Source organism: Streptomyces sp. V3I8 (assembly GCF_030817535.1).
GTDB lineage: Bacteria > Actinomycetota > Actinomycetes > Streptomycetales > Streptomycetaceae > Streptomyces.
This window is the reverse complement of record NZ_JAUSZL010000002.1, coordinates 3,888,605-3,945,297: the sequence shown is the minus strand read 5'-3', so window position 1 is coordinate 3,945,297 and position 56,693 is coordinate 3,888,605. Positions and strand designations below refer to the sequence as shown.

The window sequence follows — 56,693 nt, the reverse complement described above, 5'->3', positions numbered from 1 at the left end:
CCAGAAGGCGGCGACCGGCTCCGGTACGTCCAGGGCCACGGCCGTGCGCTTCAGGTCCCGTACGCTCAGGCCGCCGGCGCGCAGCACGGCCGGACCGCCCTCGTCCCAGTCCTTCAGCAGCTCCTCGACGGTGGCGAGCGCGGTGTACGCCTGGCCGGCCGCCGTGGCGTCCACCACCTGCGGACGGTGCACGGCGCCGGGCTCGACCGGCGGAGGCAGCGGTTCCGTCCGCCGGTGCGCGCGCCCCGCGCGCAGGTGGAGGGCGACCTCCCGGGGGAGTACGACCGTGCCGGGCGCCGTGGGCAGGAGCAGTCCGCGGTCCAGGAGCCAGCGCAGCCGGGCCGCCGGCTCGGCGGTCACCTGGCCGTAGGGCGGCCCCCAGACCAGCCGTGAGAGGACCTCCAGGGACTCCGGCGGGGCCGTGTCGAGCAGGGCGGACATCCGGGCGCGGTCGTCGAAGAGGCCCGTGAGCGACTCCACCGCGGACACCGCGTCGTGGGTCGTGGGCAGTCCGGCCGCCGTGAGCAGTTCCTGGATCCGGCCCGGCGACATGCCCGCCGTGGCCTCCGCGACCGTCGGACCGAGCCCCGTCGGGGACGGGTGCTGCGGCGAGGGCGTGAGCAGTTCACGGGCCGTGCGCACCAGGCGGAGCCGGTCGTCCGGGCCCCACACCAGCGCCTGTTCGCGCAGGGTGGCCACCGCGTGCGGGAGCACCTCGGTGACCACGGGGTCGCCCGCGTCGCCCGCCAGCAGGTGCAGGAGCGTGCCGTACGGGGCCGGGTCCGGGGCCACGGCCAGCGCCTCCGCCGTCTGGAGCGTGAAGCGGTCCAGGCGCTCCAGGGCGCGGATCACGGAGGCACGGGTACCGGCCCGGGCGGCCAGCTGCGTGAGGTCCGTCGGTACGGGGGTGATGAGGTCGGGGCGGGCCCGCAGCAGCGCGGACAGGGAGTCGTCGTCGCGGGCCCGCAGGTCCTCCGCGAGCGAACGAGGGTGTGCCGCGGCGGTGGCGGGCCCCTCGGCGGGGGCCCGGTCAAAAGCCCCGGCGGGCTCCCCTGATGACTGCTCCTGGACGCTCATCCGATCCACGGTAGCGGGTGGGCCCCTGCCAGGACCCCCGCCGGGACCCGCGCCGGTGCCGTGCCGGGGCCCGGCACCGGCTGCGGGCGCGGTACCGTCGTCCGCGCGGGGAATTGCAACGCGGGAGCCCCGGAGGGGACTTCGTGGGGATCGAGAGCGACCAGCTCGTGTTCGACTATCTGAGCCGGGTGGGCGACCTGGCCCAGCAGAGACAGCTGCCGTCCGGGACGCGTATGCGGCTCGTGTCGGAGCTGCGGGGCGAGATCGACCGGCGGCGGGCCGGAGCGGCCTTCGACAGCCCGGCCGCCGTCCGCCGCATCCTCGACCGCATCGGTACGCCCGAGTCGGTGGTCACTGCCGCCGGCACCGGCACCGATACCGGCACCGATACCGGGGGTGCGCAGGAGACGGCGTCCACGCGGGCCGCCTTTCCCGTGCAGCGGAAGAAGGGGTCCAAGGGCTCTGAAGGGTCCAGGGGGTCCAAGGAGTCCGGGGAGCGGTCCGGGCGGATGCGTCGCATGGTGCCCCGGCAGCGTCCCGCGGAGCCGGAGACCGCCGGGAAGGCCGACGCCGCGCCCACGCCGCCGCACCTCGCGAGCACGGAGGAGCTCGGCTCCGGGGTGCAGCCCGACTGGTGGCGGGTGGAGAGCGGGCCGTTCGGTGCCATGGACAGCGTGCCGGGGTTCACCGGGGGCGTGGAGATCCCGGAGCTCTTCGAGCCACCGCCGGGGGAGGACGGCCCCGACGCGGACCGCAAGGACGGCAAGGACGGCAAGGTCGGCAAGGACGGCAAGGTCGGTGGGGCCGCCGAGGCCGAGGGCAAGCCGGTCGCGGCGGTCGCCGCGGTCGCGGAACCGGCCGTGCCGCCCGTCGAGGCGGGCGGGCGTCGCCGGCGTTTCGTGCCCCGGCTGCGGGGCTTCGGGGGACGGTGGGCCAACCCCCTGCTGCTGTTCGCCGCGGCGCTGCTCGTGGCGGGCGCCTTCATCGGCAACCTCGTCATGCTGGGCCTCGGCTGGCTGATCGCCTACCTCTCGCGGCGCCTCAGCCCCAACGAGTCGAAGTGGGCCGTCTTCTTCGTGCCCGGCCTGGTCGCCTCGGCCGGTGTGGTGTGGCTCTGGGGGCGTACGGAGGGGCGGTGGGGGGAGCCGATCGCCGAGAAGGCGATGGGGGACGCCGTCGCCGAGACCTGGCCGGTCGTGCTGCGGGGAGCGGCCGTGGCGTCCGCGGTGTTCTTGGTGTGGCGGTCGCAGCGGCGGGGGTGAGGTGCGGGTACGCGTGCGCGTGGGGGTGTGTGGGGGCCGGTCGCGCCGTTCCCCGCGCCCCTGAAGGATTGCGCCGTTCCCCGCGCCCCTTCGGAAGCGCCCCTTCGGGAGCGCCCCTTCTGGGGGCGTCCCCGGTGGGGGTGGTCACAATGGGGGATATGAGCTCTCCCTCCTTGACCGTCGGCTTCGACCTCGACATGACCCTCATCGATTCCCGGCCCGGGATCCGCGCCTGCTACCAGGCGCTCTCGGAGCGGACCGGGGTCTTCATCGACGCCGACCTGGCCGTCACCCGGCTCGGACCGCCGCTGGCCGACGAGTTGGTGAACTGGTTCCCGGCCGAGCAGGTCGAGACCGTCGCGGACGTGTACCGGGCGATGTACCCCACCCACGCCATCACCGCGACGCCCGCGATGGCCGGCGCCCGTGAGGCCATCGCGGCGGTGCGGGCGGCCGGGGGCCGGGCCGTCGTCGTCACCGCCAAGTACGAGCCGAACGCCAAGCTGCATCTCAGCCATCTCGGCATCGACGCCGACGCCGTCATAGGCGGCCTGTGGGCCGAGGGCAAGGCGCAGGCCCTGCGCGAGTACGACGCGGGCGTCTACGTCGGCGACCACACCGGCGACGTACGCGGCGCGCGCACGGCGGGAGCGCTGTCCGTCGCCGTGGCCACCGGCCCGTGCGACGAGGAGGAGCTGCGCGCGGCCGGCGCCGACGTGGTGCTCAAGGACCTGCTGGAGTTCCCGGACTGGCTGGTCACCCACCGGGGAGCACGCCTTCAGGGCGAGGTCACGACCCCTCGCGCGCCCGCCGGCGGCCCTGGGCGATCGACTGGAACACCCCCGCCCCCGCGATGAGGAATCCGACGCCCATCAGCATGCTCAGGCCGAACATGTACGGAGGGAAGGGCGTCGTGTCGAGGAGCAGCGGGGCCACAGTGACCAAGGTGGCCACCGCTCCGACGAAGAACACGATGGCACCGGCACGGATCAGTCCGTCTCCGGCCGCGGCGGAATTCGGTTGGGTTTTGTCACGCACCCGACCAGGGTAGTTCCCTGCGCGGGGGAACAATCCGGCGACGTCTTGTCAGCAGCCGCCGGACCACTAGCCTTGGTACCGGCGGGTCCGACGACCCGCTGCAGTGCTGTACGGACCTGTTTACCGAGCAATTTCCAGCGCAGTTTCCGATGCAGTTTCCGACGAGTACGAGGACGAGGGCGACGTGCCAACCGGCAAAGTCAAATGGTTCAACAGCGAGAAGGGCTTCGGCTTTCTCTCCCGCGACGACGGCGGTGACGTCTTCGTCCATTCCTCGGTCCTGCCCGCCGGAGTAGACGTGCTCAAGCCGGGGCAGCGCGTGGAGTTCGGCGTGGTCGCCGGGCAGCGCGGTGACCAGGCGCTTTCGGTGACGATCCTGGACCCCACCCCCTCCGTCGCGGCCGCCCAGCGCCGCAAGCCGGACGAACTGGCGTCCATCGTTCAGGATTTGACGACCCTCCTCGAAAACATCACGCCGATGCTCGAGCGGGGCCGCTATCCCGAGAAGGCCTCCGGAAAGAAGATCGCCGGTCTTCTGCGCGCGGTGGCGGACCAGTTGGACGTCTAGCCGGACGCTCCCCGCGTCCCTGAGGGCGTGGCCCTCCGGGGGCGCGGGGAACTGCGCGACCGGTCCTCACCCGGCCGCACCCGGAAACAGGCCGAACCGTCCCGTGAATTCCGGCCAGGGGCCCGTCAGGGAAACGCGAGCGCCTCCGGTGCGAGAGCCGGTACGAGTCCCTCGGCCGCCGCCCGTGTGAGGAGGCCGCGGATCGCCGCGTACCCGTCCTCCCCGAGGTCGGCCGTGAACTCGTTCACGTACAGCCCGATGTGCTGGTCGGCCACCGACGCGTCCATCTCCTGCGCGTGCTCCAGCACGTAGGGCCGCGAGGCCTCGGGGTCGTCCCAGGCCGCCCGCACGGACGCCCGCGCGGACTCGGCGAGCAGCCGCAGCGTGGCCTCGCCCAGCGAACGGCGGGCGATGATCGCGCCCAGCGGGATCGGCAGCCCCGTCGTCAGCTCCCAGTGCTCGCCCATGTCCGCCAGCTTGTGCAGGCCGTAGTTCCGGTACGTGAAACGGGCCTCGTGGATGACGAGTCCGGCGTCCACCTTCCCGTCCCGTACGGCGGGCATGATCTCGTGGAACGGCATCACCACGATCTCGCCGACCCCGCCCGCGAGCGTGTCCGCGGCCCAGAGGCGGAACAGCAGGTACGCGGTCGACCTCTCGCTCGGCACGGCGACCGTGCGGCCGGTGAGGTCCACGCCCGGCTCCCGGGTGAGGACCAGTGGCCCGCAGCCCCGTCCGAGCGCGCCCCCGCAGGGCAGCAGGGCCCACTCGTCCAGGACGTACGGCAGGACGGCGTACGACACCTTCAGGACGTCGAACTCACCGCGCTCGGCCATGCCGTTGGTGATGTCGATGTCCGCGAAGGTCACGTCCAGCTCGGGCGCTCCGGGGACGCGGCCGTGCGCCCAGGCGTCGAAGACGAAGGTGTCGTTCGGGCAGGGGGAGTACGCGGTCCTCAGGGGCGCGGCCTTCCGGGGTGCGGTCTTCGAGGGTTCAGCGGATGCGGTCATGTGGGTTCCAACTCTCCAGTACGGGCGCGAGCTTCCCGAACGCGCCGGTGAGCGCCGCCAGCGCGTCGCCGATCCGCCACGCGGCGCGGTCCCGCGGGCCCACGGGGTTCGACACGGCACGGATCTCCAGGACGGGCACCCCGTGCGCGGCGGCGGCCTCCGCGACCCCGAACCCCTCCATGGCCTCGGCGAGCGCCCGGGGGTGGCGCCGGCGCAGCTCCGCGGCGCGCCCGGCGGTGCCGGTCACGGTGCTGACGGTCAGGACGGTCCCGGTGCGTGCGCCGGTGACGGCCGCGATCTCCCGTACGAGTGATTCCGGCGGCCGGTGCGTGACGGTCCCGAAGCCCAGCTCGGTGACCGGGGCGAAGCCTTCGGGGGTCTCGGCGCCGAGGTCCGCGACGATGATCCCGTCGGCCAGGACGAGCGTTCCGAGGGGTGCGTCGGGCGTGAACCCGCCGCCGATGCCGGCGCAGACGACGACGTCGTACGGGGCACCGGCCGATCCGGCCGCGGTGAGCGTGGCGGCGGTGAGCGCGGTGGCGGTCGACGCGGCGGCGGCCGCCGGGCCCACGCCGCCGGCGAGGAGGTCGAGGCCGAGCGGCCGGCGGACCGGCGTGCCGCGGTCGGGACCGGGGCCGGGGGCCGGCGGGCGGTCCGCCGGGAGCGCCGTCAGCCTGTGCAGGACCGCTCCCGGAATCGTGTGCTCCGCCGCCGTGAAGGCCGCGGCCGTGAACGCCGCGGCCACCGCGTCCCGTTCGGCCGGGACCGCGGTGACTACGAGGACACGCATACGGAGCACACGGCTCAGGCGTCCGCGTTCTCGAGCTTGAAGTTCCAGACGCCGAAGATCTCCGTGCCGGCCTTGTTCTGCTGGACGACGCTGATGTTGATCGTCTTCGGGGCTTCCTGGCCCTGCTGCGCGGTGAAGAGGTCGACGCCCTCGAAGGCGTAGTACGTCTTCTTGAACGGGTCGGTGACCTGCTCTCCGTTGAGCCACAGGGACCAGCCCTCGTCGGCGATCTCCGGGTCGACACCGATCCGCAGGGTCTCACCCTGCGGGACGTCGATCGTGTCGGAGGACTTCTCGCGGGCGCACTTGGCCGCCGCCTCCTTGCCGATGTTCTTGCCGTCCTCGTAGCACTCGGCCTCGGCACTGACCGAGTCCTTGCCGACCGTGACGGTGGCCATCGGCGTCGGCTTGTCACAGGCGGACAGGACGAGAAGTCCGGCGGAAACGGCGCCTGCGGCGGCGACGGCGCGGCGACGGCGCGCAAGGGGACGCTGGGAGCTCATGCCCGAAGGCTATCGGGCGGGCCCCGCGGCCCGGCCATGCGGGTGGCCTACCCGGCGTGCCGCACGGCCGTTCAGGCCACGCGGGCGTGCTGGCGGCCGCCGCGGCGGGCCGCGCTCAGCAGGCCGTGGGCCGTGGTGAGCCAACCCACGGCGATGATCGTGGAGGCCACCGCCATCCCGAGCGTGCCGTTGAGCGGCAGCGCGATGCCGATCGCCCCGCCGACCACCCAGGACATCTGCAGCAGGGTCTCCGAGCGGGCGAACGCCGACGTGCGCACCAGTTCCGGCACGTCCCGCTGGATCAGCGCGTCCAGGGACAGCTTGGACAGTGCCTGGGCGAACCCGGCGAACGCGGCGAGCACCGCCACCAGGATCACTCCGAAGAACACCGCCGCCGTGACCGCCACGCCCAGCACCACCGCGACCACCGTGACGATGATCAGCTCCGGCGCCCGGGATCTCAGGGCCGCGCCGACCGTCGTGCCCAGCGCGTTGCCCACGCCGGCCGACACGCCCACGACGGTCAGCGAGACCGCCGCGCTCGCGCCCGCGAGCGGATGCTCGCGCAGCAGGAACGCCAGGAAGAAGATCAGGAACCCGGACAGGCCGCGCAGCGCGGCGTTCGCGGCGAGCGCGTGCGTCACCCCCGTACCGACGGTACGCAGGCCCGGGCGCTTGCCCTGCTTCAGGCGCGGCCGGTGCAGGTGCTGCTCGTCCGCGGCGAGCAGGGCCCTGTCCTCGCCCTTCGCGGAGTCGACCTTGTGGGGCAGCGAGAACGACAGGAACGTACCGGCCACGAAGAGCAGGAAGGCGCCGTAGAGCGGGTAGCGGGGGCCGAGGGCCTGCAGGCCCGCCCCGACCGGGGCCGCCACGCCCGTGGCCAGCAGGCCGCCGAGGGTGACCCGGGAGTTCGCCTTCACCAGGGAGAACGCGGGTGGCAGCAGCCGGGGCACCACGGCGCTTCTGACCACGCCGTACGCCTTCGACGCCACCAGGACGCCGAGGGCGGCCGGATACAGCTCGATGCCGCCCGTGACGACCGCGCCCGACAGCAGCAGGGCCATGAAGGCGCGTGCCATGAACGCGCTCGCCATCGCGGCGCGCCGGCCGTGCGGGAGCCGGTCCAGGAGGGGGCCGATGACCGGGGCGAGGAGGGTGAAGGGGGCCATGGTGATCGCCAGGTAGAGCGCCACCCGGCCGCGGGCCTCGTCCGTCGGGACCGAGAAGAACACCGTGGAGGCGAGCGCCACGGTGATCATCATGTCGCCGGCGCCGTTCACCCCGTGCAGTTCGATCAGCTTGCCGAGGCCCGACTCGCCCGCGCCGTGCGCGTGCGTCACCTTTCTGATGCCTCGCGCGGCGCCGGTGAACGGCAGGTGCAGGGCATGGCCGACGGAGCGGACGGCCCCGCGCACCGGGCCCGCTCCGCTCTTGCTTCCTGCCCCGGAGTCACCGATCTCGGTGGCTCCTTGGGGTGACCTCGCGGCTGCCACTCCGCAATAGTGCCCCGGAAACGGCGGATGTAGTGCGCCCGCCGCCCGTATAGCGGCGGAGTGGACTCTGCGGATGCGGCGGGGCGTGCTCTGTGAAGGGGGCGGAGTGGGCCCTGGAGCCGGTGCCTGCCGTGTTCACGGGCGCCCCGTCCGTATCCGGCGGGGCCCGATTCCGCGGCCGGCGGAAGCCCTTCCGCGGCCGGTCGGCGAAACGCGCGCGGGGCTAACGGCAACGCCGGTGTAGGCCCAGCGCCGACGAGGCGGTAGCGTGCGTAACGCGCCCGCGGCAGTTGTTCTCGGCCGCGCGCCTCTCGGTCATCCCGCAGAATGGATGACGTAGGTGCGCCCGAGTGCGATCGGGCGCGGACGTCGACGCGGCCCTCCGGTCCGCTCCGTCCGCACCCCCGTCGAGGGATGGCGCACTCGTGAGACGGCGTAGGAGAGAAGCGATACCTGTGAGCGCGACAACGCGAAGCCGAACCCCCGACCGTCTGTGTGCCGAGGCCGTGGACCTCGCCCGGGCAGCCGCCGAGGAGGCCGCCGCTCCCGGCGTCGTCGGCGAGCACGCGGGCATGGTCAGCGAAGGGGACCGTGTCGTCACGCACTTCTTCGAGTGCAAGGAGATGGGCTACCGCGGGTGGCGCTGGGCCGTGACCGTGGCCCGGGCGTCGCGCGCGAAGGTCGTCACCCTCAACGAGACCGTGCTGCTGCCGGGCTCCGACGCCCTGCTGGCACCCGACTGGATGCCGTGGAGCGAGCGGCTGCGGCCCGGGGACATGGGTCCCGGGGACCTGCTGCCCACGGACGCGGAGGACCTGCGTCTGGAGCCCGGCTACTCCGGGGAGGACGAGCCCGCCCCGAACGCGGCGATCTCCGAGGAGATGGCCGAGCTGGCCGAGGCGGAGGATGCCGAGATCACGCCGCAGGCGCCGGCCGCGCTGCCGTTCGTGCCCTCCCGCGGGTCGATCGCGTCGGTGGCCGAGGAGCTGGGGATGCGGCGGGCCCGGGTGCTCTCGCGGTACGGGCTGCATGTCGCGGCCGACCGGTGGGAGGAGTCGTACGGGGCGAAGACGGCGATGGCGCAGGCCGCGCCCGCCACGTGTGTCAGCTGCGGGTTCCTGAATCCCGTGGGCGGGTCGCTCGGGCAGGCGTTCGGGGTGTGCGCCAACGAGTTCTCGCCCGCGGACGGACGGGTCGTGTCCCTCTCGTACGGATGTGGTGGACATTCGGAGGCGGCGGTCATGCCCGCGCCCGCCCGTCCCGCGCCGCCGGTGATCGACGAGACGCGGGTCGATCCGTTCCCGCTCCGGCCTTCGCCGGACTCGGGCTCGGTTCCGGTGGGCCCGGACGGCTCCGCCGAGGAACTCGGCCACAGCTAGGCCGCCGGCTCCACCGGCACGGCCTGCCCCGGTTGTGACGTGCGGGTCGTGTGTGGCTGGTCGCGCGGTTCCCCGCGCCCCTGAAGGACGGCTGCCGCAGCTCCGGTGCTTCTCAGGGGCGCGGGCGACCGCGCGGGCGACCACGACGTGCCGGCACCCGGCGTCCGCTTTCCAGGGGCGCGGGAAACTGCGCGACCAAGCCCCGCCGGGCCGCACACGCCCAGCCGCCCTGGCACCCCTGCCCAGGGACCCGCGGTACCTTCTTGCGGCGGCCGGCCGATGCGCGCGGGCGTACGACGAGAGGGAGTGTCAAGCGTGAGCAACTTCGTGCGGCCGGCTGCCGAGGGCGCGGATCCGTTCGGGACGGCACGGCTGCGGCGCGGGGTGCTGGACGCGTGGGCGACGAGCCCGGCGCGGTTCCGCGAGGACGCCAACTCCGAGGAGGACCTCGTCCTCGGCGGCTACCGCGACCGCCTGGTCGTCGAACTCGCCCAGAACGCCGCCGACGCCGCCTCCCGCGCCGGCGTCCCGGGACGGCTCAGGCTCACCCTCCGTGACGGCGTCCTCGTCGCCGCCAACACCGGCGCCCCCCTGGACGCCACCGGCGTCGAGTCCCTCTCCACCCTGCGCGCCTCCGCCAAGCGGGACGACCACGACAGCGCGGTCGGCCGCTTCGGCGTCGGCTTCGCGGCCGTCCTCGCCGTCACCGACGAACCCGCCCTGCTGGGCCGGCACGGCGGTGTCCGCTGGTCCCTCGCCGAGGCCCGCGACCTCGCCACCGACATCGCCCGCCACAGCCCCGGCCTCGGTGACGAACTGCGCCGCCGCGACGGACACGTGCCCCTGCTCCGGCTGCCGTTCCCGGCCGAGGGCACCGCCCCGGACACGTACGACAGCGTCGTGATCCTGCCGCTGCGGGACCCCGCCGCCGAGGCCCTCGCGGAACGGCTGCTCGACGGGGTCGACGACGCCCTGCTCCTCGCCCTCCCCGGGCTGGAGGAGGTCGTGGTGGAGACCGGGGACGGCGACGGCGGCGTACGGACCGTCCGGCGGCGGAGCGACGACGGTGACGTGGTCGTCGAGGACTCCCGCGACGGCACGACCCGCTGGCGCACCGTCTCCGCGCACGGGCCCCTGGAGCCCGCGCTGCTCGCCGACCGGCCCGTCGAGGAGCGGCTGCGCCCCCACTGGTCGGTGACCTGGGCCGTCCCGGTCGACGCCGACGGCACCCCGGGCCGCCCCCGCACCGGGCCCGTCGTGCACGCGCCCACCCCCAGCGACGAACCCCTCGGCGTGCCCGCGCTGCTCATCGCCTCCCTGCCGCTCGACACCGCCCGCCGGCACGCCACCCCCGGCCCGCTGACCGACTTCCTGGTGCAGCGCGCGGCGGACGCGTACACCGCGCTGCTCGCCGCCTGGCGGCCCGTGACCAGCGGGATCATCGGCCTGGTGCCGGGCCCGCTCGGCCAGGGCGAACTGGACGGGGCCCTGCGCCGGGCGATCCTCGAACGGCTGCCGCGCACCGCGTTCCTGCCGCCCGCGGTCGAGCCGGGCGACGGCGTCGGCGGCGCCGGCCTCGACGCGACCGGCCTCGACGCCGCCGACACCGGCTCCGGTCTGCCCGAGGCCCTGCGCCCCCGCGACGCCGAGGTGGTGGAGGGCGCGGGCGCCGACACCGTACGGGTCCTCGCGGAGGTGTTCCCCAGCCTGCTGCCCGCCGGACTGGAGCGGCGCGCGGAGCTGCGCACCCTGGGGGTCGCGCGGGTGCCGCTGGCCGAGGCGGTCGACCGGCTCGCGGGCCTGGAGAAGGACCCCGAGTGGTGGCGCCGCCTGTACGACAGCCTCGCCGGGGTCGACCCGGACCGGCTCTCCGGGCTGCCCGTGCCGCTGGCCGACGGGCGTACGACGATCGGGCCCCGGCAGGTCCTGCTGCCCACCGCCGACGGTGCGAAGGCCGCCCCGGACGTCCTCGCCCGGCTCGGCCTCAAGGTGGCCCATCCGGACGCCGCCCATCCGCTCCTGGAGAAGCTGGGCGCGCTGCCCGCCACCGCGCGGGCCGTCCTGACCACCCCGCAGGTCCGGGCCGCCGTCGCCGGTTCCCTCGACGACGACCGCGGCGCCTGGGACGACGACACGGCCCCGGACGCCGAGGAACTGGCCGACACCGTCCTCGCCCTCGTCCGGGACGCCGGCCTCGAACCCGGCGACGAACCCTGGCTCGGCGCCCTCGCCCTCCCCGACGACGAGGGCGAACTCGTCCCGGCCGGCGAACTCGTCCTGCCCGGCAGCCCCTTCGCCCAGGTGATGAGGGAGGACGAACTCGCCTCCGTCGACGCCGAACTGGCCGCACGCTGGGGCGAACAGCCCCTCGCCGCCTGCGGCGTACTGGCGGACTTCCAGCTCGTACGCGCCACGGACGTCGTCCTCGACCCCGACGAACTGGAGCCGCGCGACGGCGACTTCGCCGAGCCCGACGACGCGGGACTGCTCGACGCCGTGGACGTGTGGTGCGAGGACGCCCTGGACGGGCTGCCGCAGTCACCGGTGCCGCCCGTCGCCACGGAGATCGTCGCCGTGCGCGACCTCGACCTCGTCGACGACGACCGCTGGCCCGAGGCCCTCGCCCTGCTCTCCCGCCCGCCGCTGCGGGACGCCCTCACCCAGCCGGTCCGCGTCCTGCTGCCGGACGGCACGCACGAGATCGTCCGGTCCTACACCGCCTGGTGGCTGCGCGGGCACCCGGTCCTCGACGGCCGCCGCCCGGCCGGCCTGCGCGCCGAGGGCGGCGACCCGCTCCTGCACGGCCTGTACGACGCCGCCGACGCGGCCGGTTTCGACGACGAGCAGGTGCTGCGGGCGCTCGGCGTCCGTACTTCCGTGGCCGCGCTGCTCGCCGAACCGGGCGGCGGCGCCGAGCTGTTGGACCGCCTTGCCGACCCCGACCGCGAGGTGTCGCCCTCCCAGCTGCACGCCCTGTACGGCGCGCTGGCGGACCTCGATCCCGACCAGGTCACCCTGCCGGACGAGGTGCGGGCCGTGGTGGACGGGCAGGTGCGGGTCGTGGACGCGGCCGACGCCGTGGTCGTCGACTCGCCCGACCTGCTGCCCTTCACCGCCGGCACGCCCCTGCTCCCGGTACGGCCCGCGCGCGCCGCCGACCTCGCCGAACTGTTCCAGGTCCGGCGGCTGAGCGAGTCCGTCACGGGCGAGGTGACCAGCGAGGGCGCCGAACACGACGTGCCGGAGCCGGTACGGGTGCTGCTGGGGCCCTCGACCCCCGCGACCTACGTCGAGCACGAGGAACTGGTCGTCGACGGCACCGAACTCGACTGGCGCCGCACCCGCGACGGTGTGGTGCACGCCGCCACGCTGGAGGGCGTGGCCGCCGGGCTCGCGTGGGCGGCCGGCCAGTGGCCGCGCCGCTTCGAGGTCGCGGCCCTCCTGGAGGACCCCTCCAGGACCGGGGAACTGGCCCGGGACCGCTGGTTCGACTGAGCCCCCGCCCGCCGGGGCACGGCCGCACGCGGTGCGCCCCGGCGGGTCATGGAAGTGATCTGCGTCACATGATCACAAAAACTTCACCTGCCGTACAACCATCGGCCCGCGCCGCGCATCTGATCATGCGAGTCAACAGGCTCCAAGATCACTCGGGCCCACGTGAAGACGACCGTCGGGCCCCTTTCTCCACCAGGGGAAACACATGCGCATACGTGCCACCGTGGCTGCCGTCACCGGCGCCCTGGCCCTTTCCGCGTTCGCCGTCCCGGCCGCGCAGGCCGACGACCCCTCGTACCGCGAAACCGCCGCCGCAGCCTTCGAGGCCGCCCACAGCGGCGCGGCCAAGTCGCAGCGCAGCGCGGCCGTCGACGGCGACCTGGACGCTTCCTTCTCCAACTTCAAGATCGCCTCGGTGCTCAAGGTCGGCAGCACCAACCAGGTCTCCACCAAGGTGACCTACAAGCTGACCCACGGCGCCGACGTGGACCTCGGCTCCCTGGACATCGCCACCGGCCCGTACATCTACAAGGGCTCGTTCGCGACCCCGGACAACGTCATCTTCGGCTTCGAGGCGGCGACCTGCACCGAAGCCTCGGCGACCGTCGCCAACTGCACCGGCTACGTCGACATCCTCCCGGGCGAGGGCGAGCTGCTCAACAGCGACGCCGGCAGCTGGAAGGGCGGCGCGCTGCTGCTCGACTACGTCACCGGCTCCTACGCCGACCAGGGCGACCTCGCCACCACCAAGGTCCTGCGCAACTCCCGGCTCACCGTCAACGCCTCCCCCGAGCCCGTGAAGAAGAACAAGACCATCACGGTCACCGGATCCCTGACGCGCGCCAACTGGGAGACGAACAAGTACGCCGGCTACACCGCGCAGTCGGTGAAGCTGCAGTTCAAGAAGAAGGGCACGTCCACCTACACGGACGTCAAGACCGTGAAGTCGGGCACCGGCAGCTCCGCGGGCAAGCTGAAGACCACCGTCACGGCCTCGGTCGACGGTACCTACCGCTACGCCTTCGCGGGCACCTCGACGACTCCGGCCGTCAACTCCGCGGGCGACGCCATCGACGTGCAGTAACCACTCCGCCGGAACCGGCCCTCCGCCCTGCCGGGCGGGGGGCCGGTTCTGTGCCCGGGGGCCGACGGCTGAGTGCCGTGTGCGGGCACGTCGTGGCCGTTCGCGCGGTGGCCGTCCCCCTACACGGGGAACCTCCGGCCCACCCACCGCCAGGTGAGTTCCAGGAGCAGCGCCGCGGCCGCCGCGATGCCGACGGCGGTCCACGGCATCGTCGTGCCCACCAGCTTCAGCGCGAAGAACTCCTGGAGCCACGGCACCGCCAGCACCAGCAGGAAGCCCAGACCCATCGCGGCCACCAGGCCGACACGCCACCACGTGTACGGCCGGGCCACGATCGCCAGGACCCACATCGACACCAGGAACAGCGTCAGCGTCGCCGCGCTCGTCTCCGCGTCCAGCGCCCCCTCCCCGGTGTAGTGGTGCCGGGCGAGCAGGTACGTCGTGAACGTGGCCAGCCCCGCCACCACCCCGCCGGGAATCGAGTACCGCATCACCCGGCGGACGAAGTGCGGCCTCGCCCGTTCCGTGTTGGGCGCCAGCGCCAGGAAGAACGCCGGTACCCCGATCGTCAGCGTCGACAGCAGTGTCAGATGCCGCGGCAGGAACGGGTACTCCACCTGGCAGCACACCACCAGCACCGCGAGCAGCACCGAGTACACCGTCTTGACCAGGAACAGGGTCGCCACCCGCGTGATGTTCCCGATGACCCGGCGCCCCTCCGCGACCACCGAGGGCAGCGTCGCGAAGCTGTTGTTCAGCAGCACGATCTGGGCGACCGCCTTGGCGGCCTCCGACCCCGACCCCATCGCCACACCGATGTCGGCGTCCTTCAGGGCGAGCACGTCGTTCACCCCGTCGCCGGTCATCGCCACGGTGTGGCCGTTCGACTGGAGCGCGCCCACCATGTCGCGCTTCTGCTGCGGGGTGACGCGCCCGAACACCGAGCCCTCGTCCAGCGCCCTGGCCATCTCCGCCCGCTCGGTGGGCAGCCGGCGCGCGTCGACCGTGGCGGAGGCGCCGGGCAGACCGAGCTTGGCGGCGACCGCGCCGACCGAGACGGCGTTGTCGCCGGAGACCACCTTGGCCCGTACGCCCTGCTCGTCGAAGTACCGCAGGGTCTTCGCCGCGTCGGGCCGCAGCCGCTGCTCCAGGACGACGAGCGCGACCGGCCGCGCGTCCTCCCGCACCCGGGGGTCGTCGAGCCCCCTGACGGCCCGGGCGAGCAGCAGGACCCGTAGCCCCCGCTCGTTGAGCTGTTCCGTCTGCGCGAGCGCGGGGTCCTCGTCGGGCAGCAGCACGTCCGGGGCGCCCAGCAGCCACGTACACGACCCGGCGTCGGCCGTGTCCTCGCGGAAGGACGCCCCGCTGTACTTGCGCGCGGAGGAAAAGGGCAGCGTGGCCTCGCACCGCCACTCCCCGCGGTCCGGGTAGGCGTCGATGACGGCCTGGAGGGAGGCGTTCGGCCGGGGGTCGGACGCACCGAGGGCGCCCAGCACCTGCCGTACGTACGACTCGTCGGCGTCGCCCAGCGGACGCAGCTCGGTGACGTCCATGCCGCCCTCGGTGAGCGTGCCCGTCTTGTCGAGGCAGACCGTGTCGACGCGGGCGAGGCCCTCGATGGCCGGGAGTTCCTGGACGAGGCACTGTTTGCGGCCGAGCCGGACGACGCCGATCGCGAAGGCGACGGAGGTGAGCAGGACCAGGCCCTCCGGGACCATGGGCACGATGCCGCCGACGGCCCGGGCGACGGAGTCCTTGAAGTCGTCGTCCTTGCTGACGAGTTGTGTGACGGCCAGGCCCACGGCGGCCGGGACCAGCATCCACGTCACGTACTTGAGGATCGTGGAGATGCCGGAGCGCAGTTCGGAGTGGACGAGGGTGAAACGGCTCGCCTCCTCGGCCAGCTGGGCCGCGTACGCCTCGCGGCCCACCTTCGTCGCGGTGAACGCGCCGCCGCCCGCCACCACGAAGCTGCCCGACATGACCTGGTCACCCGGCCGCTTGACGACCGGGTCCGCCTCGCCGGTGAGCAGCGACTCGTCGATCTCCAGTCCGTCGGCCTCGGCGCACTCGCCGTCCACGACGATCTTGTCGCCGGGGCCGATCTCGATGAGGTCGCCGAGCACGATCTCGGAGGTGCCGACGGCGGTGGCGGTCCCGTCCCTGCGGACGGTGGGCCTCGCCTCGCCGATCACCGCGAGGGAGTCGAGGGTCTTCTTCGCGCGCAGTTCCTGGACGATGCCGATGCCGGTGTTCGCGAGGATCACGTACCCGAACAGGCTGTCCTGGAACGGGGCGACGAACAGCATGACCAGCCAGAGCACCCCGATGATCGCGTTGAAGCGGGTGAAGATGTTCGCCCTGACGATGTCGGCGACGGAGCGGCTGTTGCGTACGGGGACGTCGTTGACCTCGCCGCGGGCGACCCGTTCCGCGACCTCGTCGGCGGTGAGGCCCCTCGTCAGCGCCGCACTGGCGGGGAGCGGGACGGGGTGCACGGGATCGAGTTCGGCGCCCGCGTCGATGTGCGTCATGTCTTCGACGGTACGGGGGGAGGTGCGACCGCACCCGATGAGCGCGGCAAAGATCCGACCTGGGGAGGAGGGGGATGGTGCCGTGGTCGTAGCCGGCCCCGCTCCGCATGAGGGTTCCCCCGGACCCGCGCCCCTGCTTTTCAGGGGCGCGGGGAACTGCGCGACCGGCCCCCACCGGGCCGCAGCCGAAGCCCTGGTCGTACCGGGCCGTACCGGGCCGGGCCGTACCCGGGGCCGGGGCCTACGAGCGGGCCGCCCCGGCCCGCTCGATGGCCGCGTCCCGCCCCCGCACGTACCAGATGCCGATCAGTCCCAGGCCGGTGCCCGCCAGGCACGTCCACAGCCACCACAGGTGGCCGTCGTCGTCGAGACGGCCGTAGAACGGGAGCTGGACCAGGAAGAGGACGAACCACAGGATCGTGCCGCCCGTGACGGTGGCGGTCACGGGCCCCTCCAGCGGTTCCGGTGCCTCGTGTGTCGGTGTCCACTTCGCCATGGACACAGCTTACGAGGCCACCCACCCGGTCCGCGCCCCACCCGCGCCCCACCCGCGCCACACCCGCGCCCCGCCCATGCCCCAGCCACTCCAGCGGTCTACGCGCGGAGATAGCGCCATCGCCCTCATATGTTCATACTGAAACTTCCTGACTATGGCCATTTTCGCTCGTACGAAACTCCAAAAGGTCCCCCACATGCCCACCTCGGCCCCCGCCAAGGCTCCCGCGCCCAAGGAGCCGGACCCCGCGTCCGCCCACGGCGCCCTCGACCGCTACTTCAGGATCTCCGAGCGCGGCAGCACCCTGCCGCGCGAGATCCGCGGCGGCTTCGCCACCTTCTTCGCGATGGCCTACATCATCGTGCTGAACCCGATCATCCTGGGCAGCGCGAAGGACATGTACGGGCACCAGCTCGACAACGGCCAGCTGGTCACCGCGACCGCGCTGACGGCCGCCTTCACCACGCTCCTGATGGGCGTCATCGGCAACGTGCCGATCGCGCTCGCGGCCGGCCTCGGCGTGAACACGGTCGTCGCGCTCCAGCTGGCGCCCCGGATGTCCTGGCCGGACGCGATGGGCATGGTCGTGCTGGCCGGGCTCGTGGTCATGCTGCTGGTCGCGACGGGACTGCGCGAGCGCGTCATGAACGCCGTGCCGCTGGGCCTGCGCAAGGGCATCGCGATCGGCATCGGCCTGTTCATCATGCTGATCGGCCTGGTCGACGCGGGCTTCGTCTCGCGCATCCCGGACGTCGCCCGGACGACCGTGCCGCTGCAGCTCGGCGGCACCGGGCACCTGAACGGCTGGCCCGTCCTCGTCTTCGTCCTCGGCACGCTCCTCACGCTCGCGCTCATCGTGCGCAAGGTGCCGGGCGCCATCCTCATCTCGATCGTCGTGATGACGGTCGTCGCCGTGGTGATCAACGCGGTCGCGAAGGTGCCCTCCTGGGGCCTGACCACCCCGAAGTGGCCCGGCAATCCGGTCGCGAACCCCGACTTCGGGCTCGTCGGCGAGGTCAGCCTGTTCGGCGGTTTCGGCAAGGTCGGTGTACTGACCGGCGTGCTGTTCGTCTTCACGGTCCTGCTGTCGTGCTTCTTCGACGCGATGGGCACGATCATGGGCATCGGCGACGAGGCGAAGCTGACCGACAAGGACGGCAACATGCCGGGCATCAGCAAGGTGCTCTTCGTCGACGGCATCGCGGTCGCCGCGGGCGGCGCGACCTCCTCGTCCGCGACCACCTGTTTCGTGGAGTCCACGGCGGGCGTCGGCGAGGGCGCGCGCACCGGCTTCGCGAACGTGGTCACCGGAGCGCTCTTCGCCGTCGCGCTCTTCCTGACCCCGGTCGCCACGATGGTCCCGTCGCAGGCCGCCACCCCGGCGCTGCTCGCGGTCGGCTTCCTGATCCTGTCCGGCTCGATCCGGCAGATCGACTGGGCCGACCACACCATCGCGATCCCCGCGTTCGTGACGATGATGATGATGCCGTTCACGTACTCGATCACGAACGGCATCGGCATGGGCTTCATCACGTTCGTCGTGCTGCGGCTGGCGGCCGGGCGCGGCCGGGACGTACCGGTCGCGATGTACGTGGTCTCGGCGGTCTTCGCCTTCTACTACCTGATGCCGGCGCTGGGTCTGACCTGATGTCGGCTCTGGGTCTGACCTGATGCCGGCGCTGGGGCCGACCTGACCGTCCCGGCGGGTCAGACCCCGTAGAACCTTTCCGTCTCCTCCACCGCGGACCGGAAGCGTTCGTCGAAGTCATCGCGCATGAGCGTCCGGACGACGTAGTCCTGGACGCTCATTCCCCTTTTCGCCGCGTGGTGCCGGAGCCGGTCTAGCAGCTCCCCGTCTATGCGCAGGCTGAGCACACTGGTCCCCATGGGTACGAGGGTCGCGGCCCAGGAGTGTCCTGTGTCACTTTCCGCATTTGTCTCACTCGTACGGGTGACGCCGGGGTTGACGCGAACCGCGGTGTGCCCCAAGTGGCCGGAGTCACGGCTGTTCGTGCGGCGTCGCGGTGTTCTTTAGCTAGAGTAATGAGTTATTCTAAAGAACATGCCTGACCTCACCCATGGCGACGACGTAGCCGCCGTGAACTCCCTGCGTTCCGCCGTGATGCGTCTGTCGCGCCGACTCAAGCACCAGCGGGTCGACGAGTCGCTGAGCCCGACCGAGATGTCGGTCCTGGGCACCCTCGCCCGCTGCGGTACGGCCACGCCGGGCGAGCTCGCCCGCAAGGAGCACGTACAGCCGCCCTCGATGACCCGCATCGTGGCGCTGCTGGAGGCCAAGGGCCTGGTCCGGCTGGAAGCGCACCCCGACGACCGCCGCCAGAAGGTCGTCACGCAGACCGAGCGCGCCGAAGCCATGCTCGCCGAGAGCCGCACGAAGCGGAATGCCTGGCTGGCCTCCCTCGTGGACGGCCTCGACGAGGACGAGTGGGCGAAGCTGCGCGAAGCCGCCCCCGTCCTGGAGAAGCTCGCGCACCTGTAGGCACCTGTAGGTCCCCGCGCGATCGGGGTACTTGTAACAGACACACGCCAACCCCACACGTACCGCACGCACCACCGCTCGGCACGCTACCACCGCACCACGCAAGGAGGCGAACGCCGTTGAGTACGGGATCCGGAGCAGACTCCGCCCCCGCACCTGCCGCCCACAACTCCCCGTCCGACCCCAAGACACGATCCTCGATGTTCAGCTCGCTGAGGATCAGGAACTACCGCCTCTTCTTCATGGGCCAGGTCGTCTCGAACACCGGCACCTGGATGCAGCGGATCGCCCAGGACTGGCTGGTGCTGAGCCTCACCGGCTCCTCGGCCGCCGTCGGTTTCACCACGGCCCTGCAGTTCCTGCCGATGCTGCTCTTCGGCCTCTACGGCGGCGTCCTCGTCGACCGCCTGCCGAAGCGCCCGACGCTGCTCGCCACCCAGACCGCAATGGGCCTCACCGGCCTCGCGCTCGCCTTCCTGACCCTCAGCGGCCACGTCCAGGTCTGGCACGTCTACGTCGCCGCCTTCGCCGTCGGCCTCGCCACGGTCGTCGACAACCCGGCGCGGCAGTCGTTCGTCGCCGAGATGGTCGGCCCCGGCCAGCTGCAGAACGCGGTCAGCCTCAACTCCGCCAACTTCCAGTCCGCCCGCCTGGTGGGACCCGCCGTCGCCGGCGTGCTCATCACCGGTGTGGGCACGGGCTGGGCCTTCCTGCTCAACGGGCTGTCGTTCGTCGCGCCCATCGTGGGCCTGCTCCTGATGCGCTCCGGCGAGATCAACCAGGTCGAGCGGACCCCGCGCGGCAAGGGACAGCTCCGTGAGGGCCTGCGCTATGTCGCCGGCCGCCCCGAACTGATCTGGCCGATCGTCCTGGTCGGCTTCATCGGCACCTTCGGTTTCAATTTCCCCGTCTGGCTCTCGGCGTACGCGGACGACGTCTTCCACGCCGGCGCGGGCGCGTACAGCCTGTTCAACACGCTGATGGCGGTGGGCTCGGTCGCGGGCGCGCTGCTCGCCGCCCGGCGCGGTACGGCCCGGCTGCGCGTGCTGATCGCCGCCGCGGTCGCCTTCGGCGTCCTGGAGATCGTGGCCTCGCTGGCCCCGTCCTACTGGCTCTTCGCGCTCCTCATGGTCCCCATCGGCATGGCGGGCCTGACCGTCAACGTGACCGCCAACACCGCGGTCCAGATGGGCACCGACCCCGCCATGCGCGGCCGGGTCATGGCGCTGTTCATGATGGTCTTCATGGGCGGTACGCCGCTGGGGGCGCCCGTGGTCGGCTGGATCACCGACGCGTACGGGCCCCGGGTGGGCTTCGCCATGGGCGGTGTCGTCTCGGCCCTGGCGGCGGCCACGGTCGGCTTCGCGCTGGCCCGCGTCGGCGGACTGCGCCTGTCGGTGGGCTGGAACCACGGGCACCCGCACGTGCGGTTCGTCCCGCGCAGGCGGGAGCTGGCGACGGCCGCGTAGGCCGTCCCGGCGGGGTCCGGCAGAGCTGGTGAGGCCGGCGGGGCGGCTGGAAGAGTGACCGTATGAGACTCTTCGCCGCCGTGCTGCCTCCGCCGGACGCCGCCGCCGAGCTCGGCCCGGTCGTCCGTGAGCTGCGGAGACTGCCGGGCGCGGAGTCCGGGCTGCGCTGGACGGACCCCTCCGGCCGGCACTTCACGCTCGCGTTCTACGGAGAGGTCGCCGAGGACGTCGTACCGGATCTGTCCGCCCGCCTGGAGCGCTCGGCACGGCGGACCGACCCCTTCCCGCTCTCGCTGCGCGGCGGGGGACGGTTCGGGGACCGGGCGCTGTGGGTGGGCGCCGCCGGGGACGTACGGACACTGCGGCTGCTCGCCGAGCAGGCGCTGGCCGCGGGGCGCAAGGCGGGCGTCGCGCGGGAGGAGCACCGCGGTTACCGGCCGCACCTCACCCTGGCGCGCGCCTCGGGCGACACGGACCTCGCCCCGTACGTGGCCTCGCTGGACGGGTTCGCGGGGCGCGGCTGGACGGTCGCCGACCTGTGCCTGGTACGGAGCCGGCTGCCCGTCTCGGGGGTGCCGGGGGAGCGGACCCGGTACGAGGTGGTCGAGCGGTGGCCCCTGGGCGAAGGCGTCTGAGGAGGGCGGTTACGCTCGGTGCGTGGACCCGAAGACGCGGAACCGGATCATGGCCGGTGTGCTGGTGCTGATGTTCGTCGTGGTGGCGGTGGCGGCGGTCGTCGGCAGGTGACGGCCGCCGCCCCGCCGTCGTGCGCCCCGTGGGCGGGCGTCGACGGGTGCGCCGTGGCCGGTAGCGCGGTTCCCCGCGCCCCTGATGCCCCTCACGGGACTACCAGGCGAAGGCCTCCGGGGACGGGCCCGGGCCCGGGAAGATCTCGTCCAGGCCGGTCAGGACCTCTTCGCTCAGCTCCAGCTCCACGGCCCGCAGCGCCGAGTCCAGCTGCTCCGCGGTGCGCGGGCCGACGATCGGGCCGGTGACGCCGGGGCGGGTGAGGAGCCAGGCCAGGGCGGCCTCACCGGGCTCGATCCCGTGCTTGTCGAGCAGGTCCTCGTACGACTGGATCTGAGTCCGGATGCCGGTGTCGGCGAGGGCGTCGGCGGCCCGGCCGCCCGCCCGGCGCCCGCCCTGGGCCTGCTTCCTGATGACGCCGCCCAGCAGACCGCCGTGCAGCGGCGACCAGGGGATGACGCCGAGCCCGTACTCCCGCGCGGCCGGGACGACCTCCATCTCGGCGCGGCGTTCGGCGAGGTTGTAGAGGCACTGCTCGCTGACGAGGCCGATGGTGCCGCCGCGGCGGGCGGCGATCTCGTTGGCCTGGGCGATCTTGTAGCCGGGGAAGTTGGAGGAGCCGGCGTAGAGGATCTTGCCCTGCTGCACCAGGACGTCGACGGCCTGCCAGATCTCCTCGAAAGGAGTGCTGCGGTCGACGTGGTGGAACTGGTAGATGTCGATGTAGTCGGTTCCCAGCCGTTTCAGGCTGGCCTCGACCGCGCGCCGGATGTTGAGCGCGGAGAGCTTGTCGTGGTTGGGCCAGGCGTCGCCCTCGGCGGCCATGTTCCCGTACACCTTGGTGGCGAGGACGACCTTGTCGCGCCGCTCACCGCCCTTGGCGAACCAGCTCCCGACGATCTCCTCGGTACGGCCCTTGTTCTCGCCCCAGCCGTACACGTTGGCGGTGTCGAAGTAGTTGATGCCCGCGCCCAGCGCCGCGTCCATGATCGCGTGGCTGTCGGCCTCGTCCGTCTGCGGACCGAAGTTCATGGTCCCGAGGACGAGCCGGCTGACCTTGAGTCCTGTGCGTCCCAGCTGCGTGTACTTCATGGCTCACAGCCAACGGTGTGGAGTGCGCTCTAAGCAACACCTCCCGCTGCCCGCCACTAGGGTGATCGCCCATGACGACCCCCTCGGCGGGTGCGCCACCGCGGCGTGACCGGCGCTTCGTGCTGCTCGTTTCGGCCCGTACGGTCTCCGTGCTGGGCAACGCCTTCGCGCGGGTGGCGCTGGCGTTCGCGGTGCTGGAACTGCCGGGGGCGAGCCCGGGGCGACTGTCGCTGGTGCTGGCCTGCCAGGCGCTGCCGCAGCTGCTGTTCATCCTGGTGGGCGGCGTGGTCGCGGACCGGATGTCGCGCTCGCGCCTGATGGCCCTGTCCGACCTCCTGGGCGCGGCGGCCTACGCGGGCCTGGCCGTCATGGTGCTGAGCGGACACGCGCCCCTGCCGGCGATGTGTCTGCTGGCGGTCCTGGCGGGGACGGCGACGGCGCTGTTCGCGCCGGCGATGACGGGGGTGGTGCCGTCGATCGTGCCGGCCGCCCGCCTCCAGCGCGCCAACGGGCTGCTGCAGATGGCGACCAACACCTCGATGCTGCTGGGGCTCGCGCTGGCGGGTGTCACCGTGGCGTTCGTCGGCGCGGGCTGGGCGCTGGCCCTGAACGCGGCGTCGTTCGCCGCGAGCGCCCTCTTCATCAAGGGCCTGCGGGTGACGGCACCGCCACGGAAGGCGTCCTCCGGCTGGGCCGATCTGCGGGACGGGTGGCGGGAGTTCGCGTCGCGGCAGTGGCTGTGGGTCGTGGTCGTCCAGTACGCGTTCGTCGTGGCGGCCCTCAACGCCAACGTCGGGGTGCTCGGCCCCCTCGTGGCCGAGGAACACCTCGGCGGGGCGCGCGCCTGGTCCCTGATCGTGGCCGCGCAGGCGCTGGGCACGATCGCGGGGGCGGGCCTGGCGGCACGCGTCCGGGTGTCCCGGCCGGTGCTCGTGGCGGTCCTGGCGACGTTCCCGGCGGCGGCGCCGATCGCACTGCTGGCCTTGCGCGCGCCCGTCTGGTCCGTGGCCGCGGCGATGTTCTGCGCGGGCGTCTCCTCGGACGTCTTCGCCGTCCTGTGGACCACGACCCTGCACCGGGAGATCCCCGAGGAGGTCATCTCCCGCGTCAGCTCGTACGAGTGGTTCGGCTCCCTGGCCTTCGCCCCCCTGGGCCTGCTGGCCGCGGGCCCGCTCGCCTCGACGGCGGGCACGGGCCGGACACTGGCGGGCTGCGCGACGCTGGTGGTGACGGCCACGGCGTTGGCGCTGCTGTCGCCTCAGGTGCGGGGGCTGCGGGCGCCGGGGCCGCCGCGTGCGCCGGCCGGCCCGGACGACGCGGGGACACCGGTTTCGGCGGCCCCGCACAAATCCTGAACCCGTTGCTCATGTTTCCGACAGGATGCCCTGTGTGCATCACCTCCTGTGCGGACTCGCCGCCAATCCAGCGCTGCCGCCCGAGCTGGTCGACCGGCTGATATCCGTCGCGGACGACGACATCGCCCTGCACCTCGCCTACCGCCCGGACCTCGGCCGCGCACAGGCGGTCGCGCTGGCCGAGCGCGTGGAGGACAGCGCGGTGCTGCTCGCGTACGAGGGCCGGCTGAGCGCGGCCGACGTCGACCCCCGCATCCGGCCGGATGCCGCGCTCGCCCTGCTCGACGCAGGTGCAGGCCGCCCGGAGTGGGCGCGTCTCCTCGCGGCGGATCCGGTCCGTGAGCGCCGGGAGAAGCTGGCGGCCTGCCCCGGTCTGCGGCCCGACGTGGTGGAGACACTTGCGACGGACACGGACGTACGTGTCGTCGCCGAACTGGCGTTGTGGGCCACTCCGGACCTGGCCGCACGGCTCGCGGCACATCCGCACGTCGCGGTCCGCCGGGCGGCGGCGTGCAACGAGGCGACGCCCCCGGCCGTACTGGCCGCGCTGGTGACCGGAGCGGGGCTGCCCGCCGCGCGGCACTGCCTGGTCTGCGACCGGAAGGAACCGCCCTTCGTCCACGGGCCCGAGTGCCCCGAGCCCGACTGCGATCTGTTGCCGGGCGCCTCCTGCGACGGCTCGCACGAGTCCGCCGTCCGCGACGTGCGGGAGGCGGCGCTCCGCAACCCCGCCACGCCCGTCGAGGCCGTCGCCGGCTTCGTGGACCACCCGGCGGCACTGGTGCGCTGGGCACTCGCCACTCGCCAGGACCTGCCCGGGTGGGCGTACGCACGGCTCGCTTCGGACCCGACACCCGGTGTCCGCGCGGATGTCGCCGGGAATCCCGGGATCGACGAGGCCCTGATCCGGGCGATGGCCGACGACCACGACCCCGCCGTGCGCCGCGGGCTCGCCCACCATCCCCGCGTGCCGCTCGACGTGCTCATCCGCCTGGCCCGCACCACGAAGCTCGGAGTCACCCTGCTGCCCCGCGTCGCGGCCTGCTCCTCCGCCGAGGTCGAGGAGCTCGCCGTGTCACCGGACCCGGCTGCCCGCATGCTCGTGGCCCACCGACGCGACCTGCCGGCCGGGACACGCGACCGGCTGGCCGACGACCCCGACGCGAAGGTGGTCAAGGCCCTCGCCCCGCACCCGGGTCTCAGCGAGGCGCAGTTGCGCGTGATGCTCGACCGGCACGGTGTTCGTGTCCTGGCCAAGGTGGCGACCAATCCGGACGCGACCCCGGCGCTGCTGGTGGACCTGGTCCGGCACGAACCGCCGGTGCACAAGGCGTTCCGTGAGGTCGCCCGGCACCATGCGGCACCGGCCGCGGCGCTGCTCGCCTGCCTGACGGACAGCCGGGCGGACGACGGGGTGAGACCCGTGGCCGCCGGTCACCCGGCCCTCCCGCCACGGGTCGTCGTGGAACTGCTCGCCGACCCGGACCCGCAGGTGGTGGAAGCGGCAGCGGCCAACCCGTCCCTGCCACCCGCCGTGATGTCGGACGCGCTGAGCGGGAGGTGACCACGCCGCCGAAGTTCCTCTCCACACATGCCGATGGTCAGGACTTCCAGGGCGGGGCAGGCAGCCGTTTGAAGGGGTTTCACGGTTTCCGCGGTCACCACGGCATCCACGCCGTCGCTGCCGACCTCGGCGACGTTCCTGGTCTCGTGACGGTCAGATGATCCGTTGGGGGGCGTCCGGATGGCAGATGCCGATCCGGTGTTCGCCGAGTGCTTCCCTGTAGGCGAGCAGGTCGTCGAGGTCGCTGGTGACGACCAGAGCTCTGCCGTGATGAGCGGCGATGACGAGCACCAACGCGTCCACGACGTCGAAGCTCTTCTTCGCAGGAAGCTTGGCCCGGGCGCCGAGCGCGCCCACGCGTTTGCCGTCGGCCTCCGTGTGTCCCGCTGCGCAAGGCCGGCAGGTATGGAGCGGATCGTCCCACCGTTTGGCGGTGAACAGCGGGGTTCGTGAGTCTCGGGCGGCGTAGACCGTGCAGGCCGCCAGTACCGGCTTGAGGCAGGTGTAGTGCCCGGCCCCCGGCCGCCAGACCTGCCCCAGCACGGGCAACGGGACGATGGGCCGGTGCCCTCCGCGTCCGAGAATTTCCCGATGCAGGTGCACGGCCTTCTTCCTGCCCTGTTCCAGGTGGATCAGCATCCCGGCGTCGTAGACCACCGCTGTCATGCCACGCCCCTGCGTCGGATGCCCGAACCGAAGAACGAGTCCAGAGCGGAGGAGATCTCCTCGCGCTCGACGTCCGGTCCCGGGTGCTGCCCGTGCTCCTCCGGCGGCGCGGCCGTGGCGTTCTCTGCCTCCGCCTCGGCGATCAGGTCGTCGAGCGGGGCGAAGGTCCGGGCGACCTGATCGTCGTGCGCCATCGCGGCGCCCACCGCGGCCATGACGTACGTACTGATGTCGACCCCCGCCGCCTCCGCGTAGGAGCGGATGCGTTCCTTGGTATCCGGGTCGGTGGCAAAGGTGATCATGCTGCGTCTCGCGGCCATACGGTCAACGTACAACAGCTTTGTACGCGCTGATGTGCGGAAGGAAGACGGACCAGGTTTTCGGGGTGACCGCCAGGGTGGGGGCGGCGGGGGTTTTGGAGTCGCGGATGTGGATGGTGGAGGGGGTGAGCGCTATCTCCAGGCATTCGCCCTGGTTGCCGCTGTAGCTGCTCTTGAACCAGTGCAGGTCGGTGCTCATAGCTCTTGTGCCACCTGTTCGATCAGCTTGGCGGACTCCTCGGGGCTGAGGGCCTGAGCTCGCAGAATGCCATACCGGCCGAACAAGTCCCCCAGAGACGGTTGTTCGCTGACAAAGTAGCCGCCGTCCTGACCCTCGACATAGGCAAGTTGCCGCCGGTTCTCGGTCTCCACCAGGATCATCGGTCCGTTCAGCCCGGAGTGCGTCTCGCGATCCGATGGCATGACCTGGATCTCGACGTTACGTCTGCGCCCGACCTCAAGAACGTGGCGGAGTTGTTCCGCCAGGATGCGGCGGCCCCCGATCGGGCGCGTGAACGCGATCTGCTCCAGAACGAAGCTGAGTGCGGGAGTGGGTCTGCGCTGGAAGAGTCGTTGGCGCGCCAGTCGTGCGGCAACCTGCTCCTCGATCTCCTCATCCTCCAAGGGCGGGTAGTTGCAGCCGATCGCCACCCGGGCGTAGGCCTCGGTTTGCAGCAGGCCGGGTACCACGTGATTCGCGTACGTGTGCAGGGCTGTGGCCTCGGCTTCGATGTCCGCGTAAGTCGCGGTCCAAGCCGGGAGCGGGCTGGTCCGCAGCTTCCGTCCCGCCGCGAGAAGTGCACCCTGTGCACCCAGCGCCTCGTCCGCGATCTCGACGAGCTTCCCCTTCGGCGGGCGCTCGCCCCGTTCCACCATGGCGACCTGCGACTTGGAGTACCCGGCGCACCCGCCCAGCCCTTCCTGTGTCATCCCGGCCCGTTCGCGAAAGAACCGCAGCAACGAGCCGAACATCTCCAGATTGCTTGAGCTTTGTTCACCGGAGTGCACAGCGACCTCCCCGAGTGCACAGAGGTGCACGGACCTTGCGTAACCCTGGTCACAGTATGTGAGCGACCGTAAGCATGTGCCGCATGAACTCGGAAACCGCACCGGTCAGGGTGCATGCCTGGATTCCCGCCTCCGGTCACGGCCTCCGTCATGCCGGCATCCACTTCGACGCCGTACGGGTCGCGGGTGTACTCGCGGAGCAGGTCGCGTACGAGCTGATGCAGTTCACGGACTTCGAAGCGGGCCCGATCGTGCGGGAGTCGACCGGCTGCCGGTACCTGTACTTCCTGTTGCCCCCGCAAAGCGCCGCGGGCTTCCGCTGGCCCGCCGGGGTGCGGGCGCTGGGCCGGGACTCGCGGGGATGGGCGTACGTGGGGGTGCCCGCGCTGGACGGGCCGACCTGGCCGTTGGAGTGGCGGTCGGTGCCGACCGCCGAAGTGCCGTTCGTGGAGGCGGGGTTGCTGCATGAAGTGGTGAGCCGCCTGATCGGTGCTGTACGGTGACCGCGACATCACACTCCGTGCGCGTTCGCATACGGAGCGGTCCCCGGAGGTGCTACCAACACCGTCCGAGGACCTTCACCACCAGTGGACGGGAACTCCACCAGAAATGCTTCGGCATGCTATCGCGCCGGTCCGGCGTTACACGAAAGCCTCGCACGACGTCGTACGGCATTCGCGGCTCAACAGCGACGCGAAGGTCCTGTTGCTGTACGTGCAGGGACTGCCGGAGGCCGCCGCTCCCAAGCCGCTCGGCGAACACGCGGCCAAGCTGGGGATGAAGCCCCGGGCCTACCAGAAGGCCAAGCAACTCCTCGTCGACTGCGGTTACTTCCACGAATGGCGTGAGCAGGGCGCGCGGGGCCGGTGGATCACGGAACAGCTCCTCGCCAACGTCACCCTCACGCGTGAAGAGGCGGGCCGGGCCAGGGAGGGCGTGGCGGGTGCCGTCACTGTCGCCGTCGCCGTCGCCGCACCGATCGTGTGCCCGCCGGGTGAGCGTTCTCCGACGGTCGGTGGGCCGGGGGAGCGGTCGGTCGGTGACTCACCCCCAAGAGAAGAACTGGAAGAAGTAGGAGAGAAGAACCTTCCCCACCCCCCACCCGAAGACCAGGCCCCGGACACCGACGAAACCGCTGCCGCCGAGCCGGAACTGGTCCAGGCGGAAGGCGTGTTGCTGTCGCTCCGGCACGTGAACCGGGAGCTGCTCCTGGGTGTGCGCGAGGCCCGGCTGCTGGCCGACGCGGCAGCGGAGTGGCTGCGCAGGGGCGTCTCGGCGGCCGACCTCCGGCGCGCCCTGACGACCGGCCTGCCACCGGACGGCATCCGCTCGGCGGCCGGGTTCCTGCGCCACCGCCTGGTGCAGAAGCTCCCGGCGGAGAGGGGTCAGGGTGCTCCTCCGGCAGCGGCACTGGGACCGTCACCAGCACTGTCGTCGACGGAGTGGGTCGCGGTCCCGGCCCGGCGGCCCCTGGTGACCTGCCCGGGGCCCGGGGCCGAGCACGTCTTCCGTCCGCGCAACGACGAGACCCACTGCCTCCGCTGCCGTACGACCGCCGCGTTCGAGGCGACGTTCCAGCCGCTGTCGGTGTCGTGGCGGACCCGCGTCCAGGAGTGCGCCGCCGGTGCGTAGCGCGTCATACGCTGCTGCCGCGGCCGGGAAGACGGCCCCGGCCTGGGAGAGGAGCAGGGAAATGGCGGAATGGAGCGCGATTCTTCAGGAGGCACGCGAGGCCCTGGGATTCACCGGACAGGTGGTGCCGCGCAACCTTGAGGGGATCCGCGCCGCGCTCCGCGCCGACCGGCTGCCGGACCTCGACGCCGAACTGGCGACCCTTTCCGAAGGGTCCTCCTTCGAGGCGTTCCTCGACCACTGGTGGACGCAGGCCCTGGCAGACACCGCTGCCGACGCGGATGCCAAGGCCCTCGCCATCGACTTCGCCGACCTCGTGACCGCACTGCGGGCCAAGGCGACCGGCGGCGGCTGCCGGCCTTCGACGGCTCAAGTCTTGTGACGGGGACGCCGTCAAGCCTTTGGTCCAGGCGATCAACGCCCTCGCCCGCCAATCCGAGCCGCCCGAGAGCAGCAAGTTGGGCGGAACCGATCTGCGGCGGTTGCGGGTGGACGCGTACCGAGTCACGTACGAGATCGACGGTGCCCGAGTGGCGATCAAAGTGCTGATGGTGGGGCGGACTCTGGTGTGACGGCTTCTGAGTGCGGAAGCACTTGGACGTGGCTTCCGCGCCTTCTTCGTGCTTCGGACTCAAGGGACGTGCCCAGGAATCGGGCCTTTTGATGCGAGTCACGCGAAGGCGCGGAACACCTTCGGCTCGGAGGTCTGCGGTGGGGCATGGAGCTCGCTGGACATTGGTCGTCCTGACCACTCTTGGTGCCTTCGGGTCGCCATGACTGGCGCTGGCGCTGGCGCTGGCGCTGACGTCAGCCGGGCCGGGCAGACGCCTGCTGATCCGAGGCGGGGCGGTGCTATCCGGCTCGCCACCAGCCCTGCCCGGTATGCCAGTCCCTCACCCAGCGCAGGAAGTCGCCCTCAGGCTGATCGGAGGGGGAGTCGGCATAGGGCGCGGCGCAGCCGTCTCGGAGCCACCACACCCGGCCGCGTTGCGGCCCGGTCACCACCAGCGTCCAGAACTCACCGGGTCTGTCGCTGCCCAGCAACACCGAGCCGTGCTGGTAGGTCCGGTGCAACAGGGACGAGTGGAGGGCGTGATCGTAGTAGTCGTACTCCCACTGCCATTCCTCCTCGAGCGGGAAGAGCTGGCCGGGCACGCGTGCGGTGGTGCCGTCGAACGGCTCCGGGCTCATCCAGCAGTCCGCTTCCCAGACGGCCCAGCTGTCCGGCTTCTCTCCCACGGGCAGCAGACCACCCTCCTCGGGCGGGCCGTCGGCGGTACCGTTCGCGACCTCGGCAACGAAGGTGCGATACGGCTCAGGCAACACCACGCCGTGCCTGCGCTCCCATGCCCGGAGCGCCTCCCAGCCCGAAGGACGGTGACGGACCTCCGCCGGAAAGACTTGACGCAGAAGGGCTGTCGCACCGGAAATCGCATCATCCACGCCCTACGGGTATCACCAGCCACTGACATCCTGGCCACACAGGACGCAGCAGGTTAAGAGCAGGCTGAAGCCCTGGCGGAGCTCAGACTCGTCGGTGCGTCAGTCCCGGGGGAACTCGTCCGTCTTGAGGGTCAGGCCGAGGGGGGTGTTCGTCATGTCGACGTTCGCGCCGAAGGCGACCGAGAGTTCGCTGATGTACTCCCCGTCCTTGGGCTGCGTGTAGAGATGGCACTTGCCCTGGTACGGGTCCGCGATGAGGTAGACGGGAACCTCGGCGAGGGCGTACGCGGCCTTCTTCGGGCCGTAGTCGTTGGGGGCGGTACCCCGGGAGATCACCTCGGCGACGAACTGGACGTCCTGGCAGCGCCAGTATCCGTTGTCGGCCTTGGAGGCGTCCTCGGCCATCACTGTCACGTCACTCGCGAAGCCGTTGAGGTGGCCCGGGTAGTCGACACGGACGTCCGACTTCACGCGCTTCCGGGGGTACTTGGTCCGTAGTTGCTCGACGATGTCCAGGATGATCTCCCAGTGAGTGTCCCGCTGCGGCGACATGAAGATGGCCCCCTCGACGATCTCGACCTTGTATCCCTCGGGGACGGGCATCCGCTCCAGCTGCTCGAACAGCACGTCGAGCGTGAGGCCCTTGCTCTCGTCGGCCATCTCGATCCTGTCTTCAAGGACGGTCATCGTGGCGCTCCTCCCCGGCTGCCCCTCGCACGAGTACAGCCGCGCCGTACAACGATACGCACGGTGACCAGGACACCGGCGGATTCGGTCAGGCGCTTTCGGTCAGACGCTCTCGGTCATGCGCCGGTCGTCCGCCCGGCGGTCGCCCGCGTAGCGGCCCCCCACGCCCCACCCCTCGTGCATCGCCCCCGCGAACGCCGCTGCCAGCTTGTGTTCGCCGGAGGCGTTGGGGTGGGTGCCGTCGTACGTGTCGCAGTGGATGTCGTACGTGGGCGGGACGGAGGCCAGGAGGAGCGGGGAAGCCGGTTCGGCCAGGTCCGCCACCGTCTTCGCGAGGAGTTCGTTGAAGAGGGCCACCTCGCGGGCGAAGGGCGCGTCCGTCTCGGCCCGGATGTTCGGGATCACCGGGAGGAGGACCATCGACACGCGGGGGTTCGCGGTGCGGGCCTGCGCGATGAAGGCGCGGACGTTCCGCGCCGTCTGGGACGCGTTCGTGTAGAAGCCGAGGTCTATCAGGCCGAGGGAGACGAGGAGCACGTCGGCGCGGGACGTGCGGACCGCGTCGGCGATCAGCGGGCTCAGGTGGTGCCAGCCCTCGCCCCAGCCCGCGAGGTGGGCGCGCGGGAAGGCAGGATCGGGGTCGGCGTACTCGTACGAGTCGGCGGCGCCCGTGGCCTGGTCGTAGAGCGTCTCCCGCGGGCCGACCAGCTGGAACGGCGCCCCGTACGTCGCGCGCAGGTGCTGCCAGAGGCGGTGGCGCCACGTGTGTTCGCTGGCGCTTCCGATCGTCATGGAGTCACCGACTGGCATGAACCTGAGCATCCGCTCATGATGGTCGATCACCGGTGGGGGCGGGGCGGGACAGGATGTGAAGCTGGACACGCCCGCCGATCCCGCGCAGGGGTGGCAGGCTGTGGGCATGCGTCGCTCGTTCGTTCTCCTTGCCGGGGCCCTGCTCACCGCCGGTGCGCTCGCCGTGCCCGCCGCCGCTGCCGATGACGACGGTTCCGGCGGGTTCACGCTCCAGGACCCCCGGATCACCGAGTCCAGCGGACTGGCCGCCTCCCGGGCCCACCCCGGCATCTACTGGACCCACAACGACAGACGACGACGGCGCCTTCCTCTACGCCGTCGACGGGAAGAGCGGGAAGACGGTCGCCACGGTCACCATGACGGGCGTGGGGCGCCCCCGGGACGTGGAGGCCGTCTCCGTCGGGCCCGACGGCCACCTCTACGTCGGTGACATCGGCGACAACCTCGGCGGTACGTGGGACCACGTGTGGATCTACGAACTGCCCGAGCCGAAGGAGCTCAAGGACCAGACCGTCCGCGCCACGCAGTACGACGTGAAGTACGCGGACGGGGCCCGGGACGCCGAGGCGCTGATGGTGCACCCGAAGACCGGCCGGGTCTACATCGTCTCGAAGAACGAGGAGGGCGGCGCCCTGTACGAAGGGCCCGCCAAGCTCTCGTCCGCGGGCACCAACACCTTCGAGAGGGTCGGTGACATCGGCCTGTGGGTCACCGACGGCGCCTTCTCGCCCGACGGCAAGCAGCTTGCCGTACGCGGCTACTTCGGCGGTATCGCGTACGCCTGGAACAACGGGAAGCCCAAGCGGCAGGGGCAGTTGAACGTGCCGCTCCAGCGGCAGGGCGAGTCGATGACGTACACCCCCGACGGCTCCAAGCTGCTGTACGGGAGCGAGAGGGCCGGGAGTTCCGTCGAGGCGGGGAGCGTTCCGGGCGCGGGCGGGTCCTCCTCCGGCGGGAGCGGGGGCGGTTCCGCGGGCGGCGACAGCGCTGACGACGGTCCGGGCGGCGACTTCAAGGCGGGCGCGATCGCGCTGGCCGTCGCCTTCGCCGTCGTCTACGGGCTGAAGCGGCTGTTCCGGCGGCGGAGCGACTAGGAGACCTCCGGACGGTCCGAGTGTCCCGGTTGGTGCGCGGGTTCTTGACGTGTTCACGTTCGGTGTCTTCCATGGGGGTGCGTGGTGCGGTGGGAGCGCTCCCACCCGTTCCGGGCCCGCGCCTCGTCGAGAGGAAGCAGCGACATGTTCCGCAGCTTGCGAAGAACGCTGGGTGTTGCCGCCGCGGCGTTCCTGTTACCGCTGGCAGGGGTCCAGGCCGGTGCCCAGGCCGCGTACGCGGACACGGCGGTCGTCGCCGAGGCCGCGCCCGGAGCCGGGTACTGGCACACCAGCGGCCGGCAGATCCTGGACGCCGCGGGGCAGCCGGTACGGATCGCCGGTATCAACTGGTTCGGGTTCGAGACGTCCAACAACGCCGTCCACGGGCTCTGGGCACGCGACTACAAGAGCATGATCGACCAGATGAAGTCGCTCGGCTACAACACCATCCGGCTGCCGTACAGCGACGACATCCTCAAGAGCGGTGCCGTGGCCAACAGCATCGACTTCTCCGGCGGCAAGAACGCCGACCTGCAGGGCCGCACACCTCTGCAGATCATGGACAGGATCGTGGCGTACGCGGGTCAGGACGGCCTGAAGGTCGTCCTGGACCGGCACCGGCCCGACGCGACCGGCCAGTCCGCGCTCTGGTACACCGCCGCGGTCCCCGAGACGACGTGGATCACCAACCTCAAGGCCCTGGCGACCCGGTACAAGGGCGATCCGACGGTGGTCGGCATCGATCTGCACAACGAGCCGCACGACCCGGCCTGCTGGGGCTGCGGCGACACGGCGAGGGACTGGCGGCTGGCCGCCCAGCGCGCCGGGAACGCGGTCCTGTCCGTCAACTCCGAGCTGCTGGTCATGGTGGAGGGCGTGCAGACGGTCGACGGGGTGTCGGGCTGGTGGGGCGGCAACCTGATGGGCGTCGCCCGGTACCCGGTGCAGCTGGACGTGCCGGGCCGGGTCGTCTACTCGGCGCACGACTACGCCACCAGCGTGGCCCAGCAGAGCTGGTTCAGCGATCCGTCCTTCCCCGCCAACATGCCGGGCGTCTGGGACAAGTACTGGGGCTACATCTTCAAGCAGAACATCGCGCCGGTGTGGGTCGGCGAGTTCGGCACGACCCTCCAGTCGACCGTCGACCAGAAGTGGCTGGCGGCGCTGGTGGACTACCTCCGTCCCACGGGCACGTACGGCGCCGACAGCATCTCCTGGACCTTCTGGTCGTGGAATCCCAACTCCGGTGACACCGGCGGGATCCTGAAGGACGACTGGACGACCGTGGACACGGTGAAGGACGGGTACCTGGCGAGCGTCAAGGCACCGGGGTTCCCGGCGGGCGGCGGGGGAAGCGATCCCGGTGACCCGGGAGGGGGCACGGCCGCCTGCACGGCCGCGTACACCGTCAGCAGCGACTGGGGCGGCGGCTTCAACGCCGAGATCAAGGTGACCAACACCGGTACGACCGCGCTCACGTCCTGGCGGACGACGTGGACCTGGCCGGGCGCCCAGAAGGTCACCAGCATGTGGAACGCGGCGTACAGCCAGAGCGGGGCGACGGTGACGGCCACCAACGCCGCGCACAACGGCAATGTGACGACGGGCGGTTCGGCGACCTTCGGACTCGGGGGCGCGCCGGGGAGCGGGGGTGTGCCGGCGGTGAGCTGCACGGCCACGTGAAGTCGGCGGACAGTGCAGGAGGGTCCGGATGAGACAGGGGCGCCCGGTGAGAACACCGGGCGCCCCTGCCGTCGTACGAGAAGTTGTACGCGGTGAAGTTCAGAGCTTCTCGATCACGTGGTCGATGCACTTCGTGAGGGCCTCGACGTCGGCCGGGTCGATCGCCGGGAACATCGCGACGCGCAGCTGGTTGCGGCCGAGCTTGCGGTAGGGCTCGGTGTCCACGATGCCGTTGGCGCGCAGGACCTTGGCCACGGCGGCCGCGTCGACGTCGTCCGTGAAGTCGATCGTGCCGATGACCTGGGACCGCTTGGCCGGGTCGGTGACGAACGGGTTCGCGTACTTGACGTCCTCGGCCCAGCCGTAGAGCGTGCGCGAGGAGGCCGCCGTGCGGCGGACCGCCCAGTCCAGGCCGCCCTGGCCGTTGAGCCACTCCAGCTGGTCGTTCAGGAGGAACAGGGTGGCGAGGGCCGGGGTGTTGTACGTCTGGTTCTTGCGGGAGTTGTCGATCGCCGTGGGGAGACTGAAGAACTCCGGGACGTGCCGGCCGCTCGCGTGGACACGCTCGGCGCGCTCGATCGCGGCCGGGGAGAAGATGCCGATCCACAGGCCGCCGTCCGCGGCGAACGACTTCTGCGGGGCGAAGTAGTAGACGTCCGTCTCCGCGATGTCGACCGGGAGGCCGCCCGCGCCGGAGGTGGCGTCCACCAGGACGAGGGCGCCCTCGTCGGCGTTGGCGACCCGCTTGATCGGGGCGGCCACACCGGTGGAGGTCTCGTTGTGGGTGAGGGCGTAGACGTCCACGCCCGACTGGGCCACCGGCTCGGGGTGCGTGCCCGGCTCGGAGGTGATGATGTCCGGGTCGCCCAGCCACGGCGCCAGCTTGGCCGCCTTCGCGAACTTCGAGGAGAACTCGCCGAACGTGAGGTGCTGCGACCTGTTCTCGATCAGACCGTGCGTCGCCACGTCCCAGAACGCGGTGGAGCCGCCGTTGCCGAGGACGACCTCGTAGCCCTCGGGGAGCTGGAAGAGGTCGCTCACACCCTGGCGGACCTTCCCCACGAGGTTCTTCACCGGGGCCTGGCGGTGGGACGTGCCCATCAGGGACGTGCCCGTTTCGGCGAGCGCGGTGAGCGACTCCGTACGCACCTTGGAGGGGCCCGCGCCGAAACGGCCGTCGGCGGGCTTGAGGTCAGCGGGGATCTGGGTATCAGCCACAACGGGAGCGTAGCCGTTTCCGTAAACGGGGGTGAGACGTCGTCCGTCGGATGAGACGCGCGGGGGCGCTAACCGGCCCTTTTTCGCCCTTGCACCTCCTCCTCGTCAGCCCCGTGGCGCCGTAGGGGTGAAGCGGACCGGGAGGCTTGTCAGGCTGCCCAGCCAGGGGGACGGGCGGCGGGTCAGGGTGGCGGCCGGGACCGCCAGGTCCAGGTCCGGAAGGCGGTCCAGGACCACCTCCAGCGCCGTACGGGCCACGACCTCCGCGATCTCCTGCGCCGGGAAAGGACACCGGTGCTCACCATGTCCGAAAGAGAAGTGGGCACTGTTGCCACCGGTGAGGGCGGTGCCGTAGGTGCGGACCTGCGGGTCGTGGTTCGCGGCCTGGACACCGAGCAGCAGCAGGTCACCGGCCCGGACGGCACGCTCCCCGAGCCACGTGTCCCGGGACGCCCACCGCCCGGCCACGTTCTGCGTGGGCGTGTCCTCCCACAGGACCTCGTTCATGGCCTCGGCGACACTGCGCCGCCCCCCGAGCAGCGACGCCGCGAAGCGGTCGTCCGTCAGCATCAGCCGCAGCGAGTTGCCGATCCAGCCCGCGGTCGGCTGGTGGCCCGCCGTGAGCATGACGATCAGATCCTGGGTGATCTCCTCGTACGTGAGGGCGGGCCCCGGCGCCGTACGCCCCGAGGCGATCATCCGGCCGGCCACGTCGTCCGCGGGCCGCGCCGTCCGGTCCGCCACCAGCCGTGCCATGCAGGCGGCCACGTGCCGCTGCCCGGCGACGGCGTCGTCCCGCCCGTCGACCATGTCGTTCAGGGCGGCGACGAGGCCCGGCCCCTGCTCGTCGGCGAATCCGAAGAGGGCGGCGAGGACACGTACGGGCAGCAGGGCCGCGTACCGCGTGACCAGGTCCGTCGTGCCCTCGGCGCACACCGCGTCGATCAGCTCGTCGGCGTACCGCTCGGCCAGGGCGCGCAGCCCGAAGGGGTCGACGGCGTCGAGGGCGCCGCCGATCACCGCCGCCCGCGCACGGTGGTCCTCGCCGGAGGAGCGCAGCACGGAGGCGTGCCCGCGGCCCACCATCGGCAGCATCGGCCAGCCGTCGGGGACGCGGTCCCACTGGTTCCAGAGGGCGGAGTCCCGGCTGAACAGCGCTGGATCGCCGGTGACCTGGTGCAGTTCGCGGTAACCGAGGACGAGCCACGCCGGGATGTCCGCGTCGAGCAGCACCGGGGCCACGGCGCCGTACTCGCGCCGCAGTTCCCGGTACAGCGCGGTCGGCTCGGACCGGAACCGGCGCCCGCCGAGCACCACGGGGCGGTCGTTCACCGGGTGGCCCGGGCAGTCCGGGCCGGCCGCGTCGCCTGCGGGGCACACGCGTCAGAGGTTGCGGAGTCCAACGAGCACCTGCTCCAGGATGTGGGGATCGGGCCGGCCGCCGAGGGCGGCCCTGCGGGGGTGACGGGCGCTGACGCGGCCCTCGGCGAGCAGGTCGCAGAGCAGGATCCTGGTGATGGTGAGCGGCAGCCCCAGCTCGGCGGCCAGCTCGGCGACGGCGGTGGGCCGCCCGGCGAGGCGCAGGATCGTCGCGTGCTCCGACTGCATGCCCGGCACCGGATCGCACTCGGCGACGACCAGCGTCAGCAGGTCGAAGGGGGTGCCGGGCGCGGACCGGGTACGCCCCTGGGTGAGGGTGTAGAGCCGGTCGGGCGTGTCGTCCCTGCCCGGCCGGCTCATGGCGTACGTGGCCGCGCGCTCAGGTGTTCGCCGAGCTGCTCCACGAGCCGGCCCATGTTGTGCCCGACGAGCCCGGTGTCCGCCTCCTCGGCCGTGACCACGGCCAGGTGCGCCCCCTCGCCCGCCTCGACGATGAACAGGATCCCGCCGTGGAACTCGGTCATCGCCGACCGCACGCCCCCGGTGCCGTCCCCGAACTGGAGGGAGGCCCCGTGGGACAGCGACTGGATGCCGGCGGCGATGGCGGCCAGCTGGTCGGCCTGGTCGACGGAGAGCTCCGGCGTACCGCACAGTTTGAGGCCGTCCCGGGAGAGCACGAGCGCGTGCCGGGCACCCGGGGTGCGCGCCAGCAGCCCCTGGACGAGCCAGTCGAGCCTGCCGTCGGCGGTCGGCGCGCTGCCGGTGGCCTGGGCGGCCCCGTCGGCCAGGGCGATGTCGGCGGTCGAGGCGGTGGTGCCGGTGTGGACGGTCATGACGTGGGGTCGCCTTCCGGGTGGGGAGTGGCAGGGCTCGGAGGGGCCTGCACGGGCTCGTCCGCCGCGGGGCGGCGTACGGCCTGGCGGAAGCTGTTGAAGCGGGTGGCGTGGCCCCTCACGTCGTCGGGCGCCGGCCCCCGGGTGCGGGCGGCCTCCCCACGCGTCTCGGCTTTCGCCTGCGCCTGCGCTCGTGTCTGCGCCAGTGTCTCGGCCTCCGCTTCCGCCTCGGCGAGCATGCGACCGCGGTGCCGTCGGGGGAGCAGCTCGGCGTGGCCGGTCGCGGAGGGGGGAGGGGGCGGGGGCGGGGGCCGGAAACCGTGGGCCGGCACCGGTTCCGGGTCGAGGTCGGGCAGGGCGTGCGAGGCGGCGTACGACCCCTGCGAGGCGGACCAGGGCCCGGGGCGCGGACCCGGGAAGGGCGACGCGGCCTCCCGTACGGCCGCGTCGGAGGCCATCCCGGGGGCCGTCCCGGGGGCCGCGGCGGTGTCCGGCTCCGGCTCCGGGGCCCGGACCGGCGGCGGCGCAGCGGGAGCCGGCGGCGGTGAGGCGGGGGACGGTGAAGTCGGGGATGCTGCCTGGAACGGGTGGTGCGTAGCGTTCCGCTCGGTGTGCCGGGCCGGGTCCTGGGCCGGGTTCTGGGCCGCATTCCACGGGGAGCTCTGCGAGACGTTCTGCATGGCGTTCTGCGGCGGGGTCGCGAGGATGTCCTGCGGGATGAGGAGCAGGGCGCCCGTGCCGCCGCGCGCGGAGGGGCGGAAGGAGACCGTCAGGCCGTACTTGCGGGCGAGGCGGCCGACGACCGTGAGGCCGAGCCGGGTGCCGGCGAGGCCGCCCGTCTCCGGCTCCGTGCCGGAGACGGCCCGTTCGGCGCGCCGCAACTGTGCCTCGCCCATGACGAGACCGCTGTCCTCCACGGAGACGATGACCCCGGCCGGCACCTCCTCCACGTAGACGTGGACCTCGGCGGTCGGTGGGGAGAAGTTCGCGGCGTTGTCGAGGAGTTCGGCGAGCGCGTGCATCACGCCTTCGGCCGCGTGCCCGGCGACCGCCGCCTCGCTCGCCGAGTGGACGCGTACGCGCCGGTAGGCGCCGATGCGGCCCATCGCGCCGCGCAGGACGGACTCCATGACGATGGGCCTGGCCCAGCGGCGGCCCGAGCGCGCGCCCGTGAGGACGGCGATGACGTCGGCGAGCCGGCCCGCCTGCGCGGTGCGGTGGTCGAGGTGGAGGAGGTCGGCGAGCACGTCCTCGTCCGCGTGCCGTTCCTCCATGGCGCGCAGGTCGGCCAGCATGCCGGTGGAGAGGGCCTGGAGACGGCCGGCGGTGTGGGCGGCCGCCGAGATCGCGGTGGCGCGGTCGGTTCTCGCCCGCCGCAGCTCTTCGGTCACGCGCGCGTTCTCGGCGCCGAGACGGATGCGCTCGCGGTCGAGTTCGGCGGCGAGGCGGACCTTCTGATGGGCGTTCTGCTCGGCGAGTCGCGCACGGTCGCGGGTGAACTCGTCGGTGAGGCGGGTGCGTTCGCGGACGGATTCCTCCGCGAGGGCGGCCTTCTCCTGGAGTAATCGGCCGGCGTCCCGGGACACCGTTTCGAGGCGGTGCAGGAGTGATCGGGAGGTCTGGACGGCGTGGGCGGCGACGGCGACGGCCGCGCACAGCAGGAGGGCCGCCGCGCCCAGGCTCCAGCCGAGGGTCACGCGCGCCTGGTCGGGAGCCAGGCCGACGGCGGCCCCGACGGCGACCGCGGCCGGTACGGCCGTGAGGAGCGGAGCGACCGCCACGGAGCGCAGGCGGGGGCGTGCGCTGCCGAGTTGTGCGAGGGACGGCCGATCTTTCGTGGGGCGCGCTTGCGGGGTGGGCGCGTTCATGAATCGTGTCCTCGGTCGTGTCCTGGGCGGGATGCGACACTTGGTGCTCAACTGGCGGTCACTATATGGGACTTCGTGATCGGAACGCGCATGTTCCGGCGCACTCTCACAATTCGTCCGCAGATCGGGGAGTAGGCGCCCCGGCGCGTAATGGGGCGCACGAAATGATGTGAGCGGGGCGGGGGAGTCCGACCGGACTCCCCCGCCCCACGGGGCTCCGGCGACCGGTCCGGGAACGGCCCACCGGCTGCCTCTTCCACGGGGCGCGGGGAACCGCGTGGCCGGTCGCGGCCGGCCGGGGGTCGAGGTCCGGGTGCCGGCGGTTTCGTCCCACCGGGCAAGGCGCCGGCCGCCTCCTCCGAGGGGCGCGGGGAACTGTGCGACCGGCCACCGCCAACCGGCAGCCGAAGACCGGCAGTCGAAGACCGGCCGGAGGCCAGGGCCCCGGTCCACCGCCGGAGGCAGCCCTCCCCGTCCGCGGCGGAGCGGAGATGCATCCTTGACGCATGACGGAAGCGGATCTTGGCGAGGAGCCGAAGCCGGGGCGGGAACTGCGTGCCGCGCTGGCCGGGGCGGGCGTGCGCGGCGAGGTCGCGTTCGACGCCACCGCGCGGGCCCTGCACACCATGGACGCGTCCAACTACCGCCGCGTCCCCCTGGGCGTCGTCGCCCCCAGGGACGCCGACGACGTGGCGGCGGTCCTCGCCGTGTGCGCCGGCCTCGGCGTACCGGTCGTCGCGCGCGGCGGCGGTACCTCGATCGCCGGCCAGGCCACCGGCACCGGAGTCGTCCTCGACTTCACCCGCCACATGAACCGCGTCGTCTCGCTGGACGCCGGCACCCGTACGGCCGTGGTCCAGCCGGGCCTGGTCCTGGACCGCCTCCAGGAGGCGGCCGCCCCGCACGGCCTGCGCTTCGGCCCCGACCCCTCCACCCACAGCCGCTGCACACTCGGCGGCATGATCGGCAACAACTCCTGCGGATCGCACTCGGTGGCCTGGGGCACGACGGCGGACAACGTCCGCGGACTGTCCGTGCTCACCGCCCGCGGCGACCGGCTCGGGCCCGGCCCCGCCTGGTCGGGCGCCCCCGACGGCCTGCGCGCCCTCGTGGACGGCGAGTTGGAGCAACTGCGCACCGGCTTCCCCGACCTCCCGCGCCGCATCTCCGGGTACGCGCTCGACGCGCTGCTGCCCGAGCGCGGCGGGGACGTGGCGCGTTTCCTCTGCGGCTCCGAAGGCACCCTGGGCATCGTCACGGAGGCCGTCGTACGGCTCGTCGACGCACCCCGCGCGCGGGCCCTCGCCGTCCTCGCGTACGCCGACGAGAGCGCGGCGGCGGAGGCGGCCGCGGGCCTGCTGCCGCTCGGCCCGCTCACGGTGGAGGGGATGGCGGCCGACCTCGTACCCCCGGACGCGGGGCTGCCGCGCGGCGGCGCCTGGCTGTTCGTGGAGACCGGCGGTGACACGCAGGAGCAGGCACGCGCGCGGGCGCGGGCGGTCGTCCGCGCGGCGGACGTGACGGCCTCGACGGTCGTCACCGACCCCGCCGGCCGGCGCGCCCTGTGGCGCATCCGCGAGGACGCGAGCGGCACGGCGACCCGGATGCCCGACGGCACCGAGGCCTGGCCCGGCTGGGAGGACTGCGCGGTGCCACCGGCCCGCCTCGGTGCCTACCTGCGGGACTTCAGGAGCCTGCTGGCGTCGCACGGGCTGCGCGGCGCGCCGTACGGGCACTTCGGGGACGGCTGCATCCACGTACGCATCGACTTCGACCTGTTGACCGGGGCGGGCGTGGGCCGATTCCGGGCCTTCTCCCACGAACTGGCGGACCTCGTCGTCGCGCACGGCGGCTCGCTGTCGGGGGAGCACGGCGACGGACAGGCGCGGGCGGAACTGCTCCCGAAGATGTACGGCTCCCGGACGGTCCGCCTCTTCGAACGGGTCAAGGACCTCTGGGACCCGGACGGGCTGCTCAACCCCGGCATGCTCGTCAGGCCGCACCGGCTGGACGAGAACCTGCGCTTCGCCGTCCTGCCGCGCGAGCCGGTGGACGTCGAGTTCGGCTACCCGGCCGACGGCGGGGACTTCGCGGCGGCGGTACGCCGGTGCGTGGGCGTGGCCAAATGCCGCACCACCACCGCGGCGGCCGGTCCGTCGGTGATGTGCCCGTCCTTCCGGGCCACCGGCGAGGAGGAGCACTCCACACGCGGGCGCGCCCGCCTGCTGCACGAGATGCTGGCCGGCGAGGTGATCACGGACGGTTGGCGCTCGACGGAGGTCCGCGACGCGCTCGACCTCTGCCTGTCCTGCAAGGGCTGCCGCTCGGACTGCCCGGTCGGCGTCGACATGGCCACGTACAAGGCGGAGTTCCTGCACCACCACTACGAGGGGCGCCGCCGGCCCGCCGCCCATCACACGATGGGCCGGCTGCCGGAGTGGCTGCGGCTGGTGGACCGCACCCGTACGGCATGGCTGGTCAACCTCCTCGCCGCCGTACGCCCGTGGGCCGCGGTCGCCAAACGGCTGGGCGGGATCGCGCCGCAGCGGGAGATCCCCCGGGTGGCGGGGGAGACGTTCAGCCGGTGGTGGCGGGCCCGCGGCGTCGGTGCGCGGGCGGTTGCCGGGCCCGCGCGACCCCGTGCCGGGGACCCGCCCACGACGGTCCTCCTGTGGCCGGACACCTTCACGGAACACCTCTCCCCGTCCGTCGGGAAGGCGGCCGTACGGGTCCTGGAGGCGGCCGGGCTGAACGTGACGCCGCCCCCGGGCGGGCCCCGCCGGAGGGTCTGCTGCGGCCTGACCTACGTGTCGACGGGGCAGCTGGACCGGGCCCGCACGGCCCTGCGCCGCACCCTCGACCTGCTGGAGCCGCTCCTGGACCCGGCCCGGGGCCAGGGAATCCCGCCGGTCGTCGTCCTCGAACCGAGCTGCGCGGCCGCACTCCGCTCGGACCTGCCGGAACTGCTGCCCGACGATCTGCGCGCGGGGCGCCTGGCGTCGGCGGTGCTGACGTTCGCGGAGGCGCTGGAACGGCACGCCCCGCACTGGACGCCGCCCCGGCTGGACCGCCCGGTCGTGGGCCAGACCCACTGCCACCAGCACGCCGTACTGGGCGACGCGCCGGACCGCCGCCTGCGCGAGGCGGCGGGCCTGACCGGCTCCCTGTCGGGCGGCTGCTGCGGCCTGGCGGGCAACTTCGGCTTCGAGAAGGGCCACTACGAGGTCTCCACGGCCTGCGCGGAGGACCAACTGCTCCCGGCGGTCCGGGCGGCGAGCCCCGACGCGGCGGTCCTGGCGGACGGCTACTCCTGCCGCACCCAACTCCACCAGACCGCCCGCACCCACTCCGTCCACCTGGCAGAACTCCTGGCAGCTTCCCTACCCGACGAACCGACCTCGTAGGGGCGAGGAGAACGGCCCGGTCTTTCGTCTTTGAGGGGGCGAGGGAAACGACGCAGGCCTTCGCCCTTCAGGGGCCCGGGAAGCGGCGCAGTCTTTTCGTCTTTTAGGGGCGCGGGGAACGGCGCAGTCTTTCAGGGGCGCGGGGAACTGTGCGACCAGCCACGACGCACCCGCACCCGACGCCTACACCCGCACCCGCACCCGACTCCCAAAGCCCCCGGTAAGCTCCAAACCGGCTTCACAGCCCTGACGAAGTCCATTACCCTGGACCGGCAAGTCCATCAAGATGTACGAACCCATGCCCCACCCACCCGAACTTCCTGGACGCCCCGTGACCATCCCCCGCGCCGACATCCCCCTCCCGGTCGCCGACCCCGCGACCGCCGCAGCGAGCCCGGCCCCCCTGGCGGAGCCCCCCGCGGCCCCCCGGGGCATCCGGGCCCTGGGCCCGGTCGGCCTGGTCCTCGCCGGAGGCGTCAGCGTCCAGTTCGGCGGCGCCCTCGCCGTGAGCCTCATGCCCCGCGCCGGGGCGCTCGGCGTGGTGACGCTCCGCCTCGCGGTCGCCGCCCTCGTGCTGATGGTCGTCTGCCGCCCGAAACTGCGCGGACACTCCCGCGCCGACTGGGGCACGGTCCTCGTCTTCGGCGCCACGATGGCCGCGATGAACGGCCTCTTCTACCAGTCGGTCGCCCGCATCCCGCTCGGCCCCGCCGTCACCCTCGAAGTACTCGGCCCCCTGATCCTCTCGGTCCTCGCCTCCCGCCGGGCCGTCAACCTCGTCTGGGCCGGCCTCGCCCTCGGGGGCGTCTTCCTGCTGGGCGGCGACGGCTTCGGCAGCCTCGACCCGGTCGGCGTCGCCTACGCCCTGTCGGCCGGCGCCATGTGGGCCGCGTACATCGTCTTCAGCGCGCGTACGGGCCGGCGCTTCCCGCAGGCCGACGGGCTGGCGCTGGCGATGGTGGTCGCGGCCGTGCTGTTCCTGCCGCTGGGCCTCGTCGAGTCCGGCGACAAGCTGCTGGACCCGACCACGATCGCCCTGGGTTCGGCGGTGGCGGTCCTCTCCTCCGTCCTCCCGTACACGCTGGAACTCCTCGCCCTGCGCCGCATGCCCTCCTCCACCTTCGCGGTGATGATGAGCCTGGAGCCGGCCGTCGCCTCGGTCGCCGGCTTCCTCGTGCTGAGCCAGACGCTGTCGGTCACCGAAGGGGTGGCGATCGTGCTGGTCATCGCGGCGAGCATGGGCGCCGTACGCACCCAGGTGGGCCGCGGCAGGGGCCGCAGCAAGGGCAGAGTCGAGAACGTGAACTGAAGACTTGTCCTGTCCCAGCGGCCCGGCACGGCCCGGTCCGGTCCGGCACGCCGGACACGCGCCCCCGTCCGGCTGCCGCGCGGCAGCCGGACGGCGGCCGGTGTCAGCGGAACGCGTCCGCGTTGCGGGCGACCCAGTCGGCGAAGGGCCGCGGGGCGCGGCCCAGGACCCGCCGGACGTCCGGGCTGACGCGCAGCTCGGCCGGGTTCGGGGAACCGAGGATGTCCAGGGTGTCGTCGGCCAGTTCCGCCGGCATGCTCCGGACCATGCCGGCCTTGGCCTCCTCTCGGGTGAGTTCGTGGAACCGCACCGGCGAGCCCAGGACGGCGGCGATCGCCGCCGCCTGCCCGCGCGGGGTGATCACCTCCGGTCCGGTCAGTTCGTACGTGCCGCCGGTGTGCCGGTCCTCCACCAGGCAGGCCGCCGCGACCGCGGCGATGTCCGCCGGGTCGACGATCGGCACCCCGACGTCGCCGAAGGGCGCGGCGACCACCTGCCGCGTGCGGACGGACTCGGCCCACCACAGGGCGTTGGAGGCGAAGCCGCCCGGCCGCAGGACGGTCCACTCCAGGCCGGACCCCCGCAGTGTGTCCTCCAGCGCGCGCATCGCGATCCGCGTCCGGCCGAAGGGCCTGGTCGCCACGCCCAGCGTGGAGAGGAGGACGACCCGGCGGAGCCCGTGGCCCGCGGCTTCGCCGATGATGTCGGCGGGGTCGGCCCCGGTGGCGTGCAGGTCGCCGGACAGCAGCAGGAACAACGCCTCCGCCCCGGCCAGCGCGGGCTTGAGGCCGGCCGGATCGGCCAGGTCGGCCACCACGTGGCGGACCCCGTCCGGCACCTGCGCCGCGTGCCGCGACACCGTCGTCACCTGCCGGCCCGCCGCGGCCAGCGTCCGCGTCAACGGCCGGCCGATGTTCCCGGTAGCTCCGGTCACCACGATCATGATCAGCTCCTCGTCGGATGTGCTCTGGGGCCGCCACGCTAGGAGCGATGGCTAACTTTTGGTAAGGACATACCTCGAAGTAAGCTCATGACATGACGGAAGGCGTGCAGCGTGGAGGGGCCGGGACGGGGGAGCGGTATGACGTGTTTCACACCGACTGCCCCGCGCGTGACGTGGTCGACCATGTGACCAGCAGGTGGGGCGTCTGGGTGCTGATCTCCCTGCGGGGCCACGACCTCCGGTTCTACGAGCTGCGGGAGAGCATCCGGGGTATCAGCGAGAAGATGCTCGCCCAGACCCTGCGCGCCCTGGTCCAGGACGGCCTGGTCTGGCGGAAGGTCGAGCCGACGACGCCGCCGCAGGTCACCTACGGGCTGACCGGGTTCGGTCGCGACGTCGGGGAGCCGCTGACGGAGCTGTTCGACCGGATCACCCGGAGGCTGTCGCCCGGTCCGTGACCCGCCCCGCCCGCCCCGCCCCGCCTTCATCCCCCTTCCCGCCCCCTCCCAGCAATCAATGCAAGCACGCTTGATTGTTTCTCCGGCCGCTGCCATGCTCCGGAGCGCACCGCACACACAGCGCACCGCACACCGTCGTGCCCCGAGGGGAGCGCCATCGTGTCCGACCCGTCGCCCGTGATCGACGACCTGTGCCGGGAGAGCGAGCAACTCGACGTTCTCGTCGGCGGGCTGGAGGCGGCGCACTGGGCGCTCGCCACCCCCGCCCCGGGATGGACCGTCGCCCACCAGATCGCGCACCTCACCTGGACCGACCGGTCCGCCCTGCTCGCCGTGACCGACGCGGAGGCCTTCGCGGGGGAGATCGACAAGGCGCTGGCCTCGCCCGACGGCTTCGTGGACGAGGGCGCGGAACAGGGCGCCGCGCTGCCCCCGGACCGGCTGCTCGCCGAGTGGCGCACCGGGCGACGGGCACTGGAGAAGGCCCTGCGCGCGGCACCCTCCGGTACGCGCTTCCCCTGGTACGGACCCCCCATGTCGGTCGCCTCCATGGCGACGGCCCGGCTCATGGAGACCTGGGCGCACGGCCAGGACGTCGCCGACGCACTGCACGTGCCGAGGCCGCCCACGGACCGCCTGCGGCACGTGGCGCACATCGGGGTGCGGACCCGCGACTTCGCCTTCGGGGTACGGGGGCTCGCCCCGCCCGGGGAACAGTTCCGCGTGGAGATCACCGCGCCGTCCGGCGAGTTGTGGACGTACGGCCCCGAGGACGCGGCCCAGCGGGTCACCGGCCCCGCGCTCGACTTCTGCCTCCTGGTCACCCGGCGGGCCCACCGGGCCGACCTCGCGCTGCGGGCACAGGGCCCGGACGCCGACCGCTGGCTGGACATCGCGCAGGCCTTCGCGGGCCTGCCGGGCGCGGGCCGCGCCCCGAAGGGGGCCACGGGATGACCACCCCGCCCCCGGCCCCCCGCCCCCTGCGCCTGGGCAACGCCTCCGGTTTCTACGGCGACCGGTTCGACGCGATGCGCGAGATGCTCACCGGCGGCCCGCTGGACGTCCTGACCGGCGACTACCTCGCCGAGCTGACCATGCTCATCCTCGGCCGCGACCGCCTGAAGAACCCGGCCGGCGGCTACGCGCGCACCTTCCTGCGTCAGCTGGAGGAGTGCCTGGGCCTCGCGCACGAGCGGGGCGTACGGATCGTGGCCAACGCGGGCGGCCTCAACCCCGCCGGGCTCGCCGGCGCCGTACGGGAACTGGCGGGGCGGCTCGGCGTCCCGGTGCGCGTCGCCCATGTCGAGGGGGACGACCTCACCGCCCGCCACCCCGGCCCCGGGCACCTCGCCGCGCACGCCTATCTCGGCGGCGGGGGCATCGCCGCCTGTCTGCGTGAGGGCGCGGACATCGTCGTCACCGGCCGGGTCACCGACGCCGCGCTGGTCACCGGGCCCGCCGCCGCCCACTTCGGCTGGGCCCCGGACGACCACGACCGGCTCGCGGGCGCCGTCGTCGCCGGGCACGTCCTGGAGTGCGGCACCCAGGCCACCGGCGGCAACCACTCCTTCTTCACCGAGCACGACCCGGCCCGCCTGCAGCACCCGGGCTTCCCGGTCGCCGAGCTCCACGAGGACGGCACGAGCGTCATCACCAAGCACGACGGCACCGGCGGCGTCGTGGACCTCGGCACGGTCACCGCCCAGCTGCTCTACGAGACGTCCGGCGCCCGGTACGCGGGTCCCGACGTCACCGCCCGCCTCGACACGGTCCGCCTCACCCGGGAGGGCCCCGACCGGGTACGCGTCGAGGGGGTGCGCGGCGAGGCGCCGCCGCCCACGCTCAAGGTCGGGCTCAACCGGCTCGGCGGTTTCCGCAGCGAGGTCGTCTTCGTGCTGACCGGGCTCGACATCGAGGCGAAGGCTGCGTTCGTACGGGCCCAGATGGAGAGCGCGCTGGCGGCCGCGAAGTCCCGCCCCGCGGACATCCGCTGGGACCTCGCCCGCACCGACCACCCCGACGCGCCCACCGAGGAGACCGCGAGCGCCCTGCTCCGGCTCGTCGTGCGCGACCCCGACCAGGAGGCCGTGGGCCGCGCCCTCGGCGCGGCCGCCGTCGAACTGGCCCTCGGCAGCTACCCCGGATTCCATGTCCTGGCGCCGCCGGGCAAGGGCGCCCCCTACGGGGTCTTCGAGGACCTGTACGTCCCCCGGGCGGAGGTGGACCACGTGGCGGTCCTGCACGACGGGCGGCGGATCCGGGTGGCTCCGGCCGCCGGCACCCTCGTACCGGAGCCCGCCGGGGAACCCCCGCTGCCCGAGCCCCTCCCCGCCGGGTCCCCCGTGCGCCGCGCGCCCCTCGGCCTCGTCGCCGGGGCCCGCAGCGGTGACAAGGGCGGCAACGCCAACGTCGGCGTCTGGGTGCGTACGGACGACGCCTGGCGCTGGCTCGCCCACACCCTCACCGTCGACCGGTTCCGTGAACTCCTCCCGGAGAGCGCCGGTCTGACCGTCGTACGGCACGTCCTGCCCAACCTGCGCGCCCTGAACTTCGTCGTCGAGGGGATCCTCGGCGAGGGCGTCGCCGCGCAGCACCGCTTCGACCCGCAGGCCAAGGCCCTCGGCGAATGGCTGCGCTCCCGGCACCTCGACATCCCGGAGGTACTGCTGTGACGGTTCTGGCATCCGCCCTCGACACCGCCTCCGCCGACTACGCGGACCACCGCGAGACGATGCTCGGCAAGCTCGCCGCCCTCGACACCGAGCACGCCAAGGCCCTCGCGGGCGGCGGCGAGAAGTACGTGGCCCGGCACCGCGAACGCGGCAAGCTGCTCGCCCGTGAGCGCATCGAACTGCTCCTGGACCCCGACACGCCGTTCCTCGAACTGTCGCCGCTCGCCGCCTGGGGCAGCGAGTACACGGTGGGCGCCTCGCTCGTCACGGGCATCGGCGTCGTCGAGGGCGTCGAGTGCCTGATCACGGCCAACGACCCGACCGTGCGCGGCGGCGCCAGCAACCCCTGGAGCCTGAAGAAGGCACTGCGGGCCAACGACATCGCGTACGCCAACCGGCTGCCGAGCATCAGCCTGGTCGAGTCGGGCGGCGCCGACCTGCCCTCGCAGAAGGAGATCTTCATCCCCGGGGGAGCGGTCTTCCGCGATCTGACCCGGCTGTCGGCCGCCGGCATCCCCACCGTCGCGGTCGTCTTCGGCAACTCGACCGCCGGCGGCGCGTACATCCCCGGCATGTCCGACCACGTGATCATGGTCAAGGAGCGCGCGAAGGTCTTCCTCGGCGGTCCGCCGCTGGTGAAGATGGCCACCGGCGAGGAGAGCGACGACGAGTCCCTCGGCGGCGCCGAGATGCACGCGCGCGTGTCGGGCCTCGCCGACCACTTCGCCGTCGACGAACGCGACGCCCTGCGCCAGGCGCGGCGCGTGGTCGCCCGCCTCAACCACCGCAAGGCGTACGCCGATCCGGTCCCGGCCGAGCCGCCCAAATATGACGCGGAGGAACTGCTGGGCATCGTCCCCGGCGACCTCAGGCACCCCTTCGACCCGCGCGAGGTCATCGCCCGGATCGTCGACGCGTCCGACTTCGACGAGTTCAAGCCGCTGTACGGGACGAGTCTGACGACCGGCTGGGCGAGCCTGCACGGCTATCCGGTCGGCATCCTCGCCAACGCGCGCGGCGTGCTCTTCAGCCAGGAGTCGCAGAAGGCCGCCCAGTTCATCCAGCTCGCCAACCAGCGCGACATCCCGCTGCTGTTCCTGCACAACACCACCGGCTACATGGTCGGCAAGGAGTACGAGCAGGGCGGCATCATCAAGCACGGCGCGATGATGATCAACGCGGTGAGCAACAGCCGCGTCCCGCACCTGTCCGTGCTCATGGGCGCCTCGTACGGGGCCGGGCACTACGGGATGTGCGGGCGCGCGTACGACCCGCGCTTCCTGTTCGCCTGGCCCAGCGCCAAGTCCGCCGTCATGGGCCCGCAGCAGCTCGCCGGCGTCCTGTCGATCGTCGCCCGGCAGTCCGCCGCCGCGAAGGGGCAGCCGTACGACGACGAGGGCGACGCCGCGCTGCGCGCCATGGTGGAGCAGCAGATCGAGTCCGAGTCCCTGCCGATGTTCCTGTCCGGGCGGCTGTACGACGACGGCGTCATCGACCCGCGCGACACCCGGACCGTCCTCGGCCTGTGCCTGTCCGCGATCCACACGGCCCCGTACGAGGGCGCCCGCGGCGGCTTCGGCGTCTTCCGGATGTGAGAGGTCCCATGCTTTCGATTTCGAGTCTGCTGGTCGCCAACCGCGGTGAGATCGCCTGCCGTGTCTTCCGTACCTGCCACGAGCTGGGCATCCGCACGGTCGCCGTCCACTCGGACGCCGACGAGGACGCCCTCCACACGCGCGTGGCCGACACCGCCGTACGGCTGCCGGGCGCGTCGCCCGCCGAGACGTACCTGCGCGGCGACCTCATCGTGCGGGCGGCCGTCGCGGCGGGCGCCGACGCCGTCCACCCCGGCTACGGCTTCCTCTCCGAGAACGCCGGCTTCGCGCGGGCCGTTTTGGAGGCGGGCCTCGTCTGGGTGGGCCCTTCCCCCGAGGCGATCGAGGCGATGGCCTCCAAGACCCGCGCCAAGGAGCTGATGGCGGCCGCCGGGGTGCCGCTGCTCGCCCCCCTGGATCCGGACGAGGTGGGCGAGGCCGACCTGCCGGTCCTGGTGAAGGCGGCGGCGGGCGGCGGCGGCCGGGGTATGCGTGTCGTCCGCGAACTGGCTTCCCTCAAGGGTGAGTTGCTGGCGGCTTCGGCCGAGGCCGAGAGTGCCTTCGGGGACGGTTCGGTCTTCGTCGAGCCGTACGTCGAGCACGCCCGGCACGTCGAGGTGCAGATCGTCGCCGACGCCCACGGCACCGTCTGGGCCCTGGGCACCCGCGACTGCTCCCTGCAGCGCCGCCACCAGAAGGTGATCGAGGAGGCTCCGGCGCCGGGCCTCGGCCCCGACGTGGAGCGGCGCCTGCGCGACGCGGCGACCGCCGCCGCCCGGACGATCGCCTACACGGGCGCCGGAACGGTCGAGTTCCTGGTCTCCGGCCACAGTGGTTCCGGCCACAGCGGTTCCGGTGACGGCGGTTCCGAGAACGGCGGCTCCGGGGAGCGTGTGCACTTCCTGGAGATGAACACCCGCCTCCAGGTCGAACACCCCGTCACGGAGGCGGTGTTCCGGACCGACCTGGTCGCACTGCAACTGCATGTCGCCGAGGGCGGCACTCTGGACGGCGACCCGCCGGCGCCGTCCGGCCACGCGGTCGAGGCCCGCCTCTACGCGGAGGACCCCGCCCGGGACTGGGCCCCGCAGACCGGCACCCTGCACCGGCTGTCCGTACCCGGCGTCCGCCTCGACACCGGCTACGGCGACGGCGACACGATCGGCGTCCACTACGACGCCATGCTCGCCAAGGCCGTCGCCCACGCGCCCACCCGTGCGGAGGCGGTCCGCAGACTCGCCGGCGCCCTGGAGCGGGCGACGGTCCACGGCCCGGTCACCAACCGCGACCTCCTCGTACGCTCCCTGCGGCACCCGGAGTTCACGGCGGCCCGCATGGACACGGCGTTCTACGAACGCCACCTGGACGGCCTCACCGCGCCCGCCCCGGACCCGTACGCCCCGCTGGCCGCCGCGCTCGCCGACGCCCACGGCCGCTCCCGCTTCGGCGGCGGCTGGCGCAACGTGCCCTCGCAGCCGCAGAGCAGGTGCTACCTGGTGGCGGGCGAGGAGCACGAGGTCCACTACCGCCACACCCGGCGGGGCCCGGTGGCGGACGGCGTGCACGTGGTGCGGGTGGGACCGGACCTCGTGGTCCTCGAGACCGGCGGTGTACGGCGGAGGTTCGAGGTCTCCCGGTACGGCGACCGGGTCCACGTGAACGGCACCACGCTCACCGCCCTGCCCCGCTTCCCCGCCCCCGAACCGGACCACGTCCCCGGCTCCCTGCTGGCCCCGATGCCGGGCACGGTCGTCCGCGTGGCGGAAGCCCTCACCGAGGGGTCGCCCGTCCAGGCGGGCCAGCCCCTGATCTGGCTGGAGGCGATGAAGATGGAACACAGGATCACGGCCCCGGCGGACGGCACGGTCTCGGCCCTGCACGTCACTCCCGGCCAACAGGTGGAGCTGGGCACCCTGCTGGCGGTCGTCGAGCCCTTGCAGGGGCGCGGGGAACTGCGCGACCAGCCACAACGGACCGGCACTCTGCACACGACGGCAACCCCCTCCCCCTGAGGAGCCACATGACCACCGTCCTGGAAACAGACGAACACAAGGCCCTGCGCGCAGCGGTGTCCGCCCTGGGCAGGCGCTACGGCCACGAGTACCTCGCCAAGGTCATCGCGGAGAAGGGCCACCCCCGGGAACTCTGGGCGGAGGCCGCCAAACTCGGCTACCTGGGCGTGAACCTTCCGGAGGAATACGGCGGTGGAGGCGGCGGCATAGCCGAACTCTCCATAGTCCTGGAGGAACTGGGCGCCGCGGGCTGTCCCCTCCTCATGATGATCGTGTCACCCGCCATCTGCGGAACGGTGATCGCCCGCTTCGGTACAGAGGAACAGAAACAGGAGTGGCTCCCGGCCCTCGCCGACGGCACCCGCACCATGGCCTTCGGCATCACCGAACCCGACGCCGGCTCCAACAGCCACCGCATCACCACGACCGCCCGCCGTACGGAAGAGGGCACCGACTGGATCCTCACCGGCCGCAAGGTCTTCATCTCGGGCGTCGACATCGCCGACGCCACCCTCGTCGTCGGCCGCACGGCGGACGCCCGCACCGGCAGGCTCAAGCCCTGCCTGTTCATCGTCCCGCGCGACACCCCCGGCTTCGGCCGACGGCAGATCGACATGGAACTGCACGGCGCCGAGAAGCAGTTCGAGCTGACCCTGGACGACGTACGGCTGCCCGCCGACGCGCTCGTCGGCGACGAGGACGCCGGCCTGCTCCAGCTCTTCGCCGGCCTCAATCCCGAACGCATCATGACCGCCGCGTTCGCGATCGGCATGGGCCGCCACGCGCTCTCCAAAGCCCTCGTCTACGCCCGCGAGCGCACCGTCTGGCGCGAGCCCATCGGCGCCCACCAGGCCATCGCGCACCCCCTGGCGCAGGCGCACATCGAGCTCGAACTCGCCCGCCTGATGATGCAGAAGGCGGCCCACCTGTACGACGCGGGCGACGACACCGGCGCCGGGGAGGCCGCCAACATGGCCAAGTACGCGGCGGCGGAGGCGTGCGTGAAGGCCGTCGACCAGTCGGTGCACACCCTCGGCGGCAACGGCCTGACCAAAGAGTTCGGCCTCGCGTCGCTCATCACCGCGTCCCGGGTGGCCCGGATCGCCCCCGTCAGCCGGGAGATGATCCTCAACTACGTCTCGCACCAGACCCTGGGCCTGCCCAAGTCCTACTAGGCACCATTTCCCCGACGACATCCGGTTCCCGGAAAGGGCCCGCCATGGTGTTCCGCAGCGAGTACGAAGACGTTCCCGCCGTCGAAGAACCCATCCACGAGGTGGTGCTGGGCCGTGCCGCGGCCCGGGGCGACGCACCCGCGCTGATCGACGGCGTGAACGGCACGACCCTCACCTACGCCCAGCTCGACACGTTCCACCGCCGCATCGCCGCCGCGCTCGCCGAACTCGGCGTCCGCAAGGGGGACGTGCTGGCGCTGCACAGCCCGAACACCGTCGCCTTCCCCACCGCGTTCTACGCCGCCACGCGCGCGGGGGCGTCCGTCACCACCGTGCACCCGCTCGCCACGGCCGAGGAGTTCGCGAAACAGCTCCGGGACTGCCACGCCCGGTGGATCGTCACCGTCTCCCCGCTCCTGGAGACGGCCCGCGCGGCGGCCGCACTGGCGGGCGGGGTGCGGGAGATCCTCGTCTGCGACCAGGCCGACGGACACCGTTCACTGCTCGACATGCTGGGCTCCACCGCCCCCGAGCCGCAGGTCGACATCGACCCCGTGACGGACGTCGCCGCCCTGCCGTACTCCTCCGGGACGACCGGCACCCCCAAGGGCGTCATGCTCACCCACCGCAACATCGCCACCAACCTCGCCCAGCTGACGCCCGCCGTGCCGATGGGCCCCGGGGACCGCATCCTCGCCGTCCTGCCGTTCTTCCACATCTACGGACTGACGGCGCTGATGAACGCGCCGCTGAGACAGGGCGCCACCGTCGTCGTGCTGCCGCGCTTCGACCTCGACACGTTCCTCGCGGCCATCGAGAAGCACCGCATCACCGGCCTGTACGTGGCCCCGCCGATCGTCCTCGCCCTGGCCAAGCACCCGGCCGTCGAGGGCTACGACCTGTCGTCCCTGCGGTACGTCGTCAGCTCGGCGGCCCCCCTGGACGCCGCACTGGCCGAGGCCTGCTCGCGCCGGCTCGGACTGCCGCCGGTCGGCCAGGCGTACGGCATGACGGAACTCTCGCCCGGCACGCACGTCGTCCCCCTGACGGAACGGAACCCGCCCCCGGGCAGCGTCGGCAGACTCGTCGCCGGCACCGAGATGCGCATCGTCTCCCTCGACGACCCCGGCAAGGACCTCGGCGTCGGCGAACGCGGCGAGATCGTCATCCGCGGACCCCAGGTCATGAAGGGCTACCTCGGCCGGCCCGTCGAGACCGCCGCGATGATCGACGACGACGGCTGGCTGTCCACCGGCGACGTCGGCCACGTCGACGCGCAGGGCTGGCTGTACGTCGTCGACCGGGTCAAGGAACTCATCAAGTACAAGGGCTTCCAGGTCGCCCCCGCCGAACTGGAGGCCCTCCTGCTCACGCACCCCGGCATCGCCGACGCCGCCGTCATCGGCGTCTACGACACCGACAACAACGAACGGCCGCACGCGTACGTGGTACGCCAGCCGGCCGCGCCCGGCCTCACCGGGGCCGACGTCATGGAGTACGTCGCCGAGCGCGTCGCCCCGTACAAGAAGGTCCGGCAGGTCACGTTCCTCGACGCGGTGCCCAGGGCGGCCTCCGGAAAGATCCTGCGGCGGGAACTGCGGACACCACGGGAACCGGAGGAGCGCGCATGACCACGGTGCGGCGGTCGCACGAGCGCGGGATCACCACTCTCACGCTCGACGCGCCCGAGCGGCGCAACGCCCTCTCCGCCCGGCTGGTCGGCGAACTGGCGGACGCGCTCACCCGGTGCGGCGAGGACGGCGGCGTACGCGCGGTCGTCCTCACCCACACCGGCACCACCTTCAGCGCCGGCGCCGACCTGCGCGACCCGCCGCACCCCGACGCCCTGGTCGCGCTGCTGCGGCAGATCGTCGAACTGCCCCGGCCCGTCGTCGCCCGCGTCACCGGCCACGTCCGCGCGGGCGGCCTCGGACTGCTCGGCGCCTGCGACATCGCGGCGGCCTCCCGGGAGGCCACGTTCGCCTTCACCGAGGTACGCATCGGGGTCGCGCCCGCCGTGATCTCGCTGCCCCTGCTGCCGCGCCTCGACCCGCGCGCGGTGGCCCGCTACTGCCTCACCGGGGAGAGGTTCGACGCGGCGGAGGCCGCCCGGATCGGCCTCGTCACGGTCGCGGGCGAGGACGCCGACGACGTACTCGCGCCGGTGCTCGACGGGCTGCGACGCTCCTCACCGCAGGGGCTGGCCGAGACGAAACGGCTGCTCACGGCTAAGGTGCTGGACACCTTCGACCGGGACGCGGCCGGCCTGACCGCGCTCTCGGCCCGGCTGTTCTCCTCCGCGCAGGCCCGCGAGGGAATGACGGCCTTCCTCGAACGACGGGATCCCTCATGGGTGTGGTGACATGGGCGCGGTGAACGGCGCGCAGCCGGTGGAGCGCGTCCCCAAACAGGACCGCAGCCGCGCCACCCGGCAGCGCCTCCTGGAGGCCGCCGTCTCCTGTCTCGCCGAACGCGGCTGGGCGGGCTCCACGGTCTCCGTCGTCGCCGAGCGCGCCGGGGTGTCGCGCGGTGCGGCCCAGCACCACTTCCCCACCCGCGAGGACCTCTTCACGGCGGCCGTCGAGTACGTCGCCGAGGAACGCTCCACCGCCCTGCGCGCCCTCTTCCCCGAGGGCGCCACGGACCGCCGGGCCGTCGTCGCCGCCCTGGTCGACCTCTACACCGGCCCGCTGTTCCGCGCCGCCCTGCACCTGTGGGTCGCCGCCTCGAACGAGGACCAGCTGCGTTCCCGCGTCACCGAACTGGAGGCCCGCGTCGGCCGCGAGACCCACCGCATCGCGGTGGAACTCCTCGGCGCCGACGAGGCCCGCCCCGGGGTACGCGAGACGGTCCAGGGCTTCCTGGACATGTCCCGGGGCCTCGGCCTGGCCACCCTGCTGACGGACGACACCCCCCGCAGAACCGGCGTGGTGGCCCAGTGGTCCCACATCCTGGACGAGGCCCTGGGCGTCCAGGGGCGTGCGCAACGGCGCCGTCCTTGAGCCTTCAGGGGCTCAGCCTCTC

Annotated in this window: 52 protein-coding genes and 1 pseudogene (2 of these 53 running past the window's edge); 29 read left to right on the top strand and 24 right to left on the bottom strand. The window is 72.7% G+C overall.

Annotated features, from left to right (window positions below; translation table 11 throughout):
- On the bottom strand, positions 1-1,077 hold the beginning of the coding sequence (locus QFZ75_RS17265; protein ID WP_307537960.1) for a helicase-associated domain-containing protein. Its footprint begins 1,533 nt before the window's first position; the window shows 1,077 of its 2,610 coding nt (coding positions 1-1,077); its start codon is at positions 1,075-1,077; its stop codon lies beyond the left edge, outside the window.
- 143 nt (positions 1,078-1,220) lie between these two features.
- On the opposite strand from QFZ75_RS17265, the gene QFZ75_RS17260 reads away from it, so the two are divergent.
- On the top strand, positions 1,221-2,339 hold the full coding sequence (locus QFZ75_RS17260; protein ID WP_307537958.1) for a hypothetical protein: 1,119 nt from the start codon (positions 1,221-1,223) through the stop codon (positions 2,337-2,339).
- Positions 2,340-2,497: 158 nt separating this feature from the next.
- Positions 2,498-3,196 (top strand): HAD family hydrolase, encoded by a 699-nt coding sequence (locus QFZ75_RS17255; protein ID WP_307537957.1) that lies wholly within the window; start codon positions 2,498-2,500, stop codon positions 3,194-3,196.
- Here QFZ75_RS17255 and QFZ75_RS17250 read toward each other — a convergent pair.
- Positions 3,129-3,377, bottom strand: coding sequence for a hypothetical protein (locus tag QFZ75_RS17250; protein ID WP_307537956.1), 249 nt, complete (start codon positions 3,375-3,377; stop codon positions 3,129-3,131). The genes QFZ75_RS17255 and QFZ75_RS17250 overlap by 68 nt on opposite strands.
- A 184-nt stretch (positions 3,378-3,561) precedes the next feature.
- On the opposite strand from QFZ75_RS17250, the gene QFZ75_RS17245 reads away from it, so the two are divergent.
- Positions 3,562-3,945: a cold-shock protein gene (locus QFZ75_RS17245; RefSeq protein ID WP_307544561.1), complete on the top strand. Its 384-nt coding sequence runs from the start codon at positions 3,562-3,564 to the stop codon at positions 3,943-3,945.
- A gap of 125 nt (positions 3,946-4,070) precedes the next feature.
- On the opposite strand, the gene QFZ75_RS17240 is transcribed toward QFZ75_RS17245, so the two are convergent.
- From QFZ75_RS17240 to QFZ75_RS17225, 4 genes are all read right to left on the bottom strand, one after another.
- A complete protein-coding gene (locus QFZ75_RS17240; RefSeq protein ID WP_307537954.1) occupies positions 4,071-4,955 on the bottom strand; it encodes a 1,4-dihydroxy-6-naphthoate synthase in 885 nt (294 codons plus the stop codon).
- Positions 4,939-5,745, bottom strand: coding sequence for a futalosine hydrolase (locus QFZ75_RS17235; protein ID WP_307537953.1), 807 nt, complete (start codon positions 5,743-5,745; stop codon positions 4,939-4,941). Before QFZ75_RS17235 ends, QFZ75_RS17240 begins: the two co-directional genes overlap by 17 nt.
- Before the next feature lie 14 nt (positions 5,746-5,759).
- Positions 5,760-6,248: a hypothetical protein gene (locus QFZ75_RS17230; RefSeq protein ID WP_307537951.1), complete on the bottom strand. Its 489-nt coding sequence runs from the start codon at positions 6,246-6,248 to the stop codon at positions 5,760-5,762.
- A 71-nt stretch (positions 6,249-6,319) separates the two neighbouring features.
- Positions 6,320-7,741, bottom strand: a complete 1,422-nt coding sequence (locus QFZ75_RS17225) for an MFS transporter (protein WP_307537949.1) — start codon at positions 7,739-7,741, stop codon at positions 6,320-6,322.
- 455 nt (positions 7,742-8,196) lie between these two features.
- On the opposite strand from QFZ75_RS17225, the gene QFZ75_RS17220 reads away from it, so the two are divergent.
- The 3 genes from QFZ75_RS17220 (at position 8,197) to QFZ75_RS17210 (ending at position 13,699) form a co-directional block, all read left to right on the top strand.
- A complete protein-coding gene (locus tag QFZ75_RS17220) occupies positions 8,197-9,120 on the top strand; it encodes a DUF3027 domain-containing protein (RefSeq protein WP_307537948.1) in 924 nt (307 codons plus the stop codon).
- A gap of 315 nt (positions 9,121-9,435) precedes the next feature.
- Entirely contained in the window at positions 9,436-12,615 is a 3,180-nt protein-coding gene (locus QFZ75_RS17215) for a sacsin N-terminal ATP-binding-like domain-containing protein (protein ID WP_307537946.1), read from the top strand.
- Between the two features lie 205 nt (positions 12,616-12,820).
- Complete coding sequence (locus QFZ75_RS17210) at positions 12,821-13,699, top strand: hypothetical protein (RefSeq protein WP_307537944.1); 879 nt, start codon at positions 12,821-12,823, stop codon at positions 13,697-13,699.
- Positions 13,700-13,818: 119 nt separating this feature from the next.
- On the opposite strand, the gene QFZ75_RS17205 is transcribed toward QFZ75_RS17210, so the two are convergent.
- Together QFZ75_RS17205 and QFZ75_RS17200 are read right to left on the bottom strand one after the other, a co-directional pair.
- Complete coding sequence (locus QFZ75_RS17205) at positions 13,819-16,233, bottom strand: HAD-IC family P-type ATPase (RefSeq protein ID WP_307537942.1); 2,415 nt, start codon at positions 16,231-16,233, stop codon at positions 13,819-13,821.
- A gap of 241 nt (positions 16,234-16,474) precedes the next feature.
- Positions 16,475-16,729 (bottom strand): DUF2530 domain-containing protein, encoded by a 255-nt coding sequence (locus QFZ75_RS17200; RefSeq protein WP_307537940.1) that lies wholly within the window; start codon positions 16,727-16,729, stop codon positions 16,475-16,477.
- A 196-nt stretch (positions 16,730-16,925) separates the two neighbouring features.
- Here QFZ75_RS17200 and QFZ75_RS17195 point away from each other — a divergent pair, with 196 nt between their 5' ends.
- A complete protein-coding gene (locus QFZ75_RS17195; protein WP_307537939.1) occupies positions 16,926-18,377 on the top strand; it encodes an NCS2 family permease in 1,452 nt (483 codons plus the stop codon).
- 59 nt (positions 18,378-18,436) lie between these two features.
- On the opposite strand, the gene QFZ75_RS17190 is transcribed toward QFZ75_RS17195, so the two are convergent.
- Positions 18,437-18,616, bottom strand: coding sequence for a ribbon-helix-helix protein, CopG family (locus QFZ75_RS17190; protein WP_307537937.1), 180 nt, complete (start codon positions 18,614-18,616; stop codon positions 18,437-18,439).
- Between the two features lie 175 nt (positions 18,617-18,791).
- Between QFZ75_RS17190 and QFZ75_RS17185 the strand changes: the two genes are divergently transcribed.
- From QFZ75_RS17185 to thpR, 3 genes are all read left to right on the top strand, one after another.
- Positions 18,792-19,229: a MarR family winged helix-turn-helix transcriptional regulator gene (locus tag QFZ75_RS17185; RefSeq protein ID WP_107015362.1), complete on the top strand. Its 438-nt coding sequence runs from the start codon at positions 18,792-18,794 to the stop codon at positions 19,227-19,229.
- Between the two features lie 119 nt (positions 19,230-19,348).
- On the top strand, positions 19,349-20,698 hold the full coding sequence (locus QFZ75_RS17180; RefSeq protein WP_307537934.1) for an MFS transporter: 1,350 nt from the start codon (positions 19,349-19,351) through the stop codon (positions 20,696-20,698).
- A 62-nt stretch (positions 20,699-20,760) separates the two neighbouring features.
- Entirely contained in the window at positions 20,761-21,333 is a 573-nt protein-coding gene (thpR, locus tag QFZ75_RS17175; RefSeq protein WP_307537933.1) for an RNA 2',3'-cyclic phosphodiesterase, read from the top strand.
- A gap of 211 nt (positions 21,334-21,544) precedes the next feature.
- On the opposite strand, the gene QFZ75_RS17170 is transcribed toward thpR, so the two are convergent.
- Positions 21,545-22,537: an aldo/keto reductase gene (locus tag QFZ75_RS17170; RefSeq protein ID WP_307537931.1), complete on the bottom strand. Its 993-nt coding sequence runs from the start codon at positions 22,535-22,537 to the stop codon at positions 21,545-21,547.
- 71 nt (positions 22,538-22,608) lie between these two features.
- Between QFZ75_RS17170 and QFZ75_RS17165 the strand changes: the two genes are divergently transcribed.
- Together QFZ75_RS17165 and QFZ75_RS17160 are read left to right on the top strand one after the other, a co-directional pair.
- Entirely contained in the window at positions 22,609-23,892 is a 1,284-nt protein-coding gene (locus QFZ75_RS17165) for an MFS transporter (protein WP_307537929.1), read from the top strand.
- Positions 23,893-23,926: 34 nt separating this feature from the next.
- On the top strand, positions 23,927-25,456 hold the full coding sequence (locus QFZ75_RS17160; RefSeq protein WP_307537928.1) for a hypothetical protein: 1,530 nt from the start codon (positions 23,927-23,929) through the stop codon (positions 25,454-25,456).
- A 153-nt stretch (positions 25,457-25,609) separates the two neighbouring features.
- Here QFZ75_RS17160 and QFZ75_RS17155 read toward each other — a convergent pair whose 3' ends face one another.
- From QFZ75_RS17155 to QFZ75_RS17140, 4 genes are read right to left on the bottom strand one after another with little or no spacing between them, the layout of a single operon-like run.
- Positions 25,610-26,122, bottom strand: a complete 513-nt coding sequence (locus QFZ75_RS17155; protein ID WP_307537926.1) for a hypothetical protein — start codon at positions 26,120-26,122, stop codon at positions 25,610-25,612.
- On the bottom strand, positions 26,119-26,442 hold the full coding sequence (locus QFZ75_RS17150) for a hypothetical protein (RefSeq protein ID WP_307537924.1): 324 nt from the start codon (positions 26,440-26,442) through the stop codon (positions 26,119-26,121). The genes QFZ75_RS17155 and QFZ75_RS17150 overlap by 4 nt, the downstream gene beginning before the upstream one ends.
- Positions 26,443-26,446: 4 nt before the next feature.
- Positions 26,447-26,641 carry a DUF397 domain-containing protein gene (locus tag QFZ75_RS17145; protein WP_307537922.1) on the bottom strand — a complete coding sequence of 65 codons (195 nt, stop codon included), beginning with the start codon at positions 26,639-26,641 and terminating at the stop codon, positions 26,447-26,449.
- The gene (locus tag QFZ75_RS17140; RefSeq protein ID WP_307537920.1) at positions 26,638-27,450 is read right to left on the bottom strand and encodes a helix-turn-helix transcriptional regulator; all 813 of its coding nucleotides are present in this window, start codon (positions 27,448-27,450) and stop codon (positions 26,638-26,640) included. Before QFZ75_RS17140 ends, QFZ75_RS17145 begins: the two co-directional genes overlap by 4 nt.
- Before the next feature lie 83 nt (positions 27,451-27,533).
- Between QFZ75_RS17140 and QFZ75_RS17135 the strand changes: the two genes are divergently transcribed.
- The 4 genes from QFZ75_RS17135 (at position 27,534) to QFZ75_RS17120 (ending at position 29,654) form a co-directional block, all read left to right on the top strand.
- Complete coding sequence (locus QFZ75_RS17135) at positions 27,534-27,953, top strand: hypothetical protein (RefSeq protein WP_307537918.1); 420 nt, start codon at positions 27,534-27,536, stop codon at positions 27,951-27,953.
- 106 nt (positions 27,954-28,059) lie between these two features.
- Positions 28,060-29,082, top strand: a complete 1,023-nt coding sequence (locus QFZ75_RS17130) for a hypothetical protein (RefSeq protein ID WP_307537916.1) — start codon at positions 28,060-28,062, stop codon at positions 29,080-29,082.
- Between the two features lie 61 nt (positions 29,083-29,143).
- Positions 29,144-29,464: a hypothetical protein gene (locus QFZ75_RS17125; protein ID WP_307537915.1), complete on the top strand. Its 321-nt coding sequence runs from the start codon at positions 29,144-29,146 to the stop codon at positions 29,462-29,464.
- A 19-nt stretch (positions 29,465-29,483) separates the two neighbouring features.
- A complete protein-coding gene (locus tag QFZ75_RS17120) occupies positions 29,484-29,654 on the top strand; it encodes a type II toxin-antitoxin system RelE/ParE family toxin (RefSeq protein ID WP_307537913.1) in 171 nt (56 codons plus the stop codon).
- Between the two features lie 280 nt (positions 29,655-29,934).
- On the opposite strand, the gene QFZ75_RS17115 is transcribed toward QFZ75_RS17120, so the two are convergent.
- From QFZ75_RS17115 to QFZ75_RS17105, 3 genes are all read right to left on the bottom strand, one after another.
- The gene (locus QFZ75_RS17115; RefSeq protein ID WP_373465891.1) at positions 29,935-30,525 is read right to left on the bottom strand and encodes an SMI1/KNR4 family protein; all 591 of its coding nucleotides are present in this window, start codon (positions 30,523-30,525) and stop codon (positions 29,935-29,937) included.
- A gap of 99 nt (positions 30,526-30,624) precedes the next feature.
- Positions 30,625-31,212: a Uma2 family endonuclease gene (locus QFZ75_RS17110; RefSeq protein ID WP_307537911.1), complete on the bottom strand. Its 588-nt coding sequence runs from the start codon at positions 31,210-31,212 to the stop codon at positions 30,625-30,627.
- 102 nt (positions 31,213-31,314) lie between these two features.
- Positions 31,315-32,034 (bottom strand): SGNH/GDSL hydrolase family protein, encoded by a 720-nt coding sequence (locus QFZ75_RS17105; protein ID WP_307537909.1) that lies wholly within the window; start codon positions 32,032-32,034, stop codon positions 31,315-31,317.
- Positions 32,035-32,131: 97 nt separating this feature from the next.
- Between QFZ75_RS17105 and QFZ75_RS17100 the strand changes: the two are divergent.
- Together QFZ75_RS17100 and QFZ75_RS17095 are read left to right on the top strand one after the other, a co-directional pair.
- A pseudogene (locus QFZ75_RS17100) lies at positions 32,132-33,119 on the top strand (WD40 repeat domain-containing protein).
- 144 nt (positions 33,120-33,263) lie between these two features.
- Positions 33,264-34,802 (top strand): cellulase family glycosylhydrolase, encoded by a 1,539-nt coding sequence (locus tag QFZ75_RS17095; RefSeq protein WP_307537907.1) that lies wholly within the window; start codon positions 33,264-33,266, stop codon positions 34,800-34,802.
- 99 nt (positions 34,803-34,901) lie between these two features.
- Here QFZ75_RS17095 and serC read toward each other — a convergent pair whose 3' ends face one another.
- The 5 genes from serC to QFZ75_RS17070 all read right to left on the bottom strand — a co-directional run bounded on the left by serC (position 34,902) and on the right by QFZ75_RS17070 (position 40,101).
- Entirely contained in the window at positions 34,902-36,020 is a 1,119-nt protein-coding gene (gene serC, locus QFZ75_RS17090) for a phosphoserine transaminase (protein WP_307537905.1), read from the bottom strand.
- 105 nt (positions 36,021-36,125) lie between these two features.
- Positions 36,126-37,352 carry a cytochrome P450 gene (locus QFZ75_RS17085; RefSeq protein WP_307544559.1) on the bottom strand — a complete coding sequence of 409 codons (1,227 nt, stop codon included), beginning with the start codon at positions 37,350-37,352 and terminating at the stop codon, positions 36,126-36,128.
- A gap of 51 nt (positions 37,353-37,403) precedes the next feature.
- Positions 37,404-37,760 (bottom strand): DUF742 domain-containing protein, encoded by a 357-nt coding sequence (locus QFZ75_RS17080; protein ID WP_307537904.1) that lies wholly within the window; start codon positions 37,758-37,760, stop codon positions 37,404-37,406.
- Positions 37,757-38,233, bottom strand: a complete 477-nt coding sequence (locus QFZ75_RS17075) for a roadblock/LC7 domain-containing protein (protein WP_307537903.1) — start codon at positions 38,231-38,233, stop codon at positions 37,757-37,759. The genes QFZ75_RS17080 and QFZ75_RS17075 overlap by 4 nt, the downstream gene beginning before the upstream one ends.
- Positions 38,230-40,101 (bottom strand): sensor histidine kinase KdpD, encoded by a 1,872-nt coding sequence (locus tag QFZ75_RS17070; protein WP_307537901.1) that lies wholly within the window; start codon positions 40,099-40,101, stop codon positions 38,230-38,232. Before QFZ75_RS17070 ends, QFZ75_RS17075 begins: the two co-directional genes overlap by 4 nt.
- 506 nt (positions 40,102-40,607) lie before the next feature.
- Here QFZ75_RS17070 and QFZ75_RS17065 point away from each other — a divergent pair.
- Positions 40,608-43,505: an FAD-binding and (Fe-S)-binding domain-containing protein gene (locus QFZ75_RS17065; RefSeq protein ID WP_307537899.1), complete on the top strand. Its 2,898-nt coding sequence runs from the start codon at positions 40,608-40,610 to the stop codon at positions 43,503-43,505.
- Positions 43,506-43,836: 331 nt separating this feature from the next.
- Entirely contained in the window at positions 43,837-44,814 is a 978-nt protein-coding gene (locus QFZ75_RS17060; RefSeq protein WP_307537897.1) for a DMT family transporter, read from the top strand.
- A gap of 103 nt (positions 44,815-44,917) precedes the next feature.
- Here the strand turns inward: QFZ75_RS17060 and QFZ75_RS17055 are convergent, their stop codons facing one another.
- Positions 44,918-45,757 (bottom strand): SDR family oxidoreductase, encoded by an 840-nt coding sequence (locus tag QFZ75_RS17055; RefSeq protein ID WP_307537896.1) that lies wholly within the window; start codon positions 45,755-45,757, stop codon positions 44,918-44,920.
- Between the two features lie 92 nt (positions 45,758-45,849).
- On the opposite strand from QFZ75_RS17055, the gene QFZ75_RS17050 reads away from it, so the two are divergent.
- From QFZ75_RS17050 to QFZ75_RS17010, 9 genes are all read left to right on the top strand, one after another.
- On the top strand, positions 45,850-46,215 hold the full coding sequence (locus QFZ75_RS17050; protein ID WP_307537894.1) for a helix-turn-helix domain-containing protein: 366 nt from the start codon (positions 45,850-45,852) through the stop codon (positions 46,213-46,215).
- A gap of 159 nt (positions 46,216-46,374) precedes the next feature.
- On the top strand, positions 46,375-47,169 hold the full coding sequence (locus QFZ75_RS17045) for a TIGR03084 family metal-binding protein (RefSeq protein WP_307537892.1): 795 nt from the start codon (positions 46,375-46,377) through the stop codon (positions 47,167-47,169).
- Positions 47,166-48,887: an acyclic terpene utilization AtuA family protein gene (locus QFZ75_RS17040; RefSeq protein ID WP_307537890.1), complete on the top strand. Its 1,722-nt coding sequence runs from the start codon at positions 47,166-47,168 to the stop codon at positions 48,885-48,887. The genes QFZ75_RS17045 and QFZ75_RS17040 overlap by 4 nt, the downstream gene beginning before the upstream one ends.
- Positions 48,884-50,482, top strand: a complete 1,599-nt coding sequence (locus QFZ75_RS17035) for an acyl-CoA carboxylase subunit beta (protein WP_307537888.1) — start codon at positions 48,884-48,886, stop codon at positions 50,480-50,482. The genes QFZ75_RS17040 and QFZ75_RS17035 overlap by 4 nt, the downstream gene beginning before the upstream one ends.
- Positions 50,483-50,490: 8 nt before the next feature.
- Entirely contained in the window at positions 50,491-52,494 is a 2,004-nt protein-coding gene (locus QFZ75_RS17030) for a biotin carboxylase N-terminal domain-containing protein (protein ID WP_307537887.1), read from the top strand.
- Positions 52,495-52,502: 8 nt separating this feature from the next.
- A complete protein-coding gene (locus tag QFZ75_RS17025; RefSeq protein WP_307537886.1) occupies positions 52,503-53,669 on the top strand; it encodes an acyl-CoA dehydrogenase family protein in 1,167 nt (388 codons plus the stop codon).
- Positions 53,670-53,716: 47 nt separating this feature from the next.
- Positions 53,717-55,300, top strand: a complete 1,584-nt coding sequence (locus QFZ75_RS17020) for a 4-coumarate--CoA ligase family protein (RefSeq protein ID WP_307544557.1) — start codon at positions 53,717-53,719, stop codon at positions 55,298-55,300.
- Entirely contained in the window at positions 55,297-56,031 is a 735-nt protein-coding gene (locus tag QFZ75_RS17015) for an enoyl-CoA hydratase family protein (RefSeq protein WP_307537884.1), read from the top strand. The genes QFZ75_RS17020 and QFZ75_RS17015 overlap by 4 nt, the downstream gene beginning before the upstream one ends.
- 1 nt (position 56,032) lies before the next feature.
- Positions 56,033-56,671 carry a TetR/AcrR family transcriptional regulator gene (locus QFZ75_RS17010; RefSeq protein ID WP_307537881.1) on the top strand — a complete coding sequence of 213 codons (639 nt, stop codon included), beginning with the start codon at positions 56,033-56,035 and terminating at the stop codon, positions 56,669-56,671.
- A gap of 4 nt (positions 56,672-56,675) precedes the next feature.
- Here the strand turns inward: QFZ75_RS17010 and pdxH are convergent, their stop codons facing one another.
- Positions 56,676-56,693, bottom strand: partial view of a pyridoxamine 5'-phosphate oxidase gene (pdxH, locus tag QFZ75_RS17005; protein WP_307537879.1) — the final stretch only. The gene runs 678 nt beyond the window's last position; 18 of the gene's 696 nt are visible here — the last part of the coding sequence; its start codon lies off the right edge, out of view; it ends in the stop codon at positions 56,676-56,678.

Coding starts and splice junctions, on each gene's coding strand:
- QFZ75_RS17150 (WP_307537924.1), bottom strand. CDS start 26,442: ATGGCCGCGAGACGCAGCATGATCACCTTTGCCACCGACCCGGATACC.
- QFZ75_RS17255 (WP_307537957.1), top strand. CDS start 2,498: ATGAGCTCTCCCTCCTTGACCGTCGGCTTCGACCTCGACATGACCCTC.
- QFZ75_RS17065 (WP_307537899.1), top strand. CDS start 40,608: ATGACGGAAGCGGATCTTGGCGAGGAGCCGAAGCCGGGGCGGGAACTG.
- QFZ75_RS17055 (WP_307537896.1), bottom strand. CDS start 45,757: ATGATCGTGGTGACCGGAGCTACCGGGAACATCGGCCGGCCGTTGACG.
- QFZ75_RS17075 (WP_307537903.1), bottom strand. CDS start 38,233: ATGACCGTCCACACCGGCACCACCGCCTCGACCGCCGACATCGCCCTG.
- QFZ75_RS17205 (WP_307537942.1), bottom strand. CDS start 16,233: ATGACGCACATCGACGCGGGCGCCGAACTCGATCCCGTGCACCCCGTC.
- QFZ75_RS17070 (WP_307537901.1), bottom strand. CDS start 40,101: ATGAACGCGCCCACCCCGCAAGCGCGCCCCACGAAAGATCGGCCGTCC.
- QFZ75_RS17230 (WP_307537951.1), bottom strand. CDS start 6,248: ATGAGCTCCCAGCGTCCCCTTGCGCGCCGTCGCCGCGCCGTCGCCGCC.
- QFZ75_RS17105 (WP_307537909.1), bottom strand. CDS start 32,034: ATGCTCAGGTTCATGCCAGTCGGTGACTCCATGACGATCGGAAGCGCC.
- QFZ75_RS17195 (WP_307537939.1), top strand. CDS start 16,926: ATGCCCACCTCGGCCCCCGCCAAGGCTCCCGCGCCCAAGGAGCCGGAC.
- QFZ75_RS17080 (WP_307537904.1), bottom strand. CDS start 37,760: ATGAGCCGGCCGGGCAGGGACGACACGCCCGACCGGCTCTACACCCTC.
- QFZ75_RS17190 (WP_307537937.1), bottom strand. CDS start 18,616: ATGGGGACCAGTGTGCTCAGCCTGCGCATAGACGGGGAGCTGCTAGAC.
- QFZ75_RS17015 (WP_307537884.1), top strand. CDS start 55,297: ATGACCACGGTGCGGCGGTCGCACGAGCGCGGGATCACCACTCTCACG.
- QFZ75_RS17240 (WP_307537954.1), bottom strand. CDS start 4,955: ATGACCGCATCCGCTGAACCCTCGAAGACCGCACCCCGGAAGGCCGCG.
- QFZ75_RS17040 (WP_307537890.1), top strand. CDS start 47,166: ATGACCACCCCGCCCCCGGCCCCCCGCCCCCTGCGCCTGGGCAACGCC.
- QFZ75_RS17135 (WP_307537918.1), top strand. CDS start 27,534: ATGAACTCGGAAACCGCACCGGTCAGGGTGCATGCCTGGATTCCCGCC.
- QFZ75_RS17110 (WP_307537911.1), bottom strand. CDS start 31,212: ATGACCGTCCTTGAAGACAGGATCGAGATGGCCGACGAGAGCAAGGGC.
- QFZ75_RS17130 (WP_307537916.1), top strand. CDS start 28,060: ATGCTTCGGCATGCTATCGCGCCGGTCCGGCGTTACACGAAAGCCTCG.
- QFZ75_RS17155 (WP_307537926.1), bottom strand. CDS start 26,122: ATGACAGCGGTGGTCTACGACGCCGGGATGCTGATCCACCTGGAACAG.
- QFZ75_RS17025 (WP_307537886.1), top strand. CDS start 52,503: ATGACCACCGTCCTGGAAACAGACGAACACAAGGCCCTGCGCGCAGCG.
- QFZ75_RS17095 (WP_307537907.1), top strand. CDS start 33,264: ATGTTCCGCAGCTTGCGAAGAACGCTGGGTGTTGCCGCCGCGGCGTTC.
- QFZ75_RS17210 (WP_307537944.1), top strand. CDS start 12,821: ATGCGCATACGTGCCACCGTGGCTGCCGTCACCGGCGCCCTGGCCCTT.
- QFZ75_RS17185 (WP_107015362.1), top strand. CDS start 18,792: ATGCCTGACCTCACCCATGGCGACGACGTAGCCGCCGTGAACTCCCTG.
- QFZ75_RS17125 (WP_307537915.1), top strand. CDS start 29,144: ATGGCGGAATGGAGCGCGATTCTTCAGGAGGCACGCGAGGCCCTGGGA.
- QFZ75_RS17030 (WP_307537887.1), top strand. CDS start 50,491: ATGCTTTCGATTTCGAGTCTGCTGGTCGCCAACCGCGGTGAGATCGCC.
- QFZ75_RS17050 (WP_307537894.1), top strand. CDS start 45,850: ATGACGGAAGGCGTGCAGCGTGGAGGGGCCGGGACGGGGGAGCGGTAT.
- QFZ75_RS17010 (WP_307537881.1), top strand. CDS start 56,033: ATGGGCGCGGTGAACGGCGCGCAGCCGGTGGAGCGCGTCCCCAAACAG.
- thpR (WP_307537933.1), top strand. CDS start 20,761: ATGAGACTCTTCGCCGCCGTGCTGCCTCCGCCGGACGCCGCCGCCGAG.
- QFZ75_RS17200 (WP_307537940.1), bottom strand. CDS start 16,729: ATGGCGAAGTGGACACCGACACACGAGGCACCGGAACCGCTGGAGGGG.
- QFZ75_RS17165 (WP_307537929.1), top strand. CDS start 22,609: ATGACGACCCCCTCGGCGGGTGCGCCACCGCGGCGTGACCGGCGCTTC.
- QFZ75_RS17145 (WP_307537922.1), bottom strand. CDS start 26,641: ATGAGCACCGACCTGCACTGGTTCAAGAGCAGCTACAGCGGCAACCAG.
- QFZ75_RS17170 (WP_307537931.1), bottom strand. CDS start 22,537: ATGAAGTACACGCAGCTGGGACGCACAGGACTCAAGGTCAGCCGGCTC.
- QFZ75_RS17235 (WP_307537953.1), bottom strand. CDS start 5,745: ATGCGTGTCCTCGTAGTCACCGCGGTCCCGGCCGAACGGGACGCGGTG.